Consider the following 57,151-nt stretch of genomic DNA (forward strand, 5'->3'; position numbering starts at 1 on the left):
GCGCGGGGCCGTGGACCTCTGCATACACGGGAACGACCTCGATGGTATCGGCGCCGGGATCGCGCACCTACGACATCGTGAACGAGGACTCAGGCTTTTCCGAGACGCTGGGAACGCCGGGGGAAGATCCTGCTCTGGAACGCGAATCAGCCGGGTTTGCCGCCGGCACCGCCGTCTGCGTGCTCTACGACCGAGGAAGCGAGTTCGCGGGTGGCGCGTTCACCGCGCTGCGAGAGGCAGCCAGCGAGTTTGGATGGAGCATCGCCGACTGCGGCAGCGACGATATCGACGGCGCGTTGGAGCAGGGCAACTGGAACGCCGCGATCGTTCGGGTGCCCGTGCCTGACTCGCCGGATCAGATCGCCGCGCAGTGGGGCACTCAGGGCGGAGCATCCATCACGGGGGACGCTTCACCAGAGCGGGATGCCCTGATCGCTCGGCTCGCCCAGACCACCGACGTCTATGAGGCACGTGACGTGACTGCGCAGATCGAGGCGAGCATCGTGCAGTCGGCTGTTGCGTTGCCGATCGCCATGAATCCGCGCCTGACGATCGTTGACCGCGATGTGACGGGCGTCACGCCGAGAAGCGGAACGGATGCATCACTGACCCACGCCCTGACGCAATGGACAGCGGCTCCGTGACTGCGCGATGGGGTGCGCTCCCCATCGCGACGGACCGATCCGGACGCATAGAGTCTTGTCTGGAGGTTGTGCCGTGGGGATGATGTTGCCGAATGAGCTCATCTGGGTGATGGAGAAGCTCGGATTTGAGTGGCCGGATATTGACGAGGACGAACTGCGCCGCGGCGCGGAGATCGTCCGAGTGTTCCGCGACGATCTCGAAGCGAAGATCGTGACGATGGACCGGAAAGTCAACGGCGACCTCGCGCTCGCGATGCGTGGCCAGGCGGGACCGGCGTACGTCTCGGCGTGGAACGTGAACCGCTCGCAGAACCTGCAGAAGCTTCTGGACGTTCTCGGTCCAGTGCCGGTGGCGACCGGGATCGCTTCCGATGCGGTGTTCGCGCTGAAGATGAAGGTGATCGTCGACGTCACAACGACGATGATTTCCCTGGTGGCCATGCTGACCAATCCTGTTACGGCTCTGGGTGCGGGCCCGATGCTGTTGTTCAAGAAGAAGCTGCTGAACGCCGCCGTGGATATCGCGGTCGAGCAGCTGTTGAATCAGCTTCTGCCGATGGCGATCGAACCGTTGATGCAGGAATTGCCCGCCATCGTGATGGCAGCACTGGATGCGCCGATCGTCGAGGCTGTCGCGGGAGACCCCGATGAGTTCTACGCCGACCTGCAGGCGCTGGAGTCCGCGGAAGGCGAGATGGAACAGCACGCGGCAGACGTGGAGACGCTGACCGAACTCTTGATCGCGGATCTCTCGAGCCTGAACATCACGGGGGACTGACAGATGAAAGCAAAAGCAGCTATCAGGGCACTGACGGATGCGGTCGACGGTGTTCCGATCCACGTGCGGCAACTCGCCGAGATGTTCCGCAAACACGGACAGAAGCAGAATCGCAATAACAGCGACGTCCAGAACCTGGACTCTGCGGATATGACGCATCCGCTTCAGACCGGCTGGAAGAACGACGGCACGTGGGAGCCCGACGAGATCGTCGCTTGGAACAAAGGTGAACGACCCGAGCCGGAGGATTACCTCGACGCGGACTACATAAAGCAGCATCTCGGTCAGTTCGAGAATGGTGGAACGCACATCTACAGGACGGGTTCCCTCGAGGGCTACGGGCCGGGGAACAACATGGCGGCCGATGGCAGCAACACGACCTACGTGTTCCCGACGGATCAGCTGCGCGACCTCATGCAACAGGCTAAAACCCCGACCGAACTCGCCCAAGCACTGGGGCTGCCGGAGAACTTCTTTGCCGGTGGCGACATCGAACTGCGCGACTTCGCCCCGCACGAACTCGATGGCCTGCGAATGCCGTCCGGCAATGAGGGCGGTACGGATCCCGACAAGTGGATTCCGGGCGGCTACCTGCCGAGCGGCATCCCCGAGGCCGTCATCGATATTCCAGACTTCGCGAAGGGCACGAATAACGGGATCTACAACCCGGGTGAATGGCCCGGAAGCCCGCGACCGTTTAGCCTTTAGCGATGAGTAAGCAGATGGGCCCTGACATGGACCTCGGGCGTGACGCGGTATCGTCCTTCGGTTCGGCATCGCTGACAGCTGGCGCGCTCTTGCCGTACGAGGGGCGCACGCTGCTGACACGCTCGGATGGGCTCCCGCCGGCCGTGCTCGAAGCGGAGCACGACGGTTGGGCGTCTCAGAACAATCCGATTCTTGTGCGCGGGCGAGCCAAGCTGCTGCCGCTTGCGTGGCGCGGTGATCCGCGTGGCGGGCACGGTTCTGGCGTCGCGTCGGAGGAGATCGCCGCGTTCGCGTCTCAGATGCAGGCGGCAGGTCTGTATTGGGCGGGGAACTGGAGAGTTCTTGACCTCAGCGATCGACGGAACGACAGCATCGGATCGTACACCGCGGCGCTTCGCGCGGCTGGGGCCACCCACGTGGACTGTTGGACGTACTCGGAGAAGATCGGTCTCGCGCTCGTGTGGGCCGGAGCCGAGGAAGAAGGCACGATGTCGCTGGCACTGCACATCGTTCCAGCTGGTTGGGTGTCTGAGTCTCGCGTCACGAAAGCGGTTCGGGGCATCGACGTACGGTGGTCCTGGTCGGAGGTCGTCGACCTGTATGCGGCCCGGATCCAGGCGGGGCATCTCAGCCCACCCGATAACCTGACAAAAGCAGACCAAGAGGGGCACAACTGATGACTGGCGCGTTCGGAAACATCGGAGTGAAAGTAATGCCACGCATCTATGGTGCGAGCGAACTCGGGGTGCTGTCGATCACGGCTCCCGGTGACGCTCATCCTCGCGTGGAGTACGTCGGCGGCGAGCTCTTCGTCGGGCTAGATGCAGTCGGCAGCGATGCAGCGATCACCCGGGGGCAGGCAGAGGAATGGTCGCACCCGTTCAGCGATGCGGTGGCGGAGGCATCTTCGAGCGCGCCGATCCCGGAGCCCGTGGAGGGAGTGCGCGTGGTCGACGATGAGGCGCTGGCAGCATCCCTGCTTGTCGACCCCTCGCTGCTGGCTGTGGCGTCGCCCGTGGATGCTCCAGTCGTGCTCGTGCTGTCACGCGACCGGTTGGTGATCGTCTGCTCGGACGACGAAGCCGGCATCGCACGTGTCTTAGACCTGGCTGAGGAGCTGTACGAAGCGGGTGGTCCGCTCGTCAGTGGCCACCCGATTGTTCTCGTTGACGGTGCGTGGGCGCCGTTCCCCTGGCGTGAGAGGTTCCCTGCGCTGGAGATGCGTATCCAGCGGGTGCTTCGCCTGTTCAGCGTGCGCGCCTATGAAGCACAGTCGGTCGCGCTGAAGCGCCCGGACGTTCATCTCGCCGATCCCAAGATTCAAGTGCTCGAAACAGGGGTCACGACGACGTTTGCCGCCTGGCCGAAGGGAACAGCGACCTTGCTCCCCGTCGTCGATAACGTCATCATCGCCGACAGTGCCGCTGACGGAACGAAGCTCAGCGTGACGACGATGAAGGAGTTCCTCGACGCGGCGGGAGACGTCGTCATCCGCACCGGTTTGTCGCCGCTGCGCTACTTCGTTCCCGGTGAGGCTCCGAACGCAACGGCCCAGTAACTCTCGGTTCCTGTCGCCATGGGAAGCAGTACCCATGGCGGAGTTGGACTGCTGCGAATAACGTCGTCCGCGGAGGTCTTGCCGTGGGAATGATGTTGCCGAATGAGCTCATCTGGGTGATGGAGAAGCTCGGATTCGAGTGGCCGGATATCGATGAGGATGAGCTGCGGCGAGGCAGCGAGATGATCCGTGTATTCCACGGCGACCTGGAGACGAAGATCCAGGCCGTGGACCGCAAGGTCAATGGCGACCTCGCGCTCGCGTTGCGCGGACAGGCAGGTCCCGCGTATGTGAGCGCGTGGAACACGAACCGTTCGCAGAACCTGCAGAAGCTGTTGGATCTGCTCGGCCCCGTGCCGACCGGCATGGATATTGCAGCAGACGTCGTCTTCGGGTTGAAGGGAAAGGTGATCTTCGACGTATCGACGACGCTGATGGTGTTGATACCGATGTTGACCAATCCGCTTACGGCACTGGGCGCCGGCCCGATGCTACTTCTCAAGAAGAAGCTGCTCAACGCCGCGGTCGACATTGCGATCGAACAGGTTCTGATTCAGATTCTCCCGATGGTTGTCGAGCCGTTGGCGGAGCACATTCCTGCGGCGATCTCTGCGGCGCTGGATGCCCCGTTGGTCGAGTCGGTCGTCGGAGACTCGGACGAGTTCTACGCCGACCTGCAGGCTCTCGAGCAAGCAGAGGGCGAACTGGAACTGCACGCCACCGACATCGATACGTTGACGGACCAGCTGACGGCAGACCTTTCGACCCTCAGCATCACAGGAGACTGATTATGGGAAACATCAAAAGAGATGCCATTATCCCGATCGTCAGATCGCTGGATGACATGCCGGTTCACGTGCGTCAGCTCGCTGGTTTGTTCCGCGGCCAGGGGTCGCGACTCAAGCGCAACAAGGGCTCCGTCAACGACATCGATCGCTATGACAACGGCGTCGTCACGACCCGCGGGCGCAACACCAAGGCAACGCACTTTGGCGAGAATGGGCGACCCATCTCGGAACGCGGCACGATCACCGAGCTCCCTGATAGCTCGCCACGCGGAGACAACGCAACGAACATCGGGCGAGAGGGGAAGCCTGGCGACCAGGGCGGACACCTGGGCGCGCATCGCTTCTTCGGTGATTCCCCGGATGAGGGCATCGTTCCACAAGCGGCGAATCTCAATCTCAGCGCGTGGAAGACGATGGAAAACGAGTGGGCCGACTGGGTTGGAAAGGGTTACGAAGTCAACTACACCATCGACATCACTCCGCCGGGAGCGAGACGTCCTGATAGTTTTGAGGTCGAGTACACCGTCAGAAATCCTTCCACCGGTGAGGTCATTCATCGCGATTGGCCGGAATTCGCCAACGTCGCCGGCCAGATCTTTGACCGCGTTCGACCGGAAGGCATGCCGAACCTGTGACCGGACCGACAAGGAGCGCCATGCCCAATGATGATGCGATATCCAGTCTGATCAGAGGCCTGATCGAGCACATGAGCGGTGCCGGTGAGGGCTGGGAATCATTGGCGATGGTCATCAACTTCGACGGCGACAGATTCGCCGGCACCCACGGCTACACCTACTCGCCGAGCGGCGAGATCGCTGCGGTTGCTTCGCGTCCCTCGGCCGTCAGGCCTCTGGTGAACGCCTACGCCGAAAGCTATTACAAGCCGGGTGAGGCATTGCCGGTGAAGATCCTCGTGCAGTTCGACCGGACCAACGGTGAGTACGAGGTCACGTTCGAGGACAGCGACACGAGCCGCTGGAAGGTGACCCCGCAGAACTACCAGGAGATCCGCGAGGAACTGCGCCCGAAGCTCGACTGAGACGGCGCGCTCCCTCGGCATGCCTTCTTCGTAGGCCGTATCCCCTCGACGTGGCAGGATGAAGCCGAGGGGGGTTGTTACGTGACTGATGTCGAAGGTGAAGTGGACGTTGACGCGATCACGACGAAGAGTCCATCGCTGTTGCGTCTGGAGTTTGCCGGCGAGTGGCATGAGCTGAGCACGGGAGAGTCGTTCATTATCGGTCGCGAAGGCGATCTGGAGATCGACGACAACCCGTACCTGCACCGCCACTTTCTCGAACTGCAGCACCACGACGGGCTCTGGTGGTTGGCGAATGTTGGCATGCGACTTGCCGCGACCGTTTCCAGTGCCGGTGGTGCCGTGCAATCCTGGCTCTCGCCGGGGGCGCGGATGCCGCTCGTCTTCGAGCGCAGCGTGATCGTATTCACCGCGGGGCCGGTGACGTACGAGTTGAGCCTGCACACCGAGCAGGCACCGTATGAGGTGACTCGGCAGGTGGAAGCGACGATGAGCGGCGAAACCACCGTCATGCCGGCGCGATTCACTCAGATGCAGAAGCAACTCATCGTGGCGCTTGCTGAGCCGATGCTGAGTCGTGAAGGTGTCAGCATGAACGAGCTGCCGTCATCCAGCGATGCAGCCAAGCGCCTGGGGTGGACGATGAGCAAGTTCAACCGCAAGCTCGACAACGTCTGCGACAAGCTCGACCGGATGGGTGTGCAGGGCCTCCGTGGTGGCCCGGGCAAGCTGGCGACGAATCGTCGCGCGCGTCTGGTGGAATATGCGGTCACATCGCAGGTCGTCACGCGCGCGGATCTTCCTCTGCTCGACGATGAAGCGCTACGCAATCAGAGTGACTCGGACGACTGAGCAGACGGCGCCCCCAGATGACTCGAAGCTCACAGAAGATCCAGGTGTCGCGTGAGGGGATCGCACGTGATGCGACGGTTTCGTGGCGGCTTGATCACGCGTATTCGTGGGTCGTGGAGATGCGCTCGCCAGGGTTCGGTACGGCACAAGCGCGCGCAGATGACGCCTTCGAGGCGCTCTGCCTTGTGCGCGAGGAGCTCGAGCCCTTCGGCTGGCGCATCGGAGTCGCCGGTACGCAGGCGAATGTCTGGCCCAGCGGTATGGCCCGGGATCAGGGCGGGGGTCTCCGCGCCTACCGGCTGACACCTGCGCGGGTAGAGGACCTCGTGGACACCTTCGAGCCGGTGGACCCTGCGACCGTGACCACGGTCGCGCTGCAACGGGCCGAGGCCGACCGATTGTACGAAGCGGTTCGAGACGCCCGCTGAACCTACCGTCCGGCGTCGGCGAGATGGCGGGAATCGTTGCTGAGCACCTTCACCATGACTCCGCGCTGGCGCAGTTCGGTGATGGTGCGCACCTCCTCGTCGCGGTCGCGCCCGAGCGCGTGCACGTTGGCGACAACGAGAACGTCGCCCTGCTGCAGCGTGGCGATGAGTCGCGTCAGCCGATCGCTCCAGCTCTCGAGGATGTCCGGCGCCGGGTGCCGGAACCCTTCGATGGGAACGCCAAAACGCGTCAGATCATTGCGCTGCTGCACCACCGGCGGCATCCCCTCACGGGAAACCACGAGTCCGACCAGACGTGAGCCCTTCGGACGCGCGTGCCACCAATCATGATTCTGGTTCAGCTCGGTGAAGCACTTCGGGCATTCTGCCGCCACATGCGGGAGATGCACGGGACTCGTCAACGCCTCGGCAGATCCTGCTCCGGTCGTCAGATCAGTTAAATCGCTCATCAACGCACCTCCAGCATCCATTGTGCCCTGTCCGGGGCAAAGCTGCTGAAGCCGGTGAGGCGGGACTACAGCATCCCGAGCGCCCGCACCGCGTCTCTCTCCTCGATGAGCTCCGCCACCGAAGCATCGATGCGCGCGCGTGACCAGTCGTCGATCTCCAGGCCCTCGACGATGCGCCAGTTACCGTCGACGAAATTCACCGGGAACGATGACACCAGGCCTTCGGGCACGCCGTACTCACCACGCGAGACGACGCCGGCGGAGGTGCACTCCTTCGTGCCCAGCACCCAGTCCCGCACATGGTCGATCGTCGCGCTGGCTGCGGATGCCACGGACGATGAGCCGCGCACCTCGATGATCTCGGCACCACGCTTGGCAACCCGCGGAATGAAGGTCTCATCGAGCCAGCGCCGAACATCGCCGACGCGCTCGGCGAGAGCATCGAGCACGGGCCGTCCGTCGACGGTCGCGTGGGAGACGTCGGGGAACTGCGTCGCAGAATGGTTGCCCCAGATCGGTACGAACCGGATGCTCGAGACCGGCTTTTCGAGCACCTGAGCGAGCTGCGCACGAGCGCGATTCTCGTCGAGTCGGGTCAACGCGGTGAAACGTTCGACCGGCACACCATCGGCGGCGGATGCTGCGATCAATGCGTTCGTGTTCGCCGGGTTGCCGACCACGGTGACCCGCACATCAGCCGCGGCGTTCTCGGCGATGGCGGTGCCCTGCGGACCGAAGATTCCGGCGTTGGCGGCCAGCAGATCCGCGCGCTCCATGCCGGGGCCGCGTGGCCGAGCACCGACCAGCAGGGCAATGTTGCATCCGTCGAAGCCGACCGCCGCATCGTCAGTGACCTCGACATGCTCCAACAGATCGAATGCGCCGTCCTGCAGCTCAAGGGCTGCTCCCTCCGCAGCTCCGAGACCCTGTGGAATTTCGAGCAGTCGCAGCCTGATTTTCTCGCCGGGACCGAGCATCTCCCCGGCGGCGATGCGGAATAGCAGCGCGTAGCCGATCTGTCCGCCGGCACCGGTGATTGTGATTGTGGTCGACATTCTTCGACCTTACGACTGGCGGGCGCACAAGCCCAGAGCGAGGGGTAATCTCATCGCATGACGTTCAATCCAGATGCCGACATCTCCGGCCACCGCACACGTCGCCCCGGACGGACCGCCGCAATCGCGGGAGGCGGAGGCATCGGTATTCTCGCGATCGTGGCGCTGCTGGCAGGGCCCCTGTTCGGCATCGACCTGAGTGGACTCATCGGCGGCGGAACGCAGGACCCCAGCTCGGCGCAATCAGAGAGCACCGTGTTGGCCTGTGACACAGGCCAACAAGCCAACACCGATGACGATTGCCGGATGGCCGGGGCGCAGCTGCTGCTTGACGACTACTGGGCGCAGCACGTCGAGGGGTACACGCCGCCCCAGCTGTATGTGTTCCAGGGGCAGACCTCGACGCAGTGCGGAACGGCATCCAATTCGGTCGGCCCCTTCTACTGCCCGCCTGAGCAGGGCGTGTACATCGACCCCGACTTCTTCCAGATCATGCGGGAGCAGTTCGACGCATCCGCTGGCGAACTGGCGCAGCTCTACATCGTCGGCCACGAGTGGGGCCATCACATTCAGAACATCACCGGCGTGATGGATGCCTACCCGAACAACGGAACCGGACCCGAGAGTAACGGCGTCCGCATCGAACTGCAGGCTGATTGCTACGCGGGCGCGTGGCTGGCCGACGTCGCCGAACTGAAAGACCCGGACGGGCGAAACTACCTCGAGCCTCCGACGGAAGCGCAGCTGACCGACGCGCTCAACGCCGCTATGGCCGTCGGTGACGATCACATCCAGGAGCAGTCCGGATTCGTCAACCCCGAGTCGTGGACGCACGGATCCAGTGATCAGCGACAGGGATGGTTTGCCAGCGGGTACCAGAACGGACTCGGCAGCTGCGACACTTTCGCTGTTGAGGGAAGTCAGCTCTGAACGGCTTTTTGTCTCAGGATGCCGTGGCTCCCGTGAGCGCAGCACACCGCGCGATACGGTGAGGGAGCCGTCAGTAGCTGACGGAGTGACATTCATCGGGGGTTGAATATGAATCTGGATGCCCTGTATCCACCGATCGAGCCGTATGACACCGGAATGCTGTTCGTCGGTGACGGCCAGCGCATCGCGTGGGAGGTCAGCGGCAACCCGGAGGGCAAGCCCGTTGTGTTCCTGCACGGTGGCCCGGGCGGCGCCACGGCGGCGTGGCATCGGCAGTTCTTCGACCCCGCGAAGTACCGGATTGTGCTGTTCGATCAGCGCGGATGCGGCACGAGCACGCCGCATGCCAGCGCGCCCGACGCCGATATGCGCTTCAACACCACCGCGCACCTGATCGCCGACATCGAGCTCCTGCGCAAGAACCTCGGCATCGAGAAGTGGCAGGTTTTCGGTGGTTCCTGGGGGAGTGCGCTCGCGCTCGCCTATGCGCAGGCGCATCCGGGCGCAGTCACCGAGCTGATTCTGCGCGGCATCTTCACGCTGCGCCGAATGGAACTCGAGTGGTTCTACGAGGGTGGAGCAGCTGCGCTCTTCCCTGATCTCTGGGAGGGGTTCATCGCGCCGATCCCGGTGCTCGAGCGCAACCGGATGATCGAGGCGTATCACCGCCGACTGTTCGATCCGGACCCGGCCGTGCATGTGCCGGCTGCGAAGGCCTGGTCGAGGTGGGAGAGCTCGACGATTACGCTTCGCCCGGATGCGGACAAGGTCGCAGAGATGACAGAGGATGCCACGGCGGTGGCCTTCGCCCGCATCGAGAGCCACTTCTTCGTGAACCGCGGATGGTGGGCTGAAGGACAGCTGCTGGCCGGAATCGATGCCATCCGTGATATCCCCGCCGTCATCGTGCAGGGGCGCTACGACGTCTGCACGCCGATGATGACTGCATGGGATCTGCACCGGGCGTGGCCCGAGGCGGAGTTCGTCGTGGTCGACGATGCCGGGCACGCGGCATCCGAACCGGGCATTCAAAGCGCGCTACGCGACGCCACCGATCTCTTCGCCGACGACTGAGGCCGGCTCAGGCGCGCAGCGCCTGCAGCAGCGTCTTCACGAGGCCGAACATCCCACCACTCGCACGGAAGCGGGTGAGGCCTTCCGAGACCACAGCGCCGGTGCGTGCCGTGACGAACCACGGCGGCTTGGGCAGGATCGTGAAGCGTCCACCGCCTGGCGAACGCAGGGGTCCGGGCAGCAGTGAACCGACTGAGCGCGGGAACGGGCGGAAAGGCCCCCGCACCACCGAGCGCTCCACGTTATCGAGCAGCAGGGCGTTGTGAACCACGCCCAGCCCGCTGCCGATCTTCTCGAGCGTGCTGCCGGGATAGGCGCCCCAGGTGAGGGTCGGACTGGTGAAGCCGACGGCGGTCCAGGCGTTGATCGCGACGGTGCCGTAGCGCAACGCGGTGATGGCGCGCTCGAAGCCGCTGTCGAGAGACTGCTGCGTGGCCGGGTCGATGAGCACGTTCGCGCCCAGGGTGCCCTCCAATTGGTCATTGGCGTGGGCGACGGCGGCATCGAGGAAATCCTGGCCCGCACCGGCGAGTTCGACGACGCCGAGCACGGGTGCGAAGTACTCGGTGTTCTGCAACGCGGTCGCGTCGTCGTTCGGGCCGATGTCCACCAGCATGCGGTCGCCGAGGACCAGCGCATCCGGGTAATCGAGCGCCGCCTGCTTCATATGAGCATCCGAACCCGGGTACCACATCGGTCGTTCGGGGGCCCGCGCGTATGCGCTGCGCAGCGCAGCGAGGAAAGCGTCGCGCAGCTCCCAATCCGACGACATGATCACGACCTGACCGGCGATGCAGTTGTGTCCGCAGTTCTGCAGTCGCATCGTGGCGATGTGCTCAGCTTGGAAGGTGATGTCGGCGTCCGTCCACTCGCCTGGCACGACGATGATGGGGGAGACTCCGCCGAGTTCTGCGGTGATCGGCTTCTTCAGCAGCGGGCGTCCCTCGCGGCGCCGCCGTTTGCTGGCAGCGGACCCTGAGCCGGTCGAAGGGCCCCAGGTGATCGCGTCGAAGGTAGCGGCAGAGCCGGTGATATGCACGTGCGACAGACGCTTGTTGGCGGTGAGATAGGCACCCACGGCGCCATCGCCGCGCACGATCCGCAGGAGGGCGAGTTCGATGAGTGGCGCGAGAGCGTGCTCGAAAACGGGCACCAGGCTGTCTTGCGTCGGGTTCACCTTCAGCAGCACGGTGCGATTGTTCGCGAGGAGCTCGTAAAGGGCGTCGAGGACGGGAATCGCGGTGACATTGCCGGCGCCGAGCACGAGGCCCACTCCTCCGGAATCCTGCGGCGTGCGCTGGGCGAGACCCGCGCCCGCGCGCGCTGAGCGTGGCGTCGTGCCCGGCGTGAGCCACACCTCGCCGGTGAAACCCGACAGCAGTATCTTGTCGGCGCCGGTGAGCGGGAACGCGTGCACACGCGTGCGACCGCCAGGCGCGCGATCGATACGGATGCCTTCGAGAGGGTTGCGTCCGTCAGCCAGCCGCGACAGCGTCTCGGCGTACGCATCCAGGGCGCCCAGCACGTTGTACGGGCCGGCGAGCCATTCTTCGCCTCTCAGCGGATGGCTCCCCGAGAGGCCCTTGGATGCTGCGGCTGTGTGCGCCCACTCCTCAGCGGATGCCGCGACCGCAGTGCGCACCGTTCGCAGCAGAGTGGCGCGTTGGCCGAGACTGAGCGCGGACCAGGTGCGCGTTCCCTCCTCCAGTTCGCTGATCGCTGTGTCCAGTTGCTCGCGGACGGCGTCATCAACACCGCTCGCGGTCGGTACGGATGCGGGCGCTGAAGTCATCGGGATCTCCTCTGGCGGCTTGTGTCCAGCCTAAGCGGGCTGGATCGAAGCGGCGTCGATATCGGCTTTGCGCAGCCGGTACCGCGACAGCGGAACGAGGCTGAGCGCCATCAGAATGGCGGGGACGATACTGAAGCTCAGCACGATCCCGGCGACGGCGGCAGCAGGTTGCGTGACGCTGCTGCCGGCGATGCTTGAGACATATCCTGTCGAGGCGAGCATCAATGCGACGGTGGTCGCCCCAAGCGCGAAGCCGATCGTCTCACCGGCCGTCCAGATGCCCGTGAACGTTCCAGCCTGACCGGGACCCGTGGTGCGCTCGTCGTGCGAGATGACATCGGGCAGCATCGCCATCGGCAGCGATTGCAGACCGGCATAGGCGATACCGGCCACGGCTACTGAAGCGTAAATCCAGGCGCCGGGTGCCCAGACGGCGAAGATGATCGACGCTGAGGCCAGGAGGTACAGGATGCTGGCGCCGATGAAAGCGCGCTCCTTGCCGATCCTGTTCGCAATCACCGTCCAGACCGGGGTCGCGATCAGGGCGGGGCCGACGAGAGCGATGAACAGCACCTCGACCGCGGCCTCATCGCGCAGCACCCAGGTGGCGACGTACTGCGCGCCAGCCAGCATCGTGCCGGTGGCGAGCGCCTGCAGCAGGAAGGTGCCCAGAAGCGCACGGAAGGGCAGGCTGCGACGCAGGGCGCGGAAGCCGGAGAGGTACTGCTCGCGCAGGCTCGTCGTGCCGATCCCTGAGCGGGGAACGCTGTGCGCCGCGGCATCCTTCGCGGTTCGACTGGCGATCAGCATCCCGATGCCGATTGCGACTCCGGCGACGATCCCCATCAGCAGATAGCCGGTCACCTGATCGCCGGTGGCCCGCCGGAGCATCGGACCGCCCGCGCCGAACAGCAGGATCGCAGCGGTGAGGACGACGACCCGCCAGCCGAGCAGACGCGTGCGCTCGTCGTAGCCACGGGTGAGTTCCGCTGGCAGCGCGACGTAAGGCACCTGGAAGAGGCTGAACGACGTGGCGGTGGCGAGGAAGGCGAGCAGCACGCAGGTCGCGCCCGCTACCGGCCCCCACGACGGTGGCACGGCGAAGGTCAGCGCGAAGAAGATCGGCAGGGTGAGCGCGCCGATAACCATGAACCCCCGGCGTGATCCGGTGCGCGCGAGCTGACGATCGGATGCCGCGCCGATCAGCGGATCGATGATGACGTCCCAGATTTTCGCCGATGTGACGATGATGCCAGCGGCGAGGGCTGCGACACCGAGGTTGTCGGTGAGGAAGTACGTCAGCACGAGTCCGGGCAGCGTGGAATAGCCGCCGGTGCCGAGCGAGCCGATCGCATAGTTCACGATCGTGCGTGCGGACAGGCGTACGGAAGCTCGTTCGGGTCGAGCGCCAGTGCTCATCGCGCCAGTGTAGCCGGGCCCACGCCCCGGCATCCGCCGAGCGTCAGATCAGTGCGAGCTCGCGCAGCTTCGTGGTGACGTCATCGTTGCTCGGCTCGACGTGGTGCGAAGCATCCGGGTACACGACCACGGGGATGTTGGTGCGTCCAGAGATCTCCTTGGCGACGTCGGCCGCTGTCGGTTCTGCGACAAGGTCGACGTAGGTGTACTCGATACCCAGCTCGTCGAGCTGCTTCTTGGTGCGGACGCAGTCACGGCACCAGTCGGCGCCGAACAACGTGATGGTGTCAGAGGCAGGAGAAGTCATATATCCAGGATAGGACGCCCCACGCCGCCCCGGGCCATCTGGCAACCGCGTAATCTGGCGGGATGAGCATCACCGAGCTGAGCATCACCGAACGCTGGAACCAGGTGCACGCGCCGCATGGCACCGCCGCGCTGCGCTTCACACACTGGTTGGATGCTGAGCCGCAGAGCTACGACGGCGTCCCCGGACGCTGGTGGGCGGCAGACGGGCTCGTGCACGGAGAGGACGTGCCCGGCCTCGGCGCTGTTCGGCTCGAGCCGTTCACGCATGTCACCGCGGGAGAGTTGCAGCTGCGTGCCTTTGCCCGTGACGGCGCGCTCGCGCTGCGGGTGTATGACCCGGAGAACCCGGACCGGCTCAGGTTGAAAGCGATCGAGTCATTCGAGAAGGATGCTGCGTGGGCGCTGCCGGGCCGCTTCGTGCCGGCAACGGCAGGAGAAGAACGCCAGGTTCGCAGCGTCGATGGTCACGAGAGCACGCACAGCGCCGTCGGCACCGTCGCTGTCACGATCGCCGGCGACGAGTATCACCTGGTCGTCTCGGGTGACGAGGGCGGGCTGAGCGCCGTCATCACCGATGCGACAGCGGCAGACGGGGCCTACCGGTTCCGTTTCCTGCCGATCGGTGAACCGGATGCTGCCGGCGCGACCACGGTCGACTTCAACCAGGCCTACCTGCCGCCGTGCGCGTTCAGCGACCAGTACGTGTGCCCGCTGCCGCCGCCGGCGAACCGCATCACAGCGGCAGTGACCGCGGGGGAGCGGCGCGCCGTTCGCAGCTGATCTCACGACAACAGCGGCGGCTCAGCGAGCGGCGGCTCAGCGCCGGTTCAGCGAGCGACGGCGGCTGCGACGTAATGGCCGGGAGCGACCTCTGTGAGCGGGCCATCCGGCACGTCGGATTCCGGTGCCGGCCGAGTCGTCACATGGGCGAGGCGCTCGCGTGCGCGCTGCGGGTCGGGTACGAGGACCGCTTCGAGCAGCCGCTTCGTGTACGGATGCTGCGGCGCCTCGAACAGTTCGGCAGTCGGTGCGAGTTCGACGATGCGCCCACGCCGCATCACGGCTGTGCGGGTCGCGATCTCTTTCACCACCGACAGATCGTGCGAGATGAACAGATAGGTCAGGTCGAACTCGCGTTGCAGCTTCTGCAGCAGTTCGGTCACCTGCGCCTGGATCGACATGTCCAGCGCTGACACCGGCTCATCGCAGACGATGAACGCCGGACGGGGAGCGATCGCCCGGGCGATGGCGATGCGCTGACGCTGACCGCCGCTGAACGCCCCCGGGCGCTTGCGTGCCGAGGCCTCGTCGATACCCACCGCGGCCAGTGCCTCGCGGGCGGCTGTGGCTGCGGCATCCGCCGAAACACCGCCCGCCGTCAACGGCTCCATGACGCTGGCCAGCGCCGAGCGATGCGGGTTCAGAGCGGAGTACGGATCCTGGTGGATCACCTGCATCCGTCCGCGTTGAGTTTCGCGATCCCGGCGCGACAGCGCCGAGAGGTCGACGCCGTCGTAGATCACAGAGCCCGCCGTCGGCGGCTCGATCTGCAGGATCAGGCGACCGAGCGTCGACTTCCCGCTCCCGGATTCGCCGACGACTCCGAGTGTCTCGCCGGCATCGATGGTCAAAGAGACACCGTCCACGGCGTTCAGGGTTCCGGTCTGCCGCCCCCAGGCGTTGCGCACCGCGTAGGACTTTCGCACGTCGTCGACGTGGATGAGCTCGCTCATAGGCCGTCTCCGATCGCAGCCAGCAGAGACTGGGTGTACGGATGCTCCGGCGTGCGGAAGAGCTCGTCGACGCCGGCGTGCTCGACGATCCGGCCATCCTTCATCACGGCGACCGTGTCGCACAGCGCTGCGACGACACCGAGATCGTGCGTGACGATCACCACGGTGAGACCGCGCTCGGCCTGCAACTGCCGGATGAGAGCGAGGATCTCGGCCTGAACGGTGGCGTCCAGTGCCGTGGTCGGCTCGTCGAGCAGCAGCAGTCGAGGTCGAGCGAGCAGGGCCATCGCGATCATCGCGCGCTGGCGCAGCCCGCCGGAGAGCTCATGCGGATACCGGGAGAAGACCCGCTCCGGGTCGGGAATCCGCGCGGCGGTGAGCGCTTCGATGGCGAGTCCGCGTGCCTGTCTGCGAGCGACCCCCTGGCGTCGACGGGCGACTTCGACCAGGTGGGCGCCGATGCGCACCAGCGGATTGAACGACGTCAGCGGGTCTTGGAAGACCATCGAGATCGGCAGACGTGCATGGTCGTAGCGAGCGGTGACATCAGCGCCGTCGAATTCGATGCGCGACCAGGTGCGGAGTGCGCCCTCGGGAAGGATGTCCATGATCGCGCGCAGCAGCATCGTCTTGCCGGATCCGGATTCGCCGACGATGCCGAGAATCCCGCCGGCAGGCACATCGAGTGTCTGGTCCTCCAGTACTCGGAAGACGCCGTCGGCTGCAGGGAGATCGATGGTGAGGTTCTGGATGTGCAGAAGTGTCATCGGGCGCTCTCCTCGCTCACCTTGCGGCGCAGGGCGTCACCAAGGACGTTGAACGACAGTACCGTCAGCATGATCAGGAGCCCGGGTATGACCGCGAGCAGCGGACTGCGCGCGAGGCTGCCCTGTGCGGATTCGAGCAGACTGCCCCACGAGGCCATCGGCGGCTGGATGCCGAGACCCAGGAAGCTCAGCGCCGATTCAGTGAGCATCGCCGCAGAGATCGTGGCGGTCGCAGCCACGATGATCGTGGGCATCGCATCGGGCACCACGTGGCGCCACACCACGGTACGGGGGCGCTCGCCGATGAAGCGGGCATAGCCGACGAAGGTGCGCTCGCGCAGCGACAGCGTCTCGGCGCGGACGAGCCGGGCCGTCGGCATCCACGAGAACGCACCGATGACGATGATGATCGTCCACAGCCCCGGGCGCAGGAACACGCTCGCGACGATCACGAGGACCATCCACGGGATCGATGAGATGAAATCGACGAATCGCATCAGCACCTCGTCCACCCAGCCGCGTGCATATCCTGCGGTCAGCCCGACGATCACACCGATCGCGGTCGAGGCGAGCATGGCGAGGACCCCCACCATGAGGGAGATCCGGCCGCCGTAGATCACTCGTGCCAGATAGTCGCGGCCGACATCATCGGTTCCCAACCAGTGCGCGGCGCTGGGACCTTGCCAGCGGATCGCAAGATTGGTGCTGTCGGGGTCGAGCGGAAGCAGTGGCGTGATCAGGCTCACGACGACCAGCAGCACGAGGAACGCAGCAGCGGCGATCTCCGAGGCCGAGCGCAGCGGCCGGCGGCGCCGAGTGGACACAACCGGAAGCTCGGGGATGACGGGGGCGGTCACGAGCCTGCACCTCCCAAGCGGATGCGCGGATCGATGAGGACATACAGGATGTCGGCGAGGAGGTTGCCGACGATCACGAGCAGAGCCGACAGCAGCAGGATCGCCAGAATCACCGGATAGTCCAGGCTCTTGGTCGCCGTGAGGAAATATGGCCCGATGCCGGGCCACGCGAAGACCGACTCGGTGATGATGGCGCCAGTGATCAGCATCGGCAGAGCGAGACCCAGCTGCGTGACGATCGGCAGCAGGACGTTGCGGCTGACATGCACACCGAGGATGCGGCGCCGGGGCGAGCCGTACGCGCGCTGGACAAGCACGTAGTCCTGGGAGAGCTGGTTGATCGTCGAGGAGCGCACGTACCGGGAGAGATCGGGGAAGAAGGCCACCACGAGTACGGTGAACGGCAGCACGTAGTGGGCGAGGAGATCCAGCGGATCACCCTGCTTGCCGACGGTGTGCATCCCGATGATGGGGAACCACCGCAGCAGATAGCCGAACACGTAGATCATCAGCAGCGCGAACCAGAACGAGGGCGTCGCGATGCCGATTCCAGCGAGGGAGTCGATGAGCCGGTCGGCCCAGCGGCCTTTGTGTGAACCGGCGACTAGTCCGAGGACGATCGCGATCACCATGGCCGCCAGGTACGCCGGCGCGATCAGCAGGATCGTGTTCGGGATGCGGGCGGCGAGTTCAGAGCTGATCGGCTGGCGGCTAGTGAGGGAGTAGCCGAAATCCCCCTGGAAGACGTTCCCGAGCCACAGCAGATACTGCGTGATCACCGGCTGATCGAGACCGAACTTTGCCCGCATCGCTGCGACCGTCTCATCGGACATGTTCGGCGTCGTGATCGAATCGACCACATCGTAGGGGGCGAGCTGGATCAGCAGGAAGACGACGAAGGAGAGCAGCAGAAGCATCGGGACGACCTGGAGGAGTCGTCGCACGATGAACCTGGTCACGGGTGGCCCTTCTGCCGGTGTGTCGCCTGGGTGAGCAGGCGGATGCCGTGAGCCTGCGCTGAGCGCGGCTCACGGCATCCGATTATTTTACTTCGCGGTCAGCAGACCGAAGTTCTCCATCGTGTAGATCGGAACGAGTCCGGCCTCTTCGACGCCGCCGATGCGCGAGTTCACGGCGAGGATCTTGAGGTTGTCGGTGATCGGGTAGATCACCGCATCCTCGGCGATCTGCGCCTGCAGGTCGTCGTAGATCGCGCCGCGCGCCTCGGGATCCAGCTCGGCCGCCCCCGCGTCGAACAGTGCGTCGGTTTCCGGGCTTTCGTAGTGGAAGAAGTTTGACGATGCACCGGAGCGGTACAGGGCGCTGTATGCGTCCGGGTCGGCGCCCATGATGTAGCCGCCGAGGAAGGCATCGTACTTAGCGTCGGCACCCTTCTCGATCTCGGTGTAGATCGATGCGCCCTCGACACCGGCGAGTTCGACGGTGACGCCGGCCTGCTTCAGCTGCTGCTGGATGAGTGTCGCCTGGGTCGTCTGCGCCGGGTCGGAGCCGGCGTAGGCGAGGGTGATCGTCAGGCCGTCGGCTGCGGATGCCGCATCCAGATCCTGCTCGTACTTTTCAACGTCCTCGGTCGCGAAGGCGTTGCTCGGCGGCAGGATCGTGTAGGCGTTCTCGTAGTACTCATCCGACAGGTAAGCGGCATCGTTCAGCTCATTGCGGTCCAGCGCGAACATGAGCGCCTGGCGCACGTCCTTATCGGTGAGCTTCGCGAGGTTCAGGCCCAGGTAGGCGACGCGGCCCTCGGAGTACGGGTAGATGTCCAGGCCGGCGGCCGACAGCTCATCGATCTGGTCAGGCGTCGCGAATGAGGCATCCGCTTCACCTGTCTGCAGAGCGGTCTTGACCGTGTCGGCATTCGGAACGATCTGCAGCGTCAGGTTCTCGATGTTCGGAGCCTCGCCGTAGAAGTTCTCGTTCGGCTCGAACGTCAGGTACTGACCGCGCTCGTATTTGGTGAGCACATACGGACCCGAGCCGACAGCGATCGGGTCGAGTTCAGCGCCGGAGAAGTCGGTGACATCGCCGTAGACGTGCTCGGGGATGATGTAGGTCTCCGTGGCGATGTTACTCAGCGCTGCGGCGCTCACCGACGGCAGGTGGAACACGACGGTGCGGTCATCGGTCGCCTCAGCAGTGATGGGCGCGTCACCGACCCACAGCGCGTCGGCAGCGCCGTTCTCGCGGACGGCCTTGTTCGTGTAGGTGAACACGACATCGTCGGCGGTGAGCGGCTCGCCGTCAGACCACAGCAGCCCCTCCTTGAGGGTCACGGTGACGGAGAGTCCGTCGTCGGCCGGCTCGATGGTTTCGGCGAGCTCATTGACGACGGTGCCGTCGCCTTCGACGCGCGCCAGCGGCGAGTACACGATGTTGGTGGTGGTCAGACCCCAGCGGTCGCCGACGTTGATCGGGTTTAGCGAGGTGGGGTCGCCGCCGATCACGTAGGTCAGCGATCCGGTTGCGGCCTGGCCGTCGGCAGTGTCAGTGTCAGGAGATGCTCCGGCCGAGCAGGCGGTCAGAGCCAGGGCAGCGGCGGCGATGAGCGCGGTGAGCCCGAAACGTGTCTTCGTCATAGAGTTCCTCAGCTGTGTATGCGCGCGAATGCGCACACTCAAGGCTAAGCGCGCCAACGCCCGAGGTATTCCCCGATTGCGCTCTATGACGCTTTGTTGTCAGAGGGCCGTTGCCATTGTTGGTGCGGACCCTGCGGTGAGGGCATCCAGCGCTCGCCGAAGAGCGGTGCTCGAGGTGTGGGCGGTGTACGGGAAATACACGACTTCGACACCCACATCGGCGAACTCGCGCTCCAGCCGCTGCCCCTTCTCGGTCCCGCGCCAATCGTCGCCCTTGAAGAAGTGCGTGAAGTGAACATCTCGCCAGGCATCCATCTTCGCGGGAGCCGTCTCGACGTAAACGTCGTCGACGAATGAGATGTGGCGCACGATCTCGGCGCGCTCAGCGGTCGGAATGACAGCTTCGATGCCCTTCACCTGCCGCAGCATCTCGTCGCTCACGACGCCCGCGATGAGCACATCGCAGTGCTGCTTGGCGTGGCGCAGAAGGTTCAAATGGCCAACGTGGAACAGGTCGAAAGCTCCCGCGGCATAGCCGATACGCGTCCCCATGATCTCCCCAGATCATTCATTCCCCAGAAAGTGGCCCCCACGGCCACGCACGACCCCCAGAGTCGTACCCGGTTAGCTTAGCGCGCGCGGCGCGCGCTGTCACGAGTTGCGCGGACAGGCTGCGAAAAAGGACTTGCTGCATGAAACAGGTGCACCGACGACGTTTCTCATGCGGCAGAGCTTTTCTCGATGCGCTGATGGCATGAAACGATGGATGCCGGAACCGCGGGGAGGAGCGCACGTGGACGTTGCCGTCACGATCATCGTGCCGACCTTCAACGAGCGCGAAAACGTCGCCGAGCTTGTGGCGCGGACCGCTGCGGCTCTGAACGGCCACGCCGCCGAGATCCTGTTCGTCGACGACAGCACGGACGACACTGCGGCCGAGATCGAACGTGTCGCCAGGGACGCCGCACTGCCGGTACGCGTGATCCACCGCAGCGAGAACACCGGCGGCCTGGGCGGTGCAGTCGCTGTGGGGCTGGCGGAAGCCGCCGGAGACGTCTGCATCGTGATGGACGGTGACCTGCAGCATCCGCCCGAGCTTCTCCCGGCCATGCTGGCGCGCTTCGGCGCGGGTGACGTCGATGTCGTAGCGGCATCCCGTTATATCGGTGGCGGTGACTCCCGCGGGCTGGGAACCGCCATGCGTTTCGGCGTCTCCCGTGCGGCTACCTGGCTCACCAAGGCCATGTTCCCGCGAAGGCTTGCGCGCAGCAGCGACCCGATGACGGGGTTCTTCCTCGTTGACCGTCGGGTGCTGGATGTGCCGACGCTTCGTCCGCAGGGGTTCAAGATTCTGCTGGAGATCCTGGCGCGCTCGGATGTGCGCATCGCCGAAGTGCCGATGGAGTTCTCGGAACGCAGGAGCGGAACGTCGAAGGCGACTCTGCGCCAGGGCGCCACCTTCGTCGCGCATCTGACGCGCCTGCGGTTCGGCAAGATGTCAATGTTCGCCCTGATCGGCGGAATCGGCGCTGTGGCAAACCTCGGCATCATGTGGATTCTCATCGCGATGGGGATGCCCTACATCTGGGCGGCGATCATCGGGGCCGCAGCCACCATCGTCGGAAACTTCCTCCTGCAGGAGCGCTTCGTCTTCGCCGACATGCGTCAGGACGCCCGCGGCCCCTGGGCACGCTTCGCGGCCTCCATCACCTTCAACGGCGTCGAAGCGGCGCTGCGAATCCCGATCATGGCGCTGATGGTGGAGACCTGGCACATCTCCAGCATCCTGGCCACGGCGATCTCGCTGGTCATCGCGTTCTTCGCCCGGTTCCTGTTCCACTCCCTGGTCGTCTACGCGCCGAGGCGCGGCCGCTCGCGGCGGACGGATGCTGCGGGCACGGACCCGGTGACCGACACCGCCGCCCAGCGCATCCTCAAGGCCATCGACGCCGAGGCGATGCGGCCGGGGGAGCTCTAGGACGACTGGAATGGTCAGGACGCGTCGACGTCGCTGATCACGTACTTGGTCTTCCCGCCCGTATACGGCAGCGAATCGACGTACTCGATTCCCACCGGAACTTCATCGTGGATCCGCTCGCGCAGACTGGCCACGGCCGCCTCAATGTGCCTACGCGCTTCGGCGACGTCACCTTGAACGACCCGCACGGTGATCGAGTAGTCGGAGAGTTGATGGATTTGAAACAGCCGCACGGCCTCGGGATGGCTACCGAACATGCCCATGAGTCGATGGGCGAGCACAGTCCCGCTGGGAAGCCGGATGAGGTCCGTGGTGCGCCCCTGAGGCTGTTCCATCAGGGGGAGCGATCGGCCGCACGCGCACGGCTCGGAACGCACGATGCCGCGATCGCCGGTGCGGTAGCGGATGAGGGGAAAAACACGGTTGCGTAGATCCGTGATCACGAGATCACCCAACTCGCCTGGGGCCGCGAGGTCGCCGTTCTCATTGACGACCTCGATGCGGCGAATATCCGAGAAGATGTGCAGTCCGTCGCGGCGGCCGCACTCACCGGCCATCCAACCGAACTCGGATCCACGATATTCGTCGTAAACAGGTGCGCCGAACACATCCTCGAGTCTTGCTCTTGCCGACGCGGTGAGCGGAGCCGCGGTGGTGGCCACCGCGAGCGGCGTAGGAACGGTGAGTTTGCGGCGCTCGAGGAAGTCTGCGAACTCCAACATCGCGCCGACGTATCCCTCGATCAGCGGGGGACGGACGTGTGAAAGAGAACGATGGAACGCGGACATCGTCTCGGACGAAATCATCCCCGCATCGAGATAGAGCTGGCGAGTGGGCCACCACGAAACGCCGTTCTTCAGCGTATCCATTCGTCCGAAGTTCCAACGGCCGATCCGCGCGAGGTCGTCGTACGGCTCGACGCCCCACCACGAGTACATCCGCCAGCTGAGTGCCAATGCGGGGACCCGTGCGTCATGTGCTGTCCGGAGGGGCTCGCCGGTGCTCCCACCGGTGAGAGCAGGGCGCACGTTCTGTTCAGTCGCCTCGGGCGTGGCGAAATCGCCGCTGTTCTCCTTGATCGTCGCGCGATCGAGGATGGGGAGCTTCGTCCATTCCGCCGGATCCGAGAGCTTCGACGGATTCACGCCGAGGGCTCCGTACGTGAGCGTGTAAAACGGGGATTTTTCCATCGCGAACTGCACGATGTCGCGTGCGAGGTCGTCCTGCAACTTCCGCATCTTGTCGGGGCTGAGGCGTTCGTTGTGCAGGAGCTCCCGATAGAAGCGGCCGACGCCAGCCTTCACTGTGCTCGCTTTGACTGCGAAGGCCGCAGCCTTGACCGTCATTGGCATGAGCGTGATTCCCTCCCGTCTGTCGTCTGACACGTGCATGGCCGTGGGGAGCTCATTCGCGACTGGAGATTGTCCCTCATTGTAGTGGGTACTCGCACGGCGTAGTGGGTGGTCTCCGGCGACGACTGTTGCGTGAATGGGAGATGGGCTTGCTTCCTGGGGTGTTGAAGATCATAGTGGCGTCGTGACCTCGGAAGAGAGCGGGCAGCGGGCGCTGACCTGGGTGCATCGAGCTGAGCAGTCGGTCGATGCCTGGGCGCGCGGTCATGCGCGCGGTGAGGTACCGAGCGAGTGGCCCTACGGGTTGGACGCGTTGAAGGCCTACGCGGATGTGCAGATTCTTCACGTTCCCGATCCGGGTAGAGGTTCTCGCGTTCGTGCCAGGCTAGGGCTCGGCCCCGGGCCTCGGGATGATTTCGCTCTGGCCTGGGACGAAAACACGGCATACCGGATGCAGATCGTGGATCCACATCGCCGCTTCTCGGCTGGCGTCATCTGGCTGACGGACATCGCTGCAAACGGGACGCCGCCGCGTCGACTCCTTGAGATGCTCCGCCACGCGGCGAGCGTGTGGGTGCTTAGCGAAGCACAGGTGGTTCCGCTGCGAGAGCTTCTGGCAGGGGCTCGCCCGCGTGTTCACGCCATTCCGTTTGGTATCGACAGCGAATTCTTTGCGCCGAGTCCGTACCCCGATGCTCCCAGGATTTTGAGCGTCGGAAACGATCGGGATCGGGACCCGGAGACGCTGTACGCGGCGTGCGAGAAAGTCATCGATGCGATTCCGACCGTGGAGATCATCGTGCAATCGCGATCCACGCTGACGCCCCCGAACGGTGTCCGTCTCATCCGGCAGATGTCGCACGTCGAGCTACGGGAACTTTATGCCTCCGCAAGTCTCGTAGCCATAGCGACGCGACCCAATTTGCATGGATCCGGGATGACCGTTGCGCTAGAGGCACTGTCGACAGGCAGGCCGGTTGTCTGCTCAGGCACACCGGGTATGAGACAGTATGTGCGCGAAGGGACCACCGGACATCTGGTTGCACCCGGTGACGTCGAGGCCTTCACCCACGCCATGCTCGGTCTGCTGCGTGAACCGCTTCGTGCGACGCAGATGGGCATCGCCGGTCGAGTCGAGGTGGAGCGTCGCTTCACGACCCAGACGATGGCTGCGAGTCTGTGGGCGGGGCCACTTCAGGCGGCGTGATCGGATCGCGGCCCAGAGCGCGGAGCGCGTTTCACCTCGATCGCAGCGCGAAAGGCAGCAGCATGGGCCGGGCCCGCATCCTCCCACTCCCGACGAGACAGGTCAGGGGAGCCGGACAGTGCGCGGGCGGAGCGCCACGCCTCGATGAGCACGTCGGCATCGAGGTTATCGTCGTCATACATCCGAACCCACTCGGTTCCGACTTCGCGGGCGAGCGCTTCGTTCGCTTCGTTCCTGGGAACCAGCACAGGTCGGCTCATCGACAGGGCTGCGAGCACGCTGCCTGAATTATGCATGAATCGATACGCGAGGACGATCAGCTCGGATGAAGTGGCGAGGTCCACCAGCTCCGCATCGCTGAGGAAGTCGAGGTGAAGGTCGACGCCCGGCAGCGCGGCGGTCCGAGTTTGGAGATCCTCCGCGAGATCGGTCGTTGAGGGGCGCCCCCCAACTCGAAGACTCAGATCCGGTTCAGCGTTCAAAGCAGCGGCGTAGGCATCGATGAATCCTTCGAGGCCCTTGTACCGGCGGATGCCGCCGAAGGAGCCCAGCTGCCCGTGAACCGGTTCAGCAGATGGATACCGTGCGTACCAGTCCCGATAATGGCCGTGCAGGATGAGGCTCCGTGGGGTATCTGCGGTCAACGTCGTCGTCTCGTTGATCACGATTCGGTAGTCGGTATGCCGGTCGATGAACGTCAGCAGCCACAGCCGAGGCGCGTTGTCATCCGGAAGTGCGATGTTGTGCACAGTCCGTACGACGGCGATGCGGCGGGACAACCGGTGTCGGAATACCAGCGCGGCGGTGAGAAGATACTTGCCACCCGACTTCCACCACGCGGAGCCATGCAGTTTTGCCTCTGGCCAGTGCCAGTGAAAGGCATCGTAACGGCCGCACAGAGCTGTTCGCCACGAGAAGCGAAGATGGGTCAGGCCTGCGGTGCTGCCGAGCGCCTCGTCGAGCATCTTGTTATACGGATTCGTCGTCGAGCGGGGAACTCCCAGCGATTGCATCACGCGGATCGGCTGCGTCTGTCCGTTCAAAGCGGCGTTGGCACGCGCTGTACGGCCATACTCCTCGTAATGGTGCCCAAGCGCTGCGGCGATCATGCCGCGACCACGGTTGACTAGTCGGATTCCGCGAGCGTCGTGCCTGAGGCTAGACACGATCCTGCCGAAAATATGGCGCAGCCCGCCGACAAGAACGCGGAGGACTCCGCCGAAGAGGACACGAACGCGCAGGGCGACGCGAGGAACACCGCGGCGGGCGAACTGCAACTTGATTCTGGTGTTCGCGTTCGCCGAGCTGAAGGCGCGCTGCTTCGCCCAGGAGCGGCTTAGCCGGGAGGTGACCACGAGATCTTCCGTCTCAGACTCGTTGCACCACACGATGCGTCCACCGAGCCGGGCCAGTTGCTGTGTAAAGAGGGTGTCTTCGCCACCGCCGAGTCCCATCGACGGATCGAATCGAAGGCCGAGCCTGCGGATCGAACGGAGATCGAGGAGGAGATTGCCGGCGGCGGCAGTGGTCAGCACGGTGCCGGTGAGTCGAGGCGGACGTCGGAAAGTTCCAGAGGCGAGGAGCCACGGATCGACATCGTCGTCGAACACCGAGATGACTCGTCCCATCACGGCATCCGCGTCGTACTCCTGCCATACGTCCACGAGGGCACGGAGCCAGCCTTCGCGCGGGATCTCGTCGTCATCGATGAAGGAGACGACGTCACGATCGGCACACTCGTCGAGGATGCGGTTTCTCGCCGCAACGATTCCAGGGGTCCCTTCGACCACATATCGCACAGGAAGGGCCGCGCCCGTGGCGACGTCGCGCGCGCTGCCTGACGGATCATTGTCGACGACCAGGATGTCTACGTCGAGCTCCGGGCATTCGGCGATGCGCTCTGGGAGTACATCCAAGAGCGCCTGCAGAAGCGTGGATCTTCGATAAGTCGGGATCCCGATCGTCAGTGCGATCGTGTGGGCCGATCCTGTTCCCCGTGTCATGCTCCCCATCCCCATGAAGTCTCCTGCATCATCACCGATGACGGCTCATCGTATCGTGGACCGCGCAGCCCGACATATGAGTGGTCTACTCGCGTATAGTCAGCCTCCTGGAGGAGTCGACGCCGGTCACGACTCTGGGGATATTGACCGGTTACGTATTGCCGATCCGCTGGGGTGGATCCGGAGGGAGGAACGCGTGCAACCTGCGCACCGACAACTCGCGCTGGTCGTGGTGAACTACGCCTCTGCGCATCTACTGGGACGCAATCTCGTCTCGGTCGAGGCCGAAGCACGTACGGTCTGCCCGGATGTCATCGTGATCGTCGTAGATAACTGGTCCGGGGACGCTCAACGTCGCGCCGTCAGGCAGGTCGCCTCCGCCCACGGGTGGATCCTCGTTGAATCGGAGACGAACACCGGTTTTGGGGGCGGGGTCAACATCGGTATGGCGCGCGCGATCACCGAAGGAGCCAGCGACGCGCTGGTCATCAACCCCGATGCTCGGATCGATGGTGAGTCGTTGACCCGGCTCGGCGCCGCAACGTCCGCAGCGCCGATGGCGCTCGTCGCACCCGTGATCGAGGACTCGGACGGGCGCACCTGGTTCGCCGGAATCGACCTTCTCCTCGAAGACGGCACGATGCGCGCGCGTCGCAAGAGACTGGCCGGTGACGAGGCGCCGTACGAGCCGTGGTTGAGCGGAGCCTGTCTCTGGATCACGCGCGAGGTCTGGGAGATCTCCGGCGGATTCGATAACGACTACTTCTTGTATTGGGAGGACGTCGACTTCTCGCGCCGAGTCGTCGCGGCTGGCGGGACGCTCGCGCTCGTCGAAGACGCCCGTGCTGTACACGACGAAGGCGGAACTCAGCGTGCGGAGACCGAGTCCTCACGAGCGAAGTCAGAGGGCTATTACTACTACAACATTCGCAATCGCATGCTCTTCGCGGTGCGGCATCTCGACGCCGCCGGCGTGCGACGTTGGCGACGAACAATCCCGCGAACGGCACGCGAGGTGATACTTCGAGGAGGTCGGCGACAGCTCCTGCAATCGCTGACGCCGATCCGCGCCTACGTGCGCGGAGTGCGGGATGCGCGGCGGATAGCGCAGCAGCATGGACGGGATCAGGGAGGTCGGAGATGGTCGTAGATGCCTATCGTCGTCTGGCGCGTGCGCAGAAGGGGCATGCGCGAGGGGCACCCGCGTACTCGGTGTACGTGAACCGCAGGCTGGGGCGCCTCCTCGCGGCGGTCGCCTTCAGAGCCGGGCTTTCTCCGAATCAGGCGTCTGTGATCAGCGCGGTTCACTCATTCGCGGCAGTGATTCTCATAGCGGTCGTTCCAATCACCGTTCCCATGGGAGTGTTGATCGCCGTTCTGCTCGTGCTCGGATACGCATGGGACTCGGCGGATGGGCAGGTGGCTCGTCTGCGTGGCGGGGGAACTCCCCAGGGTGAGTGGCTCGATCACTTCATCGACACGGTCAAAATCTGTACGCTTCACCTCGCCGTCCTGATCGGGCTCGCCCGCGTGCTTCCTGGGATGGCCTGGATGCTACTGATCCCGATCCTGTTCACCGTCGTCGCATCAACGACCTTTTCGGCGATGCTGCTCAACGATCTCCTCAAAGGGAAGCACTCGGTGGAGTCGACCCATGAGCGAGGCGGTGGAACGCTCTTGCGGTCGCTCGCGCTGCTACCCACCGATTTCGGCCTCGTGTGTCTCGTGTTCCTGCTTTGGGGCTGGACGACCGTGTTCCTGATTGGCTACGGATTGCTGTGTGCAGCGGCTGTCTTGTTCCTGGCGCTCGCCGCGGTGAAATGGTTCCGAGAGATGGGCAGGTTGAGTGAATGAACGACGAGAGCATCCTGGTGGTCTGCGCCGCCAACGTTTGCCGCTCATCGCTAGCGGAACTCCTGCTGAAACGCGGGCTGGACGATTCGATCAGGATCACAGTGAGCAGCGCCGGCATGCGCGCCAACGATGGAGACAGGATCTGCACGATGGTGGCAGAACTGCACAATGACGACGATGGATGGCGCGAGCAGGCAGGTGAACATCGCACGAGCATTGTCACTGCTGAATCGGTGGAGAACGCCGGGCTGGTGCTGGGCGCGTCGCGAGAAATCAGAGGCGACCTGGTGAGGCTGTCGCCAGTAGCCAGGGACAGGGCATTCACGATCAAGGAAGCCGCGTACTTGGGGCGAGGATTCATCGGACAGGGAGATGTTCGCGTCGTTGAGTACCTCGAGCATCTGGACCGGGCGCGCGCTCGCACGACTCCGCTCACCGCCGCGGGAAGCAACGCGAAGCGGCTGTCGCTGTTCTCCCGAACCCGACGGAACAGCGATCCTATGAGCATCGCCGATCGACATGGTGGGCGTGGACATCGTGAGACGCTCGCCGAGGTCGAGACTGCGATTGGTGCCATCGTCGCGCAACTGAACGGTGATCGTCGCCGCGTCCACTGAGTCGGTCGGCAGCAGATGCCTCTTGTGGCGCGGGTGAGAGCACATTATCATTAGCCGATGCCGCGTTAGCGCGGTTGGGGAAACGAGGTTTAGGGAACCTCGTTAATCAGGGGATTTTAGTTCTGGGGAGCTGCAGTGTTCAGCGAATCATCATGCCGTCTTGGGGACGGTCTAACTCGCACAGGGAAAGCGATGACAGTCGCCTGCTTGTTCGCTCTCGTCTTCGTCGTTGCCGGATGCACCGCTGATACGAGTTCGCCGTCGCCTGGGGACGATACTTCGGAGACGAGCGAAGAGATCGAGATCACGACAGAGTGGGAGCCACCGGCAGACCCCGAGGAGCAGGGCCCGACTGAGGCGCCTGTGCTCCCTGAGGAAGAAGCCGTGCTCGATGCCCCGATTGCGCTCTCCACGGAAATGGTTGTCGCGCTCGACGCGATCACTACGACGACGATCACGCCGGAGACACCAGGCGAGTTCGCCGGTACTGCTGTCGTCGTGACCGTCTCTCTCGACAACAGTTCTGACCGAGCGCAGAGTATCGACTCAGCGGTGATCAGCCTTGTCACTGACGACGGGCAGGTGGGAATCGGAACCACAGCGGGTCCAAATGAGCCCCTACAGGGCGAACTCGCGGCAGGGGAGACAGCGATTGGAACGTACGTCTTCATGCTCGATGATGCAATCGGGCGCTCAGTGAAGATCAGCGTGAACTACGCGGCTGGTGAACCGGTCGCGAACTTCACCGGACAGATCTCCTGACTTACACGGACATAAGCAATTGAACAATTCTGGCGACTGGGGAGTCACTATGGGGAACATAACAGCGCTGAAGCGAGTACGCGGCGCACTTGCGGTCATCGTTACTGCAGCATTGCTCGTGACTGGGATGACCACGATCGGCGCTCAAGCTGCATCAGCGGCGGTGCCAGCGACGATTCCGCCTGTGCTGCAGCGCGATGACAGCGTCGTCACATCAGACCCAATCCCGACTGTGCAGATCGACGATGGCTACGTCTGGGCGCAGGCGATGATTGGATCAACGGTCTACGCTGTCGGCAAGTTCGACAATGCCAGAGCGCCGCTGGCAGCGCCGGGGACGAGCCTGACGGCGCGCTCCAACGTGCTCGCATACGATATCAACTCCGGAAATCTCCTGCCGTTCGCACCGATTGTGAACGGAGTAGTGAAGGCCGTCGCGGCCTCTCCGGACGGAAGTCGAATTTACATCGGCGGATCGTTCAACTCCGTCAACGGTCAGGCACGCTGGAACTTCGCCGCATTGGATGCCGTTACCGGTCAACTCGTGTCAGGATTCTCGCCGTCGATCGGAGGCACCGGGGTCTATGCGCTCGCAGCATCCGGATCGAGTGTCTATCTCGGTGGCTTATTCACTCAGGCGAACGGAACCGCGCGAAAGAATCTCGCGGGATTCAACGCTGCAAGCGGCGCGCTCCTGAGCTGGGCTCCGCAGAGCGACCTGCAGGTGGATGCGATGGTCATGGACCCGGGCGGCGATGAAGTCATCGCGGCTGGACGTTTCTCCCAGGTGAATGGCAACACAGCGATGCGTGGTGCTGTTGCTCTCGACAAGTCCACCGGGGAGGTCGACACGGCATGGGCGCTTCCGCAGACGGTCAAGAACGGATCCAACAGCGGATCAAATTCCGGAAAGGCGGGCATCTTCGGTCTTGCCGCTGATGATTCCGCCGTATATGGCACGGGGTGGGTGTACGCGAGCGCCAGCGTCGGAAACCTCGAAGGCACATTCGCCGCTGAAGCCGGAACCGGTGAGGTGCGGTGGATCGCTGACTGTCTGGGAGATCACTACGGCGTGTACTCGACCGGAGAAGTTGTCTACACGACGAGCCATACGCACGCCTGCGGGACGATGGGCCTGCACTCCGAGCAGAACCCGCGGACGCACCGCTATTCCGAGGCATATACGGCGGATGCTCGAGGTTCTCTCGGAACTCAACCGGCCGCTGGCACCACCTATAAGAACTGGCAGGGGACGCCGGCCCCGTCCGCCTACAACTGGACGCCCGACTGGGCGGTCGGCGTTACCACCGGTATGGGTCAAGCTGGTCTGTCCATCACCGGCACCGGGAACATGATCTCGATCGGGGGTGAGTTCCGCTCCGTGAACAACGGTCGCTTCGAGGGAATCGTTCGCTTCTCGACGAATCCGCCGGGCGGCGCCAAAGACGGGCCCCGTCTGTCTGCCGCGAACTGGGTTCCGACTGCGCAGTCCTTTATTCCCGGTCGCGTGCGCATATCGATTGCCGCCAACTGGGATCGCGACGACCTGACGCTCACCTACGAGTTGCACCGCGCCGGAACTACTGCTGCCATTTCAACGCTGACGGCGGATGCCACGTGGTGGAATCGTCCGACGATCACTCTTGAGGACAAGGTTGCGCCTTCAGGGTCACAGCAGCAGTACACCGTCGTGGCCAAAGACAGTGACGGGAACACCGTCTCAAGTCGGAGCGTAGCCGCGACGGTCACTGCCGGAACAGCGTCCGCATACGTCGATGCGGTTACCGCTGACGGTCCTCAACTTTACTATCCACTGGGAACAGCCGCGCAGGACTGGGGCGGCGCGAACACTCCGGTGTTCGGCTCCGGTGTCACCGCGTCGACTTCGGACGTGGCCAACACCTCTACTGGGGCGTCGACGTTCACTGGAACGACTACCGGACGCGTTTCGACGACGACGAAAGCCGTGGTCTCTGACGCGTTCTCGACTGAGCTCTGGTTCAAGACGAACACGACGACGGGCGGAAAGCTCCTCGGCTACGGTTCGGCTGCTTCCGGTGATTCGACCAGCTACGACCGTCATATTTACATGCTGAATAACGGCCGCCTCGTATTCGGGACGTATAACGGAAGCACGCAGATCGCTCAGACCACAACGGCTTTCAACAACAACGCTTGGCACCATGCCGTGGCCACTCAGGGTAGTGACGGTATGAAGCTCTACGTCGACGGTCACCTCGTCGCCTCCAACGCCGCTGCCACTCAAGCTGAGGGGTACTTTGGGTACTGGCGAGTCGGCGGGGACAACCTCACAAACTGGCCGTCTGCACCCCGTTCGAAGTACTTCAAGGGTTCGATCGACGAGGTGGCGGTGTATCCGTACGCGTTGACCTCGGCTCAAGTGCAGACCCACTACGGGGTCGGTAAGGGATTCGAGGCGCCGACCGCGGCGTTCACCGCTTCGGTGACAGACCTCGAGGCTGCGTTCGACGCTAGTTCGTCGGCTGCCGCGGGCACAGCGACGATCTCCAGCTACTCCTGGGACTTCGGCGACGACTCATCGGCGGGCTCCGGCGTTATGGCCTCTCACGAGTATGACGGGACGGGCGTCTACACCGTCAAGCTGACGGTGACGGACAGCAACGGGCTCGCCGCGACGAGCGAGCAGACCGTGACGGTCCAAGCCGCGAACGTCGCCCCCACTGCGGACTTCGAGATTGTAGAGACGGGACTGTCGGTCTCTGTCGACGGGTCGGCTTCGAGTGACACGGACGGAAGCATCGCTTCGTATGGCTGGGACTGGGGCGACGGTACGTCTGGGACGGGACAGGTTGCGGACCATGTGTACGCCACGCCTGGCACACGGACAGTCACGCTGACAGTCACGGACGACCGCGGCGCGACGGCGACTGCTTCGCACGAAACAGTGACCACTCACGCGGACCCGGTGGCGCAGTTCACTTCGACGGCGTCAGGGCTGCAGATCGACGTCTCAGCTTCGACGTCGACGGCATCCGACGGTGCAACCCTTACCTATGCGTGGAACTGGGGTGACGGTGCACCAGCCGGATCGGGGGTGACAGCCGCTCATACCTATGCGGAGGCCGGCAGCTACGAGGTCACCCTGACGATCACGGACAGCTTGGGCGCGTCTGCGAGTGCGGCGCAGGGCGTCACTGTGCAGGCGCAGGTGTTCGCAGCGTCCGATTCCTTCGGCCGCGTTGTATCGAGCGGCTGGGGTGCAGCGGACAAAGGTGGCACGTGGACGCCGCTGAGCGGGTCCGCAGCCGTCGCATCGGTGGCCGACGGTGTCGGCAAGGTGGATCTCAGTCCTGGTGAGACGCGGGAGATGTTCCTGCAGGGAACCTCGCTTCTCGATACATCTGCGCGGATCACTTACACGCTGTCTGCCGGGCCATCGACTGGTGTTGCTTACGAGGGGCTGGGGGCGCGCCGTTCGGGTGCGGACGGCTACCGGGCACTCGCATGGCATCGCGCCGATGGAACAACGTGGCTCATCATCCACCGCAATGGCGCCGCCGTGGCGAGTGCGCCGCTCACCGGAGTCAGCTGGAGCGCGGGGAGCACATTCCACCTCGCGATGGAGACCACCGGCACGTCGCCGACGACTATCCGGGCGAAGCTCTGGGTAGACGGCGCGACTGAGCCCACTGCATGGCAGCTCGTCACGACCGATTCGACGCCAGCGATCCAAGTCGCCGGCGCACCGACCGTGTTCTCCTATCGCTCGGGAAGCGCCACCGGGACGAATGCGGCCAGCTTCGACGACTTTTCGGTCACTGATCTGTCGATCCCAGTTGTCGTCCCGGACCCGGAGAATGTCGCTCCGACGGCGGTATTCACGACGGAGGTCGCTGATCTGACGGTGAATGTGGATGCGTCGACGTCGACGGACTCTGACGGCACGATCGAGTCGTATGAGTGGTCGTTCGGAGATGATTCCACGGGCACTGGTGTGACCGGTTCTCATGTTTACGCGGCTGCGGGGACGTACACCGTGACACTTACGGTGACCGATGACGCAGGTGCGACGCATACGGCCGAAGTTGATGTGATGGTGACGGCAGAGCCCGTCGACCCCGAGCCCGCCGATACTGCCCTCGTGCAGGATGATTTCGATCGCACGTCGGGTCCAGGCTGGGGGAGTGCGAGCATCGGTGGCGCGTGGACGGTCACGGGCGGCTCGCAAGCTGCCGCGACCGTTGGTGACGGTCAGGGGAAGATGAACCTCATCGCCGGTGATACGCGCCACAACACGCTGAACCCCATTGCCACGACGGATGTGCTGTTGGCGACGACATTCAGTGTCGATCAGGGACCGGAGACCGGTGGCAGCTACATCGGCGTGATTGCGCGGGACTCGGCGGCAGGGCGCTACCTGGTCCGCGCGTGGTTGCGCCCCGATGGCACGGTATGGCTGGTTGCTCATCGAGGCGCCACCGTATTGCTCGCACAGCCGGTGTCGGGCGTCTCCTTCGCTGCCAACACGTCCTATACGTTGAAGGTCGCAGTGATCGGATCGACCATTACAGCGAAGATTTGGAACACCACAGCATCGGAGCCCGCGAACTGGCAACTCACGACCACGGATGCAACGCCCTTGCAAGGGGGCGGTGGTGTTGGCCTGAGCGGGAACCGTTCAGGTAGCTCGACGACGGCAAACGGTGTGTATTTCGATTCGTTCCGCGTCACTGCGGCCGGGTAAGATCACGACGCATGGCCACTGCTGTCCCACTCCTCCTGCTCGCAGCTGGAGCCCTCGCAGCCGCGGCCATCGGCCTCTTCGTGCTTCGGCAGATGCCGCGCGCCGGTTTCATCGTGTGGGCGGCAGTTCTCTTCTTCGTTCCCGTATGGGTGGGGCTGAACGCAGGGTTCTACTGGGCGGCGATCACTCTGCTGACAGTTGTGATGATCATCGTCAACTGGTCGGCGGTTCCTCTGAGAGCAGCGGATGCGTGGGTGACTGCGTTCGTAGTGGTCATCCTCGGGCTCTACGGGATCGGTTCGGTTGATCTCTCGTCGCTGGTCGCTGCGATTCTCGAGTGGGTCATTCCTTATATATGGGGACGGATCCTGCTGCGCCGCGTCCATGAGAAATGGGTGACCGCCACAATCGCGATCATGGCGGTGATCGCATCGGTGTTGGCGATCATCGAGTTTTTCACGGCATTCAACCCGTTCGTACTTATTCCTGGGTCGGGCGTTGTTTACGAAACGTGGAGTCCGCTCCAGGAGCGCGGCGGTCTGCTCCGCGTGGAAGGGGCATTCGGGCATTCGATCGCATTGGGTGCTGCGTTGGCGATGTCCACTGCCTTTATTGTCGCGACAAGCTGGTGGTTGCTCCCCAAGATCGCCGCGGTGCTCATCGTCGCAACGGCCACTGTGCTGACTTTTAGCCGCGCAGGACTAATCACACTGGCGTTGACGCTTGTGCTGTCCACATTCTTCCTCACCGGAGTATCCGGCCGATTCCGAACTGCCGTCGGCATCAGCGGCATCATCGGCGCGGCCATCGTCATACCGATCATCGACACCGTGTTCGGTGCAGCAGGAGACGAGGCAGGAGGGAGCGCGGACTACCGCACGGACCTGCTCGTGCTGCTGGAGCAGGTGCAGCTCTTCGGGAACCCCGGAGATTGGCACACGCTCGTGTCGGGCGACTATTATCTAGGCTATTTCGCGCGATCGGTTGACAATGCGCTCGTACTCACGCTGTTGCGTTACGGGTACGTGCCGACGTTCCTCATTATGGCCGCCCTCATTTGCGCTGCAGTGATGGCACTGCGACGCAGTTCGCGCACGCCCGCCTCGATCGCGGTCATCGGTCAGCTGCCCAGCCTCGTCGTGGTGGCACTGATCACGCAGTACAGCATGTTCCTCTGGTTCTGCGTCGGGCTGGCCATCACATGGGCTCATGATCGTAACTCGATGGGTGCCTCAACCGAGCGGTATCTTGCGCCGCGCGCGGCTGTCCGGCTTGTCGATGCGCCAATTATTTCTACGGTCGACAGAACAGAGGTCCCGCGGTCGTGACTCATCTAGGATTGGTGGCTCAGGGGGAACGGGGAATCATGGCCGAAAGCGGTATCAATCTGCGTCTGATCGGCAGCTCCGTGCGAAAGTTCTGGTGGGTGATTGTTGCACTCGTGCTGATCGGCGCTGGTGGTTCCTACGCGTACGCCTCGCTTCAGACACCACTGTTTCAGTCGACTTCCTCGCTGTATTTCGCGCTCAACCAGGGGACGAGCGCATCTGATCTGAATCAGGGATCTGCCTATACCCAGAGCCAGATGCTGTCGTTCGCTCAGCTTGCGACGAGCTCCCGTGTGCTTGAACCGGTCATCGACACGCTGGATCTTGAGACCACTCCGCGTGCACTTGCGCGATCGGTCGAGGTTTCGATTCCGCAGAGCACGGTCATGCTGCGAGTGACTGGAATCGCTGAGGACGGCGAGGCTGCAGCTGAGCTCGCCAATGCAGTCGCCGGACAGCTGATCCTCGTGGTGAAAGACGTCGCTCCCAAAGACCCTCAAGGCGAAGCGAGCATTACGGCAGAGATCATCGACGATGCGGTTCCTGCGCCCTTTCAGTTCACACCGAACAAACCGCGCGAAGCTCTGCTCGGCGGATTCCTCGGGGGTGTGCTCGGACTGGCGGCTGCGTTGCTGATTGGTGTTCTCGATACTCGCGTTCGCAACGAGGAAACTCTCGGGCAGTCGGGCGGAGATCCCGTGCTTGGAGTGATCTCCAAGGCTCCGATCTTGGCGAGGCGCGGCATCGCCGTCGTGCAGGAGCCACTCGGCCACACATCGGAGGAATTCCGTCGGATTCGATCAGCCCTCGCCTACGCCAATGTCAGCTCGAAGGTGAAAGTGCTGCTCGTCACATCTGGCATGCCCGCCGAAGGAAAATCGACGGTCGCGGCCAACCTGGCGATGACGCTCGCCGGTCCCCGTAGCTCCGTGCTTTTGATCGACGCGGACATGCGTCGTCCCCGAGCGCACGAACACGCCGGGATCGACGGATCGATCGGACTCACGAGCGTTCTTCTCGACGAGGTCGAATTCGACGTGGCCAAGCACACCGTCGCCGACACCACGCTCGACATCCTGCCTGCCGGAACCGTCCCGCCGAATCCCGCAGAGCTTCTGTCATCGGCCAAAATGGCGCAATTGCTCGAGTTTGCTGCTGCGGAGTACGATTTCGTCGTCATCGACTCGCCGCCCACCCTCAGCGTCGCGGACGCCAACTTGTTCGCGACGCAGACAGACGGAGTCATTCTGGTCGTAGACGCGACCAAGACACGGCGTGCAGCCCTCGCAAAGAGCATCAAATCCCTCGAGTCTGGTGGTGCACGGATCCTCGGCACCGTGCTCAACCGAGCGAAGCTAGACCGGCACCGCAGTGAGTATTACAGTGACTGAGGTCGCTGGCTCGCATCTCGAGCGATACCTGTGAAGGTGCCTGGGAAGTTGTCGTTCCCTGGAAGAGCCGGTTATTCTTCAGGAGTTGCGAGGGGGACTCGCTCCCTGCTGCCGGGGTTGAAACTGCGGCAGGTGGCTGGTTAATCGCTAACTTCACCCCAGAAGGCCGCCACATCGTGTCCTTTCTCTCTCGACCATCTCCCAACCAGAAGGCGCCAGAACACTCTGTTCATCGCACTTCCTTACAAAAATTCCTCGCTGGAGGCCTGGGCGCAATCCTGGCGATTTCGGCTTTCATCCTGACCGCACCCGTGTCTGCGACGGCAGACGGGCAGCCTCGCTTGCAACCTTCATCTGCTGCGACGGACGGGGTGATCCTTGAGGATGCGATGGAACGCACCGTCGACTCCGGATGGGGAGCATCCGCCGCTGGAGCGTGGCAGGCCATCGAAGGCTCGGCCAGCGTCTCCGCTGGCCAGGCGATGCTGGCCAGCCGTCGTCCTGGGATCACCGCTCGGGTGACTGCTGAAGGCGTCACAGCCAGTGACTTGACCAGCACGTTCGACGTCAGCACCCCCGAACTGCCTACCGGTGGACCGTTGTATCTCTCGCAGGCCGTCCGCATCGTAGACAAGGACGCCTACGGAGTGCGCGTCAGGGTGCATCCGGATGGGGCGACCTACATCTCGCTTGTCCGCCTCACGGATCTCATGACTGTCTCGAGCATCAGCGAGCAGCGTCTGCCTGTGACCATGCAGGATGGTAGTGCGCTGCGTGTCGCGTTCACCGTCACCGGGCAGGACCCGGTGAACCTGACGGCGAAGGCATGGCTGGTCGGGGAGGCGGAGCAGGCGAGCCCGGAACTCTCGTACAGCGACAGCTCCGCCCAGAGGATCGATAGTGAAGGTGGGATCGCGTTCGCGCTTTACACGTCGAGTGGGGCGAAGTCGACGGTACCTGTCGGCATCGACAACGTTCTGGTGGCGACGCCTGGGACGACGCCCGCACCGGAACCGGTGAAGCCGGTTGATCCTGATCCGGTGACGCCGACGGAACCGGTGACGCCGGTTGATCCTGATCCGGTGACGCCGACGGAACCGGTGACGCCGACGGAACCGGTGACGCCGACGGAACCGGTGACGCCGACGGAACCGGTGACGCCGACGGAACCGGTGACCCCGACTGGCCCCGACCCGGTTGCGGCTGTGGGCGGTGTGCGGGGCGATCCGGGTGCGCGCGCGCCCGGTTCTATCTCCTACGACGCGCCGGCTTCGGCCATCTACGTGTCTCCCAGCGGTTCCGACTCCGCCAGCGGAGCCAAGGGCTCGCCGGTCAAGTCCATCACTGCGGCCGTTCGCCTCGTGTCCAGCGGCGGCACGATCGTGCTGCGCGGTGGCACCTATCACGAAGAAGTCGTCATCCCCGGTCAGAAGCGGGTGACGATCCAGCCGGCCGCGAACGAGGCCGTCTGGCTCGATGGAACCAGGACCGTGACCGGCTGGCGTGCATCCGGGAACACCTGGATCGTCGACGGCTGGACGACGTCGTTGGATTCGAGTCCAACGTACACGAAGGGGGCTCCCGACAACACGCAGGCTGACTGGCGCTTCGTTGACCCTGAGTACCCGATGGCTGCTCATCCTGACCAGGTCTGGCTGGGGGGAACCCAGCTGCGGGAAGTCTCATCTGTTGGTCTGGTCGTCGAAGGAACCTTCTTCGTCGACGATGCCGCCAAGCGGCTGATCATCGGTTCCAACCCCCAAGGGAAAACCGTCGAGGCCAGCGTGCTCACTCAGGCACTGTCGATTCAATCCGCGGGCAGCGTGGTGCAGGGCATCGGCATCCGGCGATACGCGACGAGTGTGCCGCAGATGGGCACGGTCATCGCCGCGGCCAAGGATATCTCGCTTTCCGACGTCACCATCCGTGACAACTCCACGACGGGCCTGTACTCCTGGGCCCCGGGAACGACGCTGACTCGGGTATCGTTGATCGACAACGGGATGCTGGGCGGGGGAGCATCTCAGGCTGACGGGCTGAAGGTGGATCGTCTGCTCTCTGTCGGGAACAATGTTGAGCGCTTCAACCACTCGCCGGTTTCCGGGGCGTTCAAAGTCACACGAACGCAAGGGGTGACGGTGACTGATAGTGCATTCATCGGCAACCACGGGCGTGGCCCCTGGTTCGATGAGTCGACTGTCGGCATTGCGTTCACTGGCAATGACGTCATCGCAAACGAAGGACATGGTGTCTTCGTCGAACTTTCTGAGCGCGCCGTCATCGCAGACAACATAGTCGCGGACAACGGAGAGTTCGGACTATTCGTCCTCAGTTCGGGGAATGTGAAGATCTGGAACAACACGTTCGTCGGCAACGCGGAGCGCAACGTCAGCATCGCGCAGGACGATCGTCGGGCATCTGACCCGAATGCAGCCGGTCACGACCCGCGCACGCGCTACGCGCCGCTCGCGTCGTGGATCGTCCGCAACATCGTGATGTCCAACAACGTTCTCGCAGAACCCGCGGGCAATTGTTTCGTATGCGTGCAGGACTTCTCGCTCACTTACACCGGGTCTCAGATGGTCTCGTCGATCAACGGGAACCTCTATCACCAGTCGGTGAAGGGTACGCCTCGCTGGTTCGGTGCATGGTCGCGAGGCCCTGTGTCGCGGGACCCCGCCGTGACAGACACACTTGCGCAGTTCGCCGCTGCCACCGGACACGACGCCCGTTCGCGGTTCATCGAGGGCGCATCTGTCGTCACGGCGGGCTATACGCTGCAGCCGGCTTATGCCGTGTCGCAGTCGCAGACGGCTGTGCCGGTACCGGCCGACATCGCTGCGGTTTCGCACCTCGCAACGAACAGCACGACGTTGGGAGTTCAGGGGCGCTGATGATCACCACATGAGTTCGCTTCTCGCGGTCGGCGCGCGTGCGCTGACGATGGTCATCGCGCTGATCTGCGGCATCCTCACCACGAGGATGATCATTGCGGACGCCGGTGTGGACAGCTTCGCGCTGTACACGTTGCTCACCACGATCCCCTCGCTGCTGACATTCACTGATCTCGGCAGCGGGGCGGTCTTGGTGAACGCCGTCGCGATCAGTGACAATGTGCGTTCTGACGAAAAGCTCAGGTACCAGCTCACTTCTGTGGGTCGTGTGCTGCTGGCCTTTGCTGCATCGGCGATGGCTATCAACACCGTGCTCGTGGCGACTGGCACCTGGGAACTTATCCTCGGCGACGTTGGGGAGCGGCCGGGTGCATCGCTGGCCGCCTTCTACTGCGTGACGATCTTCTGTCTGAGCATTCCGATGGGTGTCTGGGTCAGGATCATGTTGGGGCAGCGTCGCAATCACGTGGTGATCCTGTTGCAAGGGCTGATCTCTCCGCTGACGCTGCTGGGCGTCTGGTCGATGCTGAACCTGGGAGCGGAACGTCTGCATGTCTACCTCGGGATCGCGTCGTTTGCCGCGTCGCTCGTCGTCTCTGCGCTCGGGGTCCTGATCACGGCGCGGTCGACATCCCCGTTGATCCCGGCGGCGGCCCGAATGGTGCTTCGCCCGCGCCGTTTTCCGGGGGTCACAGTGATGGACGTCGGATGGCCGATGCTGGCGCAGATGGTCACCTATCCGATTGCCGTGGGGTCGCAGCGGTATATCATCGCGCAGCTTGGGGGGCCGAGTGATGTGGCGGAGTACGGTGTGGCCGGGCAGGTCTTCTTCGCGCTCAACGGGCTGGTGATGGCCGGTGGGCTCGCCCTCTGGCCGCACTTCGCGCGCCGACGCCACGAGGGCGCCCTCAACCGTGGCCCGTTTCTCCTCAGCGCATTGTTCGCCGTTGCCATCGCGGTGGCCACGGTCATGGTGTGGTTGGTAGGGCCGTGGCTCTTCGACTTCATTACACAGGGTGCGCTCGTAGTGGAACCAGCCACAATCTTCGCTTTCGGGCTCATGATCATGATGACCGCGGCTGTGTACCCTCTGGGGATGTTCATCATGGATAAGCCGGGCATCCGCTTCCAGGTGATCCCAACTCTGAGCATGGCCGTGATCGGGGTCGGGCTGGCGCTCGTATTGACGCCTGTGCTCGGAATCGTCGGCCCGCTGCTGGGCGTCTCTTTTGCACTGGTCGTTTGCCAGCTGATCCCGTTCTCGATTTACATCGTGAAGCACAGGAGCAGGCTCACGTCGGGAGCTCAGACCGCCGTCGGCTCTGCGGAGTAACCCGCGGGTCAGCCCAGCACTGCCTGCGCGATCTGCTCGCGATACATCCCCGGCGAATGCCGCCGAAGCGCCTCGGCGCGGTTCTTGGAGGCGTCAGCGACGACGAGATTCCAGCCATCAGCCAGCGAGGTCAGCGCCTCGGCGATCGCACCCGCGTCATCCGCCGGCACGAGCTTTGAGGTGCTGTATCCACTGGCCGCCTCGCGCAGACCGCTGCTGTCGCTGGCGATCACCGGTCGAAGTGCGAGGACACCCTCGACCGCGGTATTGCCGAACGGCTCGTCGACGCGCGAGGGTACAACGAGGACATCCGCCTCGGCGAGGAACGGCCAGACGTCGCTGTGGAATCCCGCGAAGTTAACTGGGACACCGTTGACCACCGCCTGCTGACGTAGCTGCTCCTCGAACCATTCGTAACCCTCGAAGGCAGCGCCCAGCAGCGTGACCTCTACCGACCGGCCGGCATCGTGCAGCAGAGACGCCGCATCGATCACCAGGTCGGGCCCTTTGCGCGGCGAGAGACGTCCCACGTAGAGAACCCGCAGCGGACCATCAAGCTGAGCGCGCGGTGGAATCGGGCTATCCGGTGAGGCGACTCCGTTGTAGACGACGTGAGCGCGATCCGCGAGACGTGGCAGAGCGGTGTGGATCGTCTCGAGAGCGAACCGGCTGTTCACCAACGTACGGTGCGACGCGAGGTGCGGTGAATAGAGGATGCGGTTGACGAATTTGCGTCCGGACGCCTCGGCTTCGTGCACATGGCTCACGGTGCGCACACCACGCAACCTCGAGACTAAGGGCCATTGCGGAAGGATGATCGTCGATACGTAGACGGCATCCGGGCGCAGCCTACTGATGAGGCGCCACGCGGCGCCGAGACCTCGGAACATGTCGCGGAACAGCGTCGAAAGGCCACGAGGTTTAAGTAGCGCCTTGCGCAGCACGAGCATAGGGATGACGACGACTTCGGCGCCCACGGCGCGCAGCTCGCGATCGAGCAGACCACGGCTAGGCAATGCGACCACAACACGAGCGCCTGTTCCGAGGAGACCGATCGCGCTTTCGAGGAGCATGCGATCCGAGCCGAACATCTCGGCTCCAGGATGGACGAGAAGCAGAGGTTTGCGGTTGGCAGTCACTTGGCAGCCGTTCTGCCGGGATCGAAGTCCCAATCTTCCGATCGTCGCTGCCCGCGACGGGCAGAGGAATGGACGCTCGAACCTGATGTCAGTCGGCGAGCCAAGCTTTCATACGCGTCAGCGACATCGTCCCAACGGAAGCCTTCTTTGACTCGCTCTCGCAGTCGCGCTCCGAGCGCGATCATGCCTGCAACATCGGCTTCTGCATCCATCACTCGGGAGGATACGTCGGCGGCATCGGCGAAGAAGTAACCCAGGTCGTCGAGCACCTCGCGGTTAAACGGGACGTCGTAACCGATCACCGCTGTGCCGGCGCCCATCGCCCTCAGAAGAGAGGGGTTGGTGCCACCCACCGAGTGACCATGAAGGTAGGTAAGTGCGTTTGCATACAGCGAGTCCAGCAGCTCCTGGTCGTACACGCCGCCGACGAGTCGGATGCGGTCATCACCGTCGGCCGCAGCCTCGATCGCCTCCGTGTACTCGGCAGCGTACGGTGCGGAGCCCACGACGACCAGCGGCAGCTTCGCCGCGCTGCGCCGGTAACCCTCGACGATCTCAAGCACATGGTTCTCAGGCTCGAAACGAGCCACCACGAGGTGATATCCGTTCGGCGTCAGATCCATCTCGGCCACGCCCCGCGCGGGCAGGTCATCGAGGATTGGCGCACCGTACCGGATCAGCTCGGTATCAACGTCGAATTGGTGTCGGTAGTAATCGGCAATGCCAGGGGCATCAGCGATGAGGGCATCTGCGTTCCTCACGCCGAATTGTTCGGCCCACCGGTAGTACGCCTTACCCCTGGACCCCCACTTGGACCGACGCCACTCCAGGCCGTCCATGTGCAGCGCCACCGGCGCGCGACGCAGGCGCAGCAACGGCAGGAAGGGGGAGTTTGCCGCGTTGAACACGAATGTGGCATCTGGCCGTCGACGGAACATCAGGTGCCACACCGAAAGTCCGGTGTGGCTGAGCGTCTCGACCTGCTTCACGGGGACTGCGGGCAAATGCACGATCTGCATGCCAAGATACGACTTTGCTCGGCTATCGGACCCGCGGGTATACACGACAACCCGGTGTCCGCGCTCTACCAGCCGCTTGCCGACCTCTTCTACTGCGGTCTCAAAGCCGCCGTACGCCGCAGGCACTCCACGTGTCCCCACCATCGCGATGGTGAGAGCATCCCCTCTGCTCATGTGATCAGTATGCCCCGCTTGGCCGCACCATGGCCTGCGCAGTCCGGAACATGATCTGCAGATCGTTCATCACAGACCAGTTCTCGACGTACTGCAGATCCAGCCGCACGCTTTCGTCCCAGGAGAGATCGCTGCGGCCAGAGACCTGCCAGAGGCCGGTGATTCCCGGCTTGATGTAGAGGCGGCGGAAGACCGTCCCATCGTACGCGGTGACCTCGCTCGGCAGCGGAGGCCGCGGACCGACGACGCTCATGTCGCCGGTCAGCACGTTCCAGAACTGCGGCAGCTCGTCCAAGGACAGCTTTCGCAGCACCTTTCCGACCCGTGTGACGCGCGGGTCGTTCTTCATCTTGAACAGCAGCCCTGCGCCCTGGTTCTGTTCTTTGAGCGACGCGAGCTGCTGCTCGGCATCCGTCTTCATCGAGCGGAACTTCACCATTCGGAAAGTGCGACCGTCGCGGCCGACGCGCTCCTGACGAAAGAAGACCGGCCCTGGCGCGTCCAACTTGATCAGCAGCGCGATCACAGGCGTAACCGTGCCGATCGCGATCAACGCCAGCGCTGAGACAGCGATATCCAGCGCCCGCTTGAGCAGGTGCACCCCACCTTCGTAAGTGGGGATGCGCACCTGGAGCAGCGGCAGCCCGTCGACCTGACGAAGCGAGATGCGCGGTCCTGCCACATCCGTCAGACGACTCGAGAGCACGAGCTCGGCGGCAGTTCCTTCCAACTGCCAGCTCAGGTGCTTGACGAAGTCGGCGTCACCATCGGGCCGGCTGGCCACGATGATGGTGTCTGCGCCGAGCTGAGCTGCCGCAGCCGCAACGGTAGTGACGTTTCCAACCACCGTGTACTGCGTTTCGCCAACCACGATGTGGTTGGCATTGCGATCCAGCAACGTCGTCCCCACGACGAAGTAGCCGTTCTCGCCGCTGGTGCGCAGCGAGTTGATCACATACTCGACGTCCTCGGTGGCGCCGACGACGAGAGTGCGCGAGACATACGCGCCGCCCAGTCGTTGACGCTGCAGCCACCGCCGCCAGCTCCACCGTGCGACCAGGAGCCCCAGCATCCCGGTCGGCAGAGCGATGACGAGCAGAGGCCGCAGGCCTTCCCACTCCATGAGGATGCCGACAATCGCCACGACCCCGAACGCGAGCCCGCCGGCGTGCGCGACACGACGGTACTCGGTGGCGCCCGAGCCGATGATCGCAGCTGACCGCGTGTTCAGCGCGGCCAACATCACATACAGGGTCGCGACCAGAAGGATCGCACCGCGGAGGATGACATCGGTCGCTGTCCCGATCAGGGACAGCTGAATCAGCGCCGTCAGCGCAGCGACGGCCGCAATCACCGCGGAGTCCGTCAGATTCAACCGCAAGCGGTAGCGACGCTCCCACTGCTGCCGTCTCTCCAACGTCGCCGACACTCGTGGTGCGGCAGCGTCATGCGGTGTAACTCTGGTCGCGCGCGGCGCGACCAATGGCGCGAACTTAGACCCGCTGCGCGTGAGCTGCAGCGCATCCTCGACGGACGTCACGCTGCTCTCCGAGCCGTGAATGTACGCAGAAATCCCCAGTGCGACATGTGTTCCCCAGTGTTCCCCAGACCGCGAGCAAACGCTCTCGGTACATGTCTGCATTCCCGACCCCTCGGGTCCTGCTCCTTCTCTGTGATCCCACATCACAGAGGATGAACACCATTCCCACACAGTGTTCGTTCGCAGCAGGTACTGCAGACGATGGTCACTCTAGCGGATCTCGGGCGTGAGGGGAAGATAATTCACGCGAATGGAGGAAACAATCCGATCGGTCGATTCGTCCGAGAAACGCCGGCTCAGGCGTTTTCGGGTAGACTGGTGGAGCAATGTGAAAGATTCGCCGCAATTCCGGTGCGTCATGTTGCCACTGATCAGGGCCGTAAAGGACCGCTCGCACCGACGCGCGCGGCATCCGCTCTTGGTCTCAAGAACATGAGGTGCGCTTGCGCGCGCCCACCCAAAGCAATGAGCAACACAATGAGCAGTACCACCACCTATTCACCTATGCCCCTGAGCTGGAAGCAGGCAGACGACAACGTCTTTGTCGCAACCCGCGGGGGAGAGTACGCCGGATTCGTCGAATCCGACAGCACCGCACACGTCGCCTACGACAACCACGGCGTCAACCTCGGTTCCTTCACGAGCCTCGTCGACGCGCGCCAGGCGCTCGAAGGCACGCCTCGTCGCAGTATGCGCTCCATTCGACAGACCCTGCGCCGCCACCTCTCACGCGTCCGCGCTTAACGAACACTTCTGCGACGTATACGCGTTGGCGTATACGGCCGGGCGTAGCCTGAAGAAAGCACGGGGCATCCGCCTTTGCTACCCCAGCTCACGGGCTCCGATCGGCAGGAGAGCAGTATCGCCACCTCAACGGTCGCGGAAGCGACCAGCAACACTCTCGGACCAGTACGCCAGACATACGCTGGCAACGCCGACTTCCCCCCGATGGCGAAGGCGTATAAGAGCGTGTTGCAGGTGGTTAAAGAAACTGGCCTGCTGCGGCGAGCGGTCTGGTTCTATGCTGTTGTCGCCGCTGGCATCGTTGTAGCTCTCGGCGGGGCGATCACCGGGTTCATCCTGCTCGGCGACAGCTGGTTCCAGCTACTCATCGCGGCAGCTCTCGGCATCATCTTCACCCAGATCGGATTTCTCGGCCACGAGGCCGCGCACCGTCAGATCCTGACGTCGGGCCCGGCGAACTTCCGTCTCGCCCGCATTCTCATCGGGCTCGTCGGCATGAGCTACTCCTGGTGGGACAACAAGCACACCAAGCACCACGGCAACCCGAACCAGGTCGGCAAGGACCCGGACATCGCCGTCGATACCATCTCGTTCCTTGAGGAGGATGCCGCCAAGTCGCGCGGCTTCATCCGTCTGATCACCCGCAAACAGGGGTGGCTGTTCTTCCCGCTGCTCACACTGTTGGGCCTCAACCTGCACTTGCAGGGGCTTAAATACCTCTTCACGAAGAAGGACGTCAAGGGTCGGTGGCTTGAGATCGGCCTCATCGTGGGACGTCTTGCAGCCGTGCTGGTGCCCGTGTTCATCATGCTCCCGCTGGGGATGGCATTCGCCTTCGCAGGTGTGCAGTTTGCCGTCTTCGGTGTCTACATGGGCATTGCGTTCGCTCCTAACCACAAGGGCATGCCGATCATCGAGCCGGGCGCCCGACTGGACTTCTTCACGAAGCAGGTGCGCACCTCGCGCAACATCTCCGGCGGCTGGTGGGTGACCACCTTCCTCGGTGGCCTCAACTACCAGGTCGAGCACCACCTGTTCCCGAGCATGCCTCGCCCATATCTGGCTCAGGCGCGCGAGATCGTTCGTGACTACTGCCTCGCCAACGACGTGCCGTACACCGAGACCACGATCCTCCGCTCGTATGCGATCGTCATCGAGTACTTGAACCGGGTGGGACTCGCCGCAAGCGACCCGTTCGACTGCCCCGCGGTGGCACAGTTCCAGAAGGCGTAGCCTTCCGACCACTAACTTCTGCGGCGAAACGCAACTTCTGCGGCCAGATCCTTTGGGATCGGCCGCAGAAGTTCGTTTAGGCCGCGAAACTTGCGCCCCCGACTGGCTAGAGCAGCCCGAGTTCCAACGCGAGCGTGACGGCGCGGGTGCGGTCTGAGACGCCGAGCTTCTCGAACACATGGAGCAGATGCGTCTTCACCGTCGCCTCGCCAATGAACAGTGACTTCGCGATCGCGGGATTACTGCCCCCAGCGGCGACCAGACGCAGCACGTCGATTTCGCGCGGGCTCAGTTGTGGGCGATCTTCGGATGCCATCCGCATCCGGGTCACGAGCGTCGCCGCGATCGACGGCGCGAGCACCGTATGTCCTTCGGCGACGGAGCGGATCCCGGCGACGATCTCCTCGTGAGGCGCCGCCTTCAGCAGATACCCGCTGGCGCCGGCCTCGATCGCACCCAGGATGTCGTCATCGCTCTCATAGGTGGTGAGCACGAGAACGCGCACCTCGGGCAGTTCTTCGGCGAGTTTGGCGGTGGCCTCCGCACCCGAGAGTCGAGGCATTCGCAGGTCTATCAGCACGACATCCGGGCGCAGTGTGCGCGCAAGCTCGACGACCTCGACACCATCGGATGCTTCACCGACGACCTCGAGTCCGTCATCCAGCGAAAGCAGGCCGACGATACCGGAGCGCACGATGGGGTGATCGTCGGCGACCAGGACGCGGATCATTCGGACACCCTCTCAGCGGTCAGAGAGCTCTCGGCCGTTAAGGGAATGCGCACGGTCAGGGCCGTGCCGTTCGGCGCCATGTCCGTTACACCCAGCGCTCCGCGCACGAGGGCGACTCGATCACGCATACCGGAGAGTCCGAACCCTCGTCCGCTATCGATCGTCGCCTCCCGTAGACCCCGGCCATCGTCGCGCACGGTGAGAGTCGCGTCCTCGCTGATCTTGAGAACGACGGATGCGGCGCTCGCCGCAGCATGCTTGCGGACGTTCGCGAGGCCCTCTTGCGCACATCGCAGCAGGACGACCTGGATGTCGCGGGGGACGTCGCACTCAGACGCCTCGACGCGCACGTCCACGCCGGTCTCGTGCTGGAATCGCTCGCCCAGTCGGTGCAAAGCATGCGCCAGCGATCCGGACGGCGTGGACGCTGGAGACTCGACGACTACAAGCGCTCGCGTCTCGCGAAGCGCATCCCGCGCTGTTTCCTCGATCATGGCGATCGTATCGGCAGACCCATCGTGTCGGGCGCGTTCGGCGAGCATCACGATGCTCGTCAGGCTCTGGGCGATCGTGTCGTGCACCTCGCGGGCGAGGCGCGAGCGCTCGGCGGTGGCGCCAGCCTCATGGCTTGCCGCCTTCAGGCTCTTCTGCGCCTCGGTGAGATCGGAGAGCAGACGCTGACGCTCAGCGCCCCAATCGGCGATGCGCGTGATCCACAGCCCCAGGGCGAGACTGAACGCCGCCGACAGGAAAGAAGTGATGAATCCCGCGATCACGGTCTCCTGCTGGAACCCGCCCCACACCGAATAGGCGAGACCCAGCACAACCGCGTTCGTGAGCGTCACGATAACTGCCTGGGGGACGGAGCGTGCTGTCATCCAGATCAGCGGCAGCACGATGGTCTGCAGCAGGAGCATGTTCGGGTCGAGTAAGACGCCGACCGCGAGGAGCGCGACCAGCGATACCTGGAGAGTCGCGGACGTCGCCGGAGACGGCATCGGTGCTTCGCTGATACAGACGTACCGGCGAGCGCCGAAGGCGTAGACGGCAAGGATGCCAGCCGCGACGGCGACCAGCATCCACGGTGATCCGACAAATCGGGGAGTGTCCACGAACGCGATGATCGTGATCACGATGAACAGCGCGCCGCTGGCGATGTCCCACCCCAGACGTTCGCGGCTGCTCGTGTTCATATGTCCACTCTTCCACCCCGATGAGAGGCGCGCGCCACTCATCCGTTGCGATGGATCCAACGGAAGGTGAGCCTGCTGATCACGAGTCCGACGACGAGCCACCCGACGAGCACGAGCGCGATGAGCCCGAGATCCCAGGATCCGCTGACTTCGGCGGCTTTGAATGAGTCCGGAAGGAACACCGAGCGCATGCCCTGCGCGATCCACTTCACCGGTAGCACGCCCGCGGCGTTCTGCAGCCACTCGGGGAGCATCGAGAAAGCGATGTAGACGCCGGAGATGAACTGGATGAGCAGCACGATCGGGATGACGACCGCGGCGGCGGACTTCCCCGTACGGGGAACGGCAGACAGCGCGATTCCGAGCAGGGTGCAGGTGATGAGCCCGAGAACGAAGACCCAGGCGAAGCGGCCCCAGGCGGCAGCATCCGTCGGCAGCTCGACGCCGTAGAGCGCGACAGCGATAACGATCAACAGGGCGATCTGCATGATGGCGGTGACGAACACCTCACCGAGCTTGCCGATGAAATAGGTGAGGGGCGCAACCGGGGTGCCGCCGAGGCGCTTGAGGGTACCGTCGCTCTTCTCCGCTGCAATCTCGAGCGCGGGGCCCTGCACGCCGGAGAGCAGGATGCCGCCGGCGATGAGCCCCGGAAGGTAGTAGGTGGCCATGCTCACGGCATCGGGTCCTTCGCCAATGTCGCCAGTGAAGATCGTGGCAAAGATGACGTACATCAGGGTCGGGAACAGAAAGGTGAAGAACACCTGGTCGCCCGCGCGGAAGTACTGGCGCAGCTCGAAGGGGACGCGCCGAAGGCCGAGGCGGAAGGTGCGTGCCAGGCCGAACCTCTCGGTGGCGGTCACTGTCGTGGCGTTCATTGTCGTGGCGTTCATGTTCACAACTCCTGAGAAATAGCGGAGGCGGCGACGGGGATGTGCGTATTTCCGGGGTCTGTCTCCCGGACGGGCGGCAGATCTCCGGAGTTGTGCGCGGCGTTGGCGTCGGACTGCTCGCGAATCAGGCCGAGGTAGATGTCCTCCAGAGTGGGGCGGACGATCTCGAGGCCGCGAGGCTCACCGCCGTCGCGGAAGAGCTCTGCAACGACGGAACCGGGCTTGTCGGTGCGCTCCTCGCGTGTCGTGCCGTCGGCGTCGATCCAGCGCACGAGGGGGATGCGGGCATCCGCCCCGCCGATCTCATTGATGCGACCGATCGCGGAGATCTGACCGCCCGTGATCACTGCCGCACGGTCGCCGAGCTGGGCCGCCTCGTCGAGGTAATGAGTGGTGAGCAGGATGCTGGTTCCTTCGGCTTTGAGCGAGCGGATCAGATCCCAGAACTGGTGACGTGCCTCGGGGTCGAAGCCCGTCGTCGGCTCGTCGAGGAAGAGGACCTCGGGTCGGCCGATGATGCCGAGGGCGACGTCTATGCGACGCTGCTGCCCGCCGGAGAGTTTTCCGACGCGTGTCTTCTGCTTCTGTTCGAGTCCGACCGCCGCGATGACCTCGTCGATGTCACGCGGCCGGGGGTAGTAGCCGGCGAACTCGGTCAGCAGTTCCCGGACGGTGAAATTTCCGGCCTCGCCGGTGGACTGCAGGACGATGCCGAGCCGTGCCTTCCAATCCAGCCCACCGCGCTGCGGATCGACGCCCAGCACACGGACATCGCCGGACGTGCGTTTGCGGTAGCCCTCGAGGATCTCGATTGTTGTCGACTTTCCCGCGCCGTTGGGCCCGAGCAGCGCGAAGGTCTCGCCACGATGGATGTCGAAGCTGATGCCGTCGACGGCGGTAAAGCTGCCGTAGGACTTTCGCAGGTCACGAACCTCGATCACGTTTTCCGTCATGGTTCCAGCATGGCGGTGGAGCTACGGCAGTGCCAGCGGTGGGGAGACTGATAACGGCATCCACTGATCGGTGGATGCCAACCCTTTCGGAGCACCGGACGATTCGCTACCTTGTGGGCATGGACGATTACTCAGGTTTGGCGGCAGGACTGGGGATCGGCGCGCTCATCTTCGCGCTGGTGATCTACCTCGCTGTCATCGCGTTGACGCTATGGATCGGATATCTGATCATGCGGACGGCGGTGAAGAACGGCATCCTCCGCGCTGATGCAGAGAGGGCGGCGCAGCGCCCACCAGGCGCATACGGTGCACCGCCCCAGGGCGGGCACGGTGGCCCGCAACAGCATCGCTGACACCGAAACCCGTGACCCGGCCTAGGGTCGAAGTATGGCTGAACTGCACGACCTGACCGCGTTGGAGCAGTTGGCGGTGTTGCGGGCGGGCGACGTCAGCCCCGTTGAGCTCGTCGCGCACTATCTCGACCGGATCGAGCGCGTCAATGGCAGGGTGGGAGCCTTCGTCGAGGCGACGGCGGATGCTGCGCTCGCGCGAGCCGCATTGCTTTCGGAGGCTGCGCCCGCGGGGGCGCTGTGGGGTCTGCCGTTCGCCGACAAAGACCTCGTGGCTCGCGCGGGCGTGCCGACACGATTCGGCTCCCAGCTGCACCGCGACTTTGTTCCGGATGCCACAGCCGATCAGGCGGCGGTGCTCGATGAGGCCGGGGGCATCAGCCTCGGCAAGACCAACACCCCCGAGTTCGGATTGACGGGATACACCGAGTCGAAGGTCGCGTCTCCCGCACGAGACCCGTGGAACACGGACAACGGAGCGGGGGGATCGAGCGGAGGGGCCGCGACCGCTGTGGCTGCCGGGCTGCTGCCGCTCGCCCCGGCTTCCGACGGTGGCGGGTCGATTCGAATCCCCGCCGCAACCGTCGGAGTCGTCGGACTGAAGCCGTCTCGGGGGAGGATCTCATTCGCATCCGGACTCGACAGCCCCGGAGGGCTCGCAGTCGCCGGCCCCATCGCGCGCACCGTCGCGGATGCCGCGCTGCTGCTGGACGTGCAGGTCAGCGGACGGCCGTATCCGTACGCCACCGGGGCACCGGGGCGCGGCTCTTTCCTCGATGCGGCGACGGCGGCCACAGCATCCGCTCGCGTCGGCGTGACGATGGTCTCGCCCTGGGATGACGATGAAGACATCGCACTTGACCCGGACGCGGCGCGCGCTGTCGACGTCGCGATGGCGCTGCTGACGGATGCCGGGCATGGCGTCGACGAGTTCGACTGGCGTCCGCGCGGGTACGCACAGATGTTCACCACGATCTGGCGCACGAGCGCTGCGCGAATGACCCTGTCGGATGCTGAGCTTGAGCTGGTCGAGCCGATCACCGCGTGGCTCGCCCGCGAGGGGCGTGCTCTCAGCGGCACGCAGGTGCTGGATGCGCTCGCCGCTGCGACGGTGTTCGAGCGCGAGACGATCACCGCGTTCGCACCGTTCGACGCAGTCCTGACACCGGCGCTCGCGCTGCCGCCGCGGCCGATCGGATGGTTCCACCCGACCGACGCAGCGGAGAACTTCTCGCAGCAGGTGCGCTATGCGCCGTACTCGAGCTTTGTGAACGTTGCCGGGCTCCCGGCGGTGGTGGTGCCCGTGATGCTGGATGCCTCGGGGCATCCGGTAAGCGTGCAGCTCATCGGGCGACCCGGAGGGGAAGCGGCGATCATCGCGCTCGCCGCGGAACTGGAGCGCCGCACAGGCGCACTCCCTCGGCCCCCTGTCTGGGACGCCTGATGGCTGGTGTGCGGGATGCCGGCGATCCAGCCCCTTGACGTACCGCGCATCGGATGCTCAAATATCACACTGGAACTGAGCTCGAGGGGGCAGCATGTGGGGTCGCATCAGAGCGAGCAGTGATCGCGGACTGCCGGGCGGCAGCAGCCATCTGAACCGAATCGAACCGTTCACATTCGGACTCGTCGGGGCTCTGGGTGTGCTCGTCGCGCTTTTGATCGGCGCGATCGTCGGGCAGCTCGCGACGGTCTTGATCTACGTCGGAGTGGCGCTATTCCTCGCCCTCGGCCTCGACCCCATCGTGGTCTTCCTGGAGAAGCGGATGCCGCGTGCGGCGGCGGTGAGCGTGGTCGTCGCCGGAGTGCTGGTGATCTTCGCCGGCATCCTGCTCGCGATCGTGCCGATCATCGTGCGTCAGATCGCCAATCTCATCGAAGATGCCCCGATGCTGATCGAAGACGTGATGAGCAGCGACTGGTTCACACAGGTGACCGGCCAGTACGCCGCCGAGATTGCGAACGCTGCCGATGGTGCTCTGGAGTTCATCCAGGATCCCGATAATCTCGGCCAAATCGGCGGCGGGTTGATCGCTGTGGGATCGGGGATCGCCAGCGGGGTCACCGGGGTGATCATCGTGCTCATCCTGACGCTGTACTTCATGGCGTCGCTTCGAAGCATGAAGCGGACAGCCGCGCGGTTCGTTCCCGCGTATCGGCGGGCGCGTTTCACCGAACTTCTCGAAGACGTGTCAACGGCGGTGGGGCGCTACGTGATCGGTCAGGCCAGTCTGGCGTCGATCAACGCGGTGCTGACGATCATCTTGATGAGCATCATCGGGGCGCCGGTGCCGGCGCTGCTCGCACTCATCGCGTTCATCGGCTCGCTCATCCCGCTTGTTGGAACCCTCAGCGCATCGATCATCATCTCGCTCGTCTGCCTGATCGACGCGCCGATCACCGCGTTGATCGCAGCCGTCTACTACCTCATCTACATGCAGATCGAGGCGTATGTGCTGAGTCCGCGCATCATGAGCCGAGCAGTTTCCGTGCCCGGTGCGATCGTCGTGATCGCGGCGGTCGGCGGCGGCGCGCTCGGCGGAATCCTCGGTGCGCTGGTGGCGATCCCGGTGATGGCGAGCATCATCATCATCGTGCAGAAGGTGCTGTTTCCCGCGCAGGACCGGAAGGTCGTGCCGCCCGACGCGGAGGTGGGGGTCATCGCCTAGGCGACAGCATTCAGAGGCGAGTCCAGCCTTCGATGGGCGCGTCACTCATGAGTCTTGCCTGGATCGTCGAGCTTCGCGGACTGTTCATCGGCGGCATCCTGTTCGTCCGCAGTATCTGCGTCGACGACGATGATCGGAAGCGACGAGGTCTCGAAAACTTCGGTGAACGCCTCGTCTACGGGCACGTCGATCCAGGGGTGATCGTCCTGGGAGTGATCGTATTCACTCGGGACGAGCGCGAAGTCGTCACCGAACTCGGCCAGCCCGGTGCGCACGCTGTGTCGCAGCGCTTGCCGCGCATACTTGTCGCGCAGGATCAGCGGATCGCGGCCGAGATCCTTCATCAGCGCGATCATCATGAATACCAGGATGATGGCGAATGGCAGCGCCGCGATGATCGTCACGTTCTGCAGTGCGCGCAGACCGCTTCCCTCGACCCCGGTGACGAGCAGAACCGCAGCGATCACGCCGACGAGCGTGCCCCACGTGATCGTGACCCAACGCTTGGGCGTCGGGTCGCCCTGCTGTGACATCGTGCCCATGACGAGTGACGCCGAGTCGGCGCCGGTGATGAAGAAGATCGCGATGAGGAGCATCAGCATGATGTTCGTGATGCCGGTGAGTGGCAGGTTCTCGAGCACGCCGAAGAGCACATTCTCCGGCGGCGTCGTCGCCAGCTCTGCTCCGTTCATCTGCAGATCGATCGCGGTTGTTCCGAAGATCGCGAACCACACCAGAGAGATCAGCGATGGAACGGCGATCACGACCAGCACGAACTGCCGGATCGTGCGGCCACGGGAGATCTTGGCGATGAACATGCCGACGAACGGCGACCACGAGATCCACCACGCCCAGTAGAAAATTGTCCAGGATGCCAGGAACTGCTCCGTCGCTTCGCCTTGCGCGCCCGAGCGACCCATCATCTGGGGAAGGTCATTGATGAACTCGAAAGCGATTGCCGGGATCATGTTCAGGATCAGCAGCGATGGGCCGACGAAGAAGACGAACAACGACAGCACGATGGCCGCTACCGAGTTGATATTCGACAGTGCCTGGATGCCCTTGGACACGCCGGATGCTGCGGAGGCGATGAAGCAGGCGGTGAGGACGGCGATCACGGCGATGAGGACGCCGTTGCCGATCTCGCCGATGCCGGCGACGAGCTCGACTCCGTGACCGATCTGCAGAGCGCCGAGACCGAGAGACGCCGCCGTTCCGAAGAGCGTCACGAGGATCGAGAAGATGTCGATCGTCTTGCCAATCGGGCCCGTCGTCTTGTGCTCGCCCAGCAAGGGCGCGAACACCGACGAGATGAGCGGCGTGCGCCCTCGTCGGAAGGATCCGTATGCGATTGCGACGCCCACCAGTGCGTAGAAAGCCCATGCCTGCGGGCCCCAGTGATACAGAACCTGGGCCTGTGCGGTCTGCATGGCCTCGAGCGTTCCGCCTTCGACGGTTCCCGGTGGCGGGTTGTCGAAGAATGTCAGCGGCTCTGCGGCGCCCCAGAACACCAGGCCGATACCCATGCCCGCGGCGAAGAGCATCGAGATCCAGGAGAACATCGAGAACTCCGGGGCTTCATCGTCGCGCCCGAGGGGAATGCGGCCGTACTTGCTGACGCCGAGGAAGATCATGAACAGCAGGATCGCTGTGGCCACGGAGGTGAACAGGACTCCGGTGTACTCAATGACCCAATTCAGTGTGGACTGCGCAGTGGTGGAGAGGCTCTCGCCGCCGAGGATGCCCCAGCCGATGAATGCGACGACAAAGGCCGCTGCGACACCGAACACCAACCAGTCGGTGCGATACACCCGTCCGGTCTGCTCGACCCCCACGCCGGGGATCAGCGCCGGGTGCACGCCCTTCGGCGACAGGTCCTTCAGGCTGCGCGCGATATTTCGTGCGACTTTCACCGCGCGTGTGGGCGGGCGTGCTGTCGATGACCCGTCTGTGGCGTTCTTCCGCGTTCCCTGATCGCTGTTCACGAGACCCATACTTGCAGTGTCTGGGTCGTAGCGGAGGTAGGGTGAGCAGAAACGGAGGGATGCCGCAGTGATCACTCGGTTCGAAGAGCTTGACTGGCAGCCCACCCCGATCGGCGACCTAATGTTGCGACGGCGCACGGAGCCGTCGGTGGGTCAGGAGATCTACGAGGTCAAACTCGGTGACGAGTACCTCATGTCGAGTCTGTTCACAGTGGCGGAGGAAGAGCTGGCAAATCTCGGACTCGCCGCTGTCGAAGGCGATGATCTGTCCGTCCTGGTGGGAGGCCTCGGGCTTGGGTACACAGCCGTCGCCGCTTTGCGTGACGAGCGCGTGCGCGCGCTCACGGTGATCGACAGGCTCGGTGCGGTGATCGGCTGGCATGAGCGCAAGCTGCTGCCGGCGTCGACCGAACTCGTCGAAGATGCTCGAACGACGCTTGTCGAGGACGATTTCTTCGCCATCGTTCGGGCTGAGCCTGCGGGGGACCGTGCCGGATACTCGGCCATCCTGCTCGACGTGGATCACTCACCGCGACACCAGCTGGATCCCACCCACGCCGATCTTTATACGGCGGCGGGGTTGCGGGCTCTGGACCGGCACCTCGCAACGCGCGGGATCTTCGCGCTGTGGTCGGATGATCCGCCTGACGATGTCTTCATGATCGAGTTGAACGCGGTGTTCGACGATGCCGTCGCGCATGTCGTGGACTTCGACAATCCGGTCACGGGTGGCGTGTCATCCAATACGGTCTACGTCGCGCGCAGTCGCGGCTGACCGAGACTGCGCGGGTCAGGCTCAGCGGCGGACGCGCGCGCGGGATTTCGCAACGCTGGCGAGCGTCGCGCGCAGTGGCGTGCCGAGGTAAAGTCCGAGCGAAGCCCCGGCCGCGAGGCCCACGCCGATCGTGGCAGCCAACACGAGCGGGCTGATGCCGGCCAGCATCCCCTCGACCGTTCCGTCGGAGTCGACGATGCCGAGCAGCCCGCGGAACACGGCGGAGCCGGGCACGAGGGGGACGATCGCCGCGGTAGTGACCGCGACCGAAGGAACATGCTGGTTGCGGGCGAGAAGCACGCCGATGAAGCTGGCAAGGAGAGCCCCCACGCCGCTCGCACCGGCCGCGTGGATGTCGAGCAGTATCGCGAGGTTGTAGCCGATGATCGCGATCACGCTCAGCAGGGCGCTGACGACGATGATGCGCATCCCGGCGCCGTTGAACAGGGCCACGGAGACCGCGATGATGATGGCGCCCGCGATCTGAGCGGGGAGCGATCCGAACGGCAGTGTG

Annotated in this window: 52 protein-coding genes (2 of these 52 only partly in view); 30 read left to right on the plus strand and 22 right to left on the minus strand. The window is 64.0% G+C overall.

All coding sequences use genetic code 11. The features are described 5' to 3' along the window. The 10 genes from ACSU1L_RS10065 to ACSU1L_RS10110 all read left to right on the plus strand — a co-directional run. Nucleotides 1–644, plus strand: the 3' end of a protein-coding gene (locus ACSU1L_RS10065) for an ABC transporter substrate-binding protein (protein ID WP_439255673.1). It extends 1,057 nt beyond the left edge of the window; the window shows 644 of its 1,701 coding nt (coding positions 1,058–1,701); its start codon lies off the left edge, out of view; it ends in the stop codon at nt 642–644. A gap of 79 nt (nt 645–723) precedes the next feature. Next, nucleotides 724–1,422 (plus strand): hypothetical protein, encoded by a 699-nt coding sequence (locus tag ACSU1L_RS10070; RefSeq protein WP_438252936.1) that lies wholly within the window; start codon nt 724–726, stop codon nt 1,420–1,422. A 3-nt stretch (nt 1,423–1,425) separates the two neighbouring features. After that, nucleotides 1,426–2,130 (plus strand): hypothetical protein, encoded by a 705-nt coding sequence (locus tag ACSU1L_RS10075; RefSeq protein WP_439255674.1) that lies wholly within the window; start codon nt 1,426–1,428, stop codon nt 2,128–2,130. A gap of 2 nt (nt 2,131–2,132) precedes the next feature. Further along, nucleotides 2,133–2,807: a hypothetical protein gene (locus ACSU1L_RS10080; RefSeq protein ID WP_438252938.1), complete on the plus strand. Its 675-nt coding sequence runs from the start codon at nt 2,133–2,135 to the stop codon at nt 2,805–2,807. A gap of 35 nt (nt 2,808–2,842) precedes the next feature. After that, nucleotides 2,843–3,688 (plus strand): hypothetical protein, encoded by an 846-nt coding sequence (locus ACSU1L_RS10085; protein WP_439255675.1) that lies wholly within the window; start codon nt 2,843–2,845, stop codon nt 3,686–3,688. An 89-nt stretch (nt 3,689–3,777) separates the two neighbouring features. Next, nucleotides 3,778–4,476 carry a hypothetical protein gene (locus tag ACSU1L_RS10090; RefSeq protein ID WP_438252940.1) on the plus strand — a complete coding sequence of 233 codons (699 nt, stop codon included), beginning with the start codon at nt 3,778–3,780 and terminating at the stop codon, nt 4,474–4,476. A 2-nt stretch (nt 4,477–4,478) separates the two neighbouring features. After that, nucleotides 4,479–5,111: a DNA/RNA non-specific endonuclease gene (locus ACSU1L_RS10095; protein WP_438252941.1), complete on the plus strand. Its 633-nt coding sequence runs from the start codon at nt 4,479–4,481 to the stop codon at nt 5,109–5,111. Nucleotides 5,112–5,131: 20 nt separating this feature from the next. Beyond that, nucleotides 5,132–5,515, plus strand: coding sequence for a hypothetical protein (locus ACSU1L_RS10100; RefSeq protein WP_439255676.1), 384 nt, complete (start codon nt 5,132–5,134; stop codon nt 5,513–5,515). Between the two features lie 81 nt (nt 5,516–5,596). Beyond that, the gene (locus tag ACSU1L_RS10105; protein ID WP_438252943.1) at nt 5,597–6,367 is read left to right on the plus strand and encodes a hypothetical protein; all 771 of its coding nucleotides are present in this window, start codon (nt 5,597–5,599) and stop codon (nt 6,365–6,367) included. Nucleotides 6,368–6,384: 17 nt separating this feature from the next. After that, nucleotides 6,385–6,795 carry a hypothetical protein gene (locus ACSU1L_RS10110; protein WP_439255677.1) on the plus strand — a complete coding sequence of 137 codons (411 nt, stop codon included), beginning with the start codon at nt 6,385–6,387 and terminating at the stop codon, nt 6,793–6,795. 2 nt (nt 6,796–6,797) lie between these two features. Here the strand turns inward: ACSU1L_RS10110 and ACSU1L_RS10115 are convergent, their stop codons facing one another. Then, nucleotides 6,798–7,265 (minus strand): recombinase family protein, encoded by a 468-nt coding sequence (locus ACSU1L_RS10115; RefSeq protein ID WP_439255678.1) that lies wholly within the window; start codon nt 7,263–7,265, stop codon nt 6,798–6,800. Between the two features lie 65 nt (nt 7,266–7,330). Continuing rightward, entirely contained in the window at nt 7,331–8,320 is a 990-nt protein-coding gene (locus ACSU1L_RS10120) for a malate dehydrogenase (RefSeq protein ID WP_439255679.1), read from the minus strand. 57 nt (nt 8,321–8,377) lie between these two features. Between ACSU1L_RS10120 and ypfJ the strand changes: the two genes are divergently transcribed. Beyond that, entirely contained in the window at nt 8,378–9,250 is an 873-nt protein-coding gene (gene ypfJ / locus ACSU1L_RS10125; protein WP_439255680.1) for a KPN_02809 family neutral zinc metallopeptidase, read from the plus strand. Between the two features lie 108 nt (nt 9,251–9,358). Beyond that, nucleotides 9,359–10,324: a prolyl aminopeptidase gene (gene pip / locus ACSU1L_RS10130; RefSeq protein ID WP_438252948.1), complete on the plus strand. Its 966-nt coding sequence runs from the start codon at nt 9,359–9,361 to the stop codon at nt 10,322–10,324. 7 nt (nt 10,325–10,331) lie between these two features. On the opposite strand, the gene ACSU1L_RS10135 is transcribed toward pip, so the two are convergent. Genes ACSU1L_RS10135 through ACSU1L_RS10145 form a run of 3 tightly spaced genes read right to left on the minus strand, consistent with a single transcriptional unit; the run spans nt 10,332 to nt 13,842 of the window. After that, nucleotides 10,332–12,116, minus strand: coding sequence for an aldehyde dehydrogenase family protein (locus ACSU1L_RS10135; RefSeq protein WP_439255681.1), 1,785 nt, complete (start codon nt 12,114–12,116; stop codon nt 10,332–10,334). A 30-nt stretch (nt 12,117–12,146) separates the two neighbouring features. Beyond that, complete coding sequence (locus ACSU1L_RS10140) at nt 12,147–13,535, minus strand: MFS transporter (RefSeq protein ID WP_439255682.1); 1,389 nt, start codon at nt 13,533–13,535, stop codon at nt 12,147–12,149. A gap of 43 nt (nt 13,536–13,578) precedes the next feature. Then, nucleotides 13,579–13,842, minus strand: coding sequence for a glutaredoxin family protein (locus ACSU1L_RS10145; protein WP_438252951.1), 264 nt, complete (start codon nt 13,840–13,842; stop codon nt 13,579–13,581). A gap of 62 nt (nt 13,843–13,904) precedes the next feature. On the opposite strand from ACSU1L_RS10145, the gene ACSU1L_RS10150 reads away from it, so the two are divergent. Beyond that, a complete protein-coding gene (locus ACSU1L_RS10150) occupies nt 13,905–14,624 on the plus strand; it encodes a DUF1684 domain-containing protein (protein WP_439255683.1) in 720 nt (239 codons plus the stop codon). Nucleotides 14,625–14,671: 47 nt separating this feature from the next. Here the strand turns inward: ACSU1L_RS10150 and ACSU1L_RS10155 are convergent, their stop codons facing one another. The 6 genes from ACSU1L_RS10155 to ACSU1L_RS10180 form a co-directional block, all read right to left on the minus strand. Then, on the minus strand, nt 14,672–15,577 hold the full coding sequence (locus tag ACSU1L_RS10155) for an ATP-binding cassette domain-containing protein (protein ID WP_439255684.1): 906 nt from the start codon (nt 15,575–15,577) through the stop codon (nt 14,672–14,674). Next, nucleotides 15,574–16,344 carry an ABC transporter ATP-binding protein gene (locus ACSU1L_RS10160; protein ID WP_439255685.1) on the minus strand — a complete coding sequence of 257 codons (771 nt, stop codon included), beginning with the start codon at nt 16,342–16,344 and terminating at the stop codon, nt 15,574–15,576. Before ACSU1L_RS10160 ends, ACSU1L_RS10155 begins: the two co-directional genes overlap by 4 nt. After that, nucleotides 16,341–17,201, minus strand: coding sequence for an ABC transporter permease (locus ACSU1L_RS10165; protein ID WP_439255686.1), 861 nt, complete (start codon nt 17,199–17,201; stop codon nt 16,341–16,343). The genes ACSU1L_RS10160 and ACSU1L_RS10165 overlap by 4 nt, the downstream gene beginning before the upstream one ends. Next, nucleotides 17,198–18,160: an ABC transporter permease gene (locus tag ACSU1L_RS10170; RefSeq protein ID WP_439255687.1), complete on the minus strand. Its 963-nt coding sequence runs from the start codon at nt 18,158–18,160 to the stop codon at nt 17,198–17,200. The genes ACSU1L_RS10165 and ACSU1L_RS10170 overlap by 4 nt, the downstream gene beginning before the upstream one ends. Before the next feature lie 87 nt (nt 18,161–18,247). Further along, nucleotides 18,248–19,795 carry an ABC transporter substrate-binding protein gene (locus ACSU1L_RS10175; protein ID WP_439255688.1) on the minus strand — a complete coding sequence of 516 codons (1,548 nt, stop codon included), beginning with the start codon at nt 19,793–19,795 and terminating at the stop codon, nt 18,248–18,250. Nucleotides 19,796–19,894: 99 nt separating this feature from the next. Continuing rightward, complete coding sequence (locus ACSU1L_RS10180) at nt 19,895–20,347, minus strand: adenylyltransferase/cytidyltransferase family protein (RefSeq protein WP_439255689.1); 453 nt, start codon at nt 20,345–20,347, stop codon at nt 19,895–19,897. A gap of 214 nt (nt 20,348–20,561) precedes the next feature. Between ACSU1L_RS10180 and ACSU1L_RS10185 the strand changes: the two genes are divergently transcribed. Beyond that, the gene (locus tag ACSU1L_RS10185) at nt 20,562–21,773 is read left to right on the plus strand and encodes a glycosyltransferase (RefSeq protein ID WP_439255848.1); all 1,212 of its coding nucleotides are present in this window, start codon (nt 20,562–20,564) and stop codon (nt 21,771–21,773) included. Between the two features lie 14 nt (nt 21,774–21,787). On the opposite strand, the gene ACSU1L_RS10190 is transcribed toward ACSU1L_RS10185, so the two are convergent. Beyond that, a complete protein-coding gene (locus tag ACSU1L_RS10190) occupies nt 21,788–23,125 on the minus strand; it encodes a phenylacetate--CoA ligase family protein (RefSeq protein ID WP_439255690.1) in 1,338 nt (445 codons plus the stop codon). Between the two features lie 184 nt (nt 23,126–23,309). On the opposite strand from ACSU1L_RS10190, the gene ACSU1L_RS10195 reads away from it, so the two are divergent. Next, the gene (locus ACSU1L_RS10195) at nt 23,310–24,332 is read left to right on the plus strand and encodes a glycosyltransferase family 4 protein (RefSeq protein WP_439255691.1); all 1,023 of its coding nucleotides are present in this window, start codon (nt 23,310–23,312) and stop codon (nt 24,330–24,332) included. Here ACSU1L_RS10195 and ACSU1L_RS10200 read toward each other — a convergent pair. Next, complete coding sequence (locus ACSU1L_RS10200; RefSeq protein ID WP_439255692.1) at nt 24,320–26,335, minus strand: glycosyltransferase; 2,016 nt, start codon at nt 26,333–26,335, stop codon at nt 24,320–24,322. The genes ACSU1L_RS10195 and ACSU1L_RS10200 overlap by 13 nt on opposite strands. A 196-nt stretch (nt 26,336–26,531) precedes the next feature. Here ACSU1L_RS10200 and ACSU1L_RS10205 point away from each other — a divergent pair, with 196 nt between their 5' ends. The 9 genes from ACSU1L_RS10205 (at nt 26,532) to ACSU1L_RS10245 (ending at nt 41,240) form a co-directional block, all read left to right on the plus strand. Further along, a complete protein-coding gene (locus ACSU1L_RS10205) occupies nt 26,532–27,485 on the plus strand; it encodes a glycosyltransferase family 2 protein (protein WP_439255693.1) in 954 nt (317 codons plus the stop codon). After that, nucleotides 27,476–28,189 carry a CDP-alcohol phosphatidyltransferase family protein gene (locus tag ACSU1L_RS10210; protein ID WP_439255694.1) on the plus strand — a complete coding sequence of 238 codons (714 nt, stop codon included), beginning with the start codon at nt 27,476–27,478 and terminating at the stop codon, nt 28,187–28,189. Before ACSU1L_RS10205 ends, ACSU1L_RS10210 begins: the two co-directional genes overlap by 10 nt. After that, complete coding sequence (locus ACSU1L_RS10215) at nt 28,186–28,806, plus strand: hypothetical protein (RefSeq protein WP_439255695.1); 621 nt, start codon at nt 28,186–28,188, stop codon at nt 28,804–28,806. Before ACSU1L_RS10210 ends, ACSU1L_RS10215 begins: the two co-directional genes overlap by 4 nt. A 192-nt stretch (nt 28,807–28,998) precedes the next feature. Further along, nucleotides 28,999–29,568, plus strand: a complete 570-nt coding sequence (locus ACSU1L_RS10220) for a hypothetical protein (RefSeq protein WP_439255696.1) — start codon at nt 28,999–29,001, stop codon at nt 29,566–29,568. Nucleotides 29,569–29,617: 49 nt separating this feature from the next. After that, the gene (locus ACSU1L_RS10225) at nt 29,618–34,294 is read left to right on the plus strand and encodes a PKD domain-containing protein (RefSeq protein WP_439255697.1); all 4,677 of its coding nucleotides are present in this window, start codon (nt 29,618–29,620) and stop codon (nt 34,292–34,294) included. Nucleotides 34,295–34,305: 11 nt separating this feature from the next. Then, complete coding sequence (locus ACSU1L_RS10230; RefSeq protein ID WP_439255698.1) at nt 34,306–35,622, plus strand: hypothetical protein; 1,317 nt, start codon at nt 34,306–34,308, stop codon at nt 35,620–35,622. A 38-nt stretch (nt 35,623–35,660) separates the two neighbouring features. Next, nucleotides 35,661–37,013, plus strand: coding sequence for a polysaccharide biosynthesis tyrosine autokinase (locus ACSU1L_RS10235; RefSeq protein ID WP_439255699.1), 1,353 nt, complete (start codon nt 35,661–35,663; stop codon nt 37,011–37,013). Between the two features lie 341 nt (nt 37,014–37,354). Then, nucleotides 37,355–39,907, plus strand: coding sequence for a right-handed parallel beta-helix repeat-containing protein (locus ACSU1L_RS10240; RefSeq protein WP_439255700.1), 2,553 nt, complete (start codon nt 37,355–37,357; stop codon nt 39,905–39,907). A 10-nt stretch (nt 39,908–39,917) separates the two neighbouring features. Beyond that, the gene (locus tag ACSU1L_RS10245; protein ID WP_439255701.1) at nt 39,918–41,240 is read left to right on the plus strand and encodes a lipopolysaccharide biosynthesis protein; all 1,323 of its coding nucleotides are present in this window, start codon (nt 39,918–39,920) and stop codon (nt 41,238–41,240) included. An 8-nt stretch (nt 41,241–41,248) separates the two neighbouring features. Here ACSU1L_RS10245 and ACSU1L_RS10250 read toward each other — a convergent pair whose 3' ends face one another. From ACSU1L_RS10250 to ACSU1L_RS10260, 3 genes are read right to left on the minus strand one after another with little or no spacing between them, the layout of a single operon-like run. Next, on the minus strand, nt 41,249–42,331 hold the full coding sequence (locus ACSU1L_RS10250) for a glycosyltransferase (RefSeq protein ID WP_439255702.1): 1,083 nt from the start codon (nt 42,329–42,331) through the stop codon (nt 41,249–41,251). 44 nt (nt 42,332–42,375) lie between these two features. Beyond that, nucleotides 42,376–43,572, minus strand: a complete 1,197-nt coding sequence (locus ACSU1L_RS10255; protein WP_439255703.1) for a DUF1972 domain-containing protein — start codon at nt 43,570–43,572, stop codon at nt 42,376–42,378. Between the two features lie 4 nt (nt 43,573–43,576). Continuing rightward, nucleotides 43,577–45,112 carry a sugar transferase gene (locus ACSU1L_RS10260; protein WP_439255704.1) on the minus strand — a complete coding sequence of 512 codons (1,536 nt, stop codon included), beginning with the start codon at nt 45,110–45,112 and terminating at the stop codon, nt 43,577–43,579. A 477-nt stretch (nt 45,113–45,589) separates the two neighbouring features. On the opposite strand from ACSU1L_RS10260, the gene ACSU1L_RS10265 reads away from it, so the two are divergent. Next, the gene (locus ACSU1L_RS10265) at nt 45,590–45,856 is read left to right on the plus strand and encodes a hypothetical protein (RefSeq protein WP_439255705.1); all 267 of its coding nucleotides are present in this window, start codon (nt 45,590–45,592) and stop codon (nt 45,854–45,856) included. A gap of 117 nt (nt 45,857–45,973) precedes the next feature. After that, entirely contained in the window at nt 45,974–47,089 is a 1,116-nt protein-coding gene (locus tag ACSU1L_RS10270) for a fatty acid desaturase family protein (RefSeq protein ID WP_438253066.1), read from the plus strand. A gap of 106 nt (nt 47,090–47,195) precedes the next feature. Here the strand turns inward: ACSU1L_RS10270 and ACSU1L_RS10275 are convergent, their stop codons facing one another. Genes ACSU1L_RS10275 through ACSU1L_RS10290 form a run of 4 tightly spaced genes read right to left on the minus strand, consistent with a single transcriptional unit; the run spans nt 47,196 to nt 50,858 of the window. Further along, nucleotides 47,196–47,819, minus strand: coding sequence for a response regulator (locus tag ACSU1L_RS10275; RefSeq protein WP_438252977.1), 624 nt, complete (start codon nt 47,817–47,819; stop codon nt 47,196–47,198). After that, nucleotides 47,816–49,012, minus strand: coding sequence for a sensor histidine kinase (locus tag ACSU1L_RS10280; RefSeq protein ID WP_439255706.1), 1,197 nt, complete (start codon nt 49,010–49,012; stop codon nt 47,816–47,818). Before ACSU1L_RS10280 ends, ACSU1L_RS10275 begins: the two co-directional genes overlap by 4 nt. Before the next feature lie 38 nt (nt 49,013–49,050). After that, a complete protein-coding gene (locus ACSU1L_RS10285) occupies nt 49,051–49,905 on the minus strand; it encodes an ABC transporter permease (RefSeq protein ID WP_439255707.1) in 855 nt (284 codons plus the stop codon). A gap of 2 nt (nt 49,906–49,907) precedes the next feature. Continuing rightward, nucleotides 49,908–50,858 carry an ABC transporter ATP-binding protein gene (locus ACSU1L_RS10290; RefSeq protein WP_438252981.1) on the minus strand — a complete coding sequence of 317 codons (951 nt, stop codon included), beginning with the start codon at nt 50,856–50,858 and terminating at the stop codon, nt 49,908–49,910. Between the two features lie 119 nt (nt 50,859–50,977). Between ACSU1L_RS10290 and ACSU1L_RS10295 the strand changes: the two genes are divergently transcribed. The 3 genes from ACSU1L_RS10295 to ACSU1L_RS10305 all read left to right on the plus strand — a co-directional run bounded on the left by ACSU1L_RS10295 (nt 50,978) and on the right by ACSU1L_RS10305 (nt 53,877). Then, nucleotides 50,978–51,211: a hypothetical protein gene (locus ACSU1L_RS10295; protein WP_439255708.1), complete on the plus strand. Its 234-nt coding sequence runs from the start codon at nt 50,978–50,980 to the stop codon at nt 51,209–51,211. Nucleotides 51,212–51,245: 34 nt separating this feature from the next. Beyond that, entirely contained in the window at nt 51,246–52,652 is a 1,407-nt protein-coding gene (locus ACSU1L_RS10300; RefSeq protein ID WP_439255709.1) for an amidase, read from the plus strand. Nucleotides 52,653–52,746: 94 nt separating this feature from the next. Beyond that, nucleotides 52,747–53,877 (plus strand): AI-2E family transporter, encoded by a 1,131-nt coding sequence (locus tag ACSU1L_RS10305; RefSeq protein ID WP_439255711.1) that lies wholly within the window; start codon nt 52,747–52,749, stop codon nt 53,875–53,877. A gap of 41 nt (nt 53,878–53,918) precedes the next feature. Here ACSU1L_RS10305 and ACSU1L_RS10310 read toward each other — a convergent pair whose 3' ends face one another. Further along, nucleotides 53,919–55,871: a BCCT family transporter gene (locus ACSU1L_RS10310; RefSeq protein ID WP_439255712.1), complete on the minus strand. Its 1,953-nt coding sequence runs from the start codon at nt 55,869–55,871 to the stop codon at nt 53,919–53,921. A 58-nt stretch (nt 55,872–55,929) separates the two neighbouring features. On the opposite strand from ACSU1L_RS10310, the gene ACSU1L_RS10315 reads away from it, so the two are divergent. Then, nucleotides 55,930–56,637, plus strand: a complete 708-nt coding sequence (locus ACSU1L_RS10315) for a spermidine synthase (RefSeq protein ID WP_439255713.1) — start codon at nt 55,930–55,932, stop codon at nt 56,635–56,637. A gap of 21 nt (nt 56,638–56,658) precedes the next feature. Here the strand turns inward: ACSU1L_RS10315 and ACSU1L_RS10320 are convergent, their stop codons facing one another. Then, a protein-coding gene (locus tag ACSU1L_RS10320; protein WP_439255714.1) for a threonine/serine ThrE exporter family protein crosses the window boundary here: on the minus strand, nt 56,659–57,151 show its 3' end. 908 nt of this gene lie beyond the right edge of the window; only the last 493 of its 1,401 coding nucleotides appear in the window; its start codon lies beyond the right edge, outside the window; its stop codon occupies nt 56,659–56,661.

Source organism: Microbacterium sp. A94 (assembly GCF_051842855.1).
GTDB lineage: Bacteria > Actinomycetota > Actinomycetes > Actinomycetales > Microbacteriaceae > Microbacterium.

What these genes read in the sequence shown, in the direction of transcription:
- ACSU1L_RS10070 (WP_438252936.1), top strand. Translation starts at nt 724, where the DNA reads ATGATGTTGCCGAATGAGCTCATCTGGGTGATGGAGAAGCTCGGATTT.
- ACSU1L_RS10075 (WP_439255674.1), top strand. Translation starts at nt 1,426, where the DNA reads ATGAAAGCAAAAGCAGCTATCAGGGCACTGACGGATGCGGTCGACGGT.
- ACSU1L_RS10080 (WP_438252938.1), top strand. Translation starts at nt 2,133, where the DNA reads ATGAGTAAGCAGATGGGCCCTGACATGGACCTCGGGCGTGACGCGGTA.
- ACSU1L_RS10085 (WP_439255675.1), top strand. Translation starts at nt 2,843, where the DNA reads ATGCCACGCATCTATGGTGCGAGCGAACTCGGGGTGCTGTCGATCACG.
- ACSU1L_RS10090 (WP_438252940.1), top strand. Translation starts at nt 3,778, where the DNA reads ATGATGTTGCCGAATGAGCTCATCTGGGTGATGGAGAAGCTCGGATTC.
- ACSU1L_RS10095 (WP_438252941.1), top strand. Translation starts at nt 4,479, where the DNA reads ATGGGAAACATCAAAAGAGATGCCATTATCCCGATCGTCAGATCGCTG.
- ACSU1L_RS10100 (WP_439255676.1), top strand. Translation starts at nt 5,132, where the DNA reads ATGCCCAATGATGATGCGATATCCAGTCTGATCAGAGGCCTGATCGAG.
- ACSU1L_RS10110 (WP_439255677.1), top strand. Translation starts at nt 6,385, where the DNA reads ATGACTCGAAGCTCACAGAAGATCCAGGTGTCGCGTGAGGGGATCGCA.
- ACSU1L_RS10115 (WP_439255678.1), bottom strand. Translation starts at nt 7,265, where the DNA reads ATGAGCGATTTAACTGATCTGACGACCGGAGCAGGATCTGCCGAGGCG.
- ACSU1L_RS10120 (WP_439255679.1), bottom strand. Translation starts at nt 8,320, where the DNA reads ATGTCGACCACAATCACAATCACCGGTGCCGGCGGACAGATCGGCTAC.
- ypfJ (WP_439255680.1), top strand. Translation starts at nt 8,378, where the DNA reads ATGACGTTCAATCCAGATGCCGACATCTCCGGCCACCGCACACGTCGC.
- pip (WP_438252948.1), top strand. Translation starts at nt 9,359, where the DNA reads ATGAATCTGGATGCCCTGTATCCACCGATCGAGCCGTATGACACCGGA.
- ACSU1L_RS10135 (WP_439255681.1), bottom strand. Translation starts at nt 12,116, where the DNA reads ATGACTTCAGCGCCCGCATCCGTACCGACCGCGAGCGGTGTTGATGAC.
- ACSU1L_RS10140 (WP_439255682.1), bottom strand. Translation starts at nt 13,535, where the DNA reads ATGAGCACTGGCGCTCGACCCGAACGAGCTTCCGTACGCCTGTCCGCA.
- ACSU1L_RS10145 (WP_438252951.1), bottom strand. Translation starts at nt 13,842, where the DNA reads ATGACTTCTCCTGCCTCTGACACCATCACGTTGTTCGGCGCCGACTGG.
- ACSU1L_RS10150 (WP_439255683.1), top strand. Translation starts at nt 13,905, where the DNA reads ATGAGCATCACCGAGCTGAGCATCACCGAACGCTGGAACCAGGTGCAC.
- ACSU1L_RS10155 (WP_439255684.1), bottom strand. Translation starts at nt 15,577, where the DNA reads ATGAGCGAGCTCATCCACGTCGACGACGTGCGAAAGTCCTACGCGGTG.
- ACSU1L_RS10160 (WP_439255685.1), bottom strand. Translation starts at nt 16,344, where the DNA reads ATGACACTTCTGCACATCCAGAACCTCACCATCGATCTCCCTGCAGCC.
- ACSU1L_RS10175 (WP_439255688.1), bottom strand. Translation starts at nt 19,795, where the DNA reads ATGACGAAGACACGTTTCGGGCTCACCGCGCTCATCGCCGCCGCTGCC.
- ACSU1L_RS10180 (WP_439255689.1), bottom strand. Translation starts at nt 20,347, where the DNA reads ATGGGGACGCGTATCGGCTATGCCGCGGGAGCTTTCGACCTGTTCCAC.
- ACSU1L_RS10185 (WP_439255848.1), top strand. Translation starts at nt 20,562, where the DNA reads ATGCCGGAACCGCGGGGAGGAGCGCACGTGGACGTTGCCGTCACGATC.
- ACSU1L_RS10190 (WP_439255690.1), bottom strand. Translation starts at nt 23,125, where the DNA reads ATGCCAATGACGGTCAAGGCTGCGGCCTTCGCAGTCAAAGCGAGCACA.
- ACSU1L_RS10200 (WP_439255692.1), bottom strand. Translation starts at nt 26,335, where the DNA reads ATGACACGGGGAACAGGATCGGCCCACACGATCGCACTGACGATCGGG.
- ACSU1L_RS10210 (WP_439255694.1), top strand. Translation starts at nt 27,476, where the DNA reads ATGGTCGTAGATGCCTATCGTCGTCTGGCGCGTGCGCAGAAGGGGCAT.
- ACSU1L_RS10215 (WP_439255695.1), top strand. Translation starts at nt 28,186, where the DNA reads ATGAACGACGAGAGCATCCTGGTGGTCTGCGCCGCCAACGTTTGCCGC.
- ACSU1L_RS10220 (WP_439255696.1), top strand. Translation starts at nt 28,999, where the DNA reads ATGACAGTCGCCTGCTTGTTCGCTCTCGTCTTCGTCGTTGCCGGATGC.
- ACSU1L_RS10225 (WP_439255697.1), top strand. Translation starts at nt 29,618, where the DNA reads ATGGGGAACATAACAGCGCTGAAGCGAGTACGCGGCGCACTTGCGGTC.
- ACSU1L_RS10230 (WP_439255698.1), top strand. Translation starts at nt 34,306, where the DNA reads ATGGCCACTGCTGTCCCACTCCTCCTGCTCGCAGCTGGAGCCCTCGCA.
- ACSU1L_RS10235 (WP_439255699.1), top strand. Translation starts at nt 35,661, where the DNA reads ATGGCCGAAAGCGGTATCAATCTGCGTCTGATCGGCAGCTCCGTGCGA.
- ACSU1L_RS10245 (WP_439255701.1), top strand. Translation starts at nt 39,918, where the DNA reads ATGAGTTCGCTTCTCGCGGTCGGCGCGCGTGCGCTGACGATGGTCATC.
- ACSU1L_RS10250 (WP_439255702.1), bottom strand. Translation starts at nt 42,331, where the DNA reads ATGTTCGGCTCGGATCGCATGCTCCTCGAAAGCGCGATCGGTCTCCTC.
- ACSU1L_RS10255 (WP_439255703.1), bottom strand. Translation starts at nt 43,572, where the DNA reads ATGAGCAGAGGGGATGCTCTCACCATCGCGATGGTGGGGACACGTGGA.
- ACSU1L_RS10265 (WP_439255705.1), top strand. Translation starts at nt 45,590, where the DNA reads ATGAGCAGTACCACCACCTATTCACCTATGCCCCTGAGCTGGAAGCAG.
- ACSU1L_RS10275 (WP_438252977.1), bottom strand. Translation starts at nt 47,819, where the DNA reads ATGATCCGCGTCCTGGTCGCCGACGATCACCCCATCGTGCGCTCCGGT.
- ACSU1L_RS10280 (WP_439255706.1), bottom strand. Translation starts at nt 49,012, where the DNA reads ATGAACACGAGCAGCCGCGAACGTCTGGGGTGGGACATCGCCAGCGGC.
- ACSU1L_RS10285 (WP_439255707.1), bottom strand. Translation starts at nt 49,905, where the DNA reads ATGAACGCCACGACAATGAACGCCACGACAGTGACCGCCACCGAGAGG.
- ACSU1L_RS10290 (WP_438252981.1), bottom strand. Translation starts at nt 50,858, where the DNA reads ATGACGGAAAACGTGATCGAGGTTCGTGACCTGCGAAAGTCCTACGGC.
- ACSU1L_RS10295 (WP_439255708.1), top strand. Translation starts at nt 50,978, where the DNA reads ATGGACGATTACTCAGGTTTGGCGGCAGGACTGGGGATCGGCGCGCTC.
- ACSU1L_RS10300 (WP_439255709.1), top strand. Translation starts at nt 51,246, where the DNA reads ATGGCTGAACTGCACGACCTGACCGCGTTGGAGCAGTTGGCGGTGTTG.
- ACSU1L_RS10305 (WP_439255711.1), top strand. Translation starts at nt 52,747, where the DNA reads ATGTGGGGTCGCATCAGAGCGAGCAGTGATCGCGGACTGCCGGGCGGC.
- ACSU1L_RS10310 (WP_439255712.1), bottom strand. Translation starts at nt 55,871, where the DNA reads ATGGGTCTCGTGAACAGCGATCAGGGAACGCGGAAGAACGCCACAGAC.